Genomic DNA, 56,558 nt, shown 5'->3' on the forward strand with positions numbered 1-56,558 from the left:
TTGGGTGGAAGTCATGCGCTACCTTTTCATTACCTGTATTGCCATCGTCGTACCCTTGGCTCAACGCGGCGCCCCGGATTTTATGCCCGCAGGCGGGGTGATTGTGAGCGGCATGACAAGGCGGTATGCCCGTCATGCACTAATCGGTCTATCAGAGGGTAACGGGCGCGGCCTGACGGGCGCAAAAGGGAGCGCAGGGGCTTTAAGAGGAGGGCTGAAGGCTCAGGCGCAGCGGATCGCGCAGCACCAGATCCAGGGCCGCCGCCCGCGTGATCGCGTGAATGATCTCCGCGTGGGAGGGGATCATGCGCAACTCCACGCTGCGGTTCAGGCACTCGAAGCGCCCCAGCGCCTCGCGCACCGAAGCCCCAAAGATGCGGGGGGCCTCCGGGTCTGCGGTAAAGGCGCTGCCCGCGATCACCAGGCGGTGCGGCCCGTGGCGGCGCACCAGTTCCACGGCGAGTTGCGCCAGCCCCCGCGCGCGGGCGGTGAGCAGCGGGCGGGCGGCGGGGTGGGCCACGGCGTCGGCAAGCGTGGGGGCCTCCACGCCGAGGTCGCGCACCTCGCGCAGCAGGTCGCTGGTGGTCAGGGGCGCGCCGGGGGCGCTGAGTGGGGTGATTCCCTCCGGGGCTTCCAGGGCGGCGCTGAGGGAATCATCGGCAAAGAGGGCCAGGGCGGGCAGGGGCGTGGGGGCCTCGGGCGCGTTGAAGCGCTCGGCGGCGAGGATGGCGGGCGCGATCCCGGAGACGGTGGCCGGTACCTGGAAGTAATAGCGCAGGTCGGCGGCGATGTCGGTGCCGTTCCACCCGAGGTTGGGAGCCTCCACCACGCCCTCCGGGCTGACCTCCCCGGAGACGGTCACGCCCACGCTGACCAGTCGCCGCGTCATGGGGGTGAGGATGCGGTGCAGGGCCGCGATGATGTGCTCCAGGAAGTCGTATTGGCTTACCGACGCCGCCGAGGCCGCCACCGTGGTGCGCCGCAGCAACTGTCCGCGCAGGTCGTAGAGCCCCAGTGCCGTCTCCGAGGTACCCACGGCGATCCCGGCGAACATGGTGTCCTCCGGGTTGATTTCCAGGGGAATGGTGGGGCGACCGCGTTGCCCGATCTCCGCGAGGTCGGGGCGGCGGGTGATGTAGCCGGCGTCGAGAAGCGCCGACACCGCGCGGGTCACCGTGGATTGGGAAAATCCCGTGGCCTGGATCAGATCCAGGCGGGTGGACACCGCAGTCTGGCGCATGGCCTGCAAGCACTGTGCCGCGGGGGTGAGCGGACGGGCAAAGGCGGAGGAAATGCTGCGGTGTGGCATGGTCACATAGTAGGCATGATGAACCGCATAGTCTAGTCGCCCCGGAGGCTGCCCAGACAAAGCGGTCTGGGCTGCGGTTTTTAGGCCAACAGGCCCGTCAGGAGCGCGATGGTGACCATCGTGATGGACAGGCCCCAGGCGAGCGGGAAGCCCAGCCGGAGGTACCGGCCCATGTCCGCCCGGGCCAGGCCGATGGCCAGCCACAGGGCGGGGGAGAAGGGGGAGACGAAGGTGCCGATGACGTTGCCGATGATCAGCGCCGAGGCCGCGCCCACGGCGGATACGCCGAAGCTGCCCGCCGTTTCCTGCACGATGGGCAGCACGGAGAAGTAATAGGCATCCGTGGAGGTGGCCATGTCCAGCGGCACGCCCAGGTACCCCACGATCACGTGCACCCACGGGCCCACCGCCGCGGGCAGCACGGCGAGCAGGGAGAGCGCGATCTGCTCCAGCATGCCCGCCCCGCCGAGCACGCCCAGGAACATCGCCGCCGCGATGATCACCGAGGCCATCGCCAGGGCGGAGGGGGCGTGGCGCTTCATGGCGTCCGTTTGCTCCGAGGGGGAATCGAAGTTCAGCGGCAGAATAATAGTGGTGGCGATGAGGAACGCCGGGCCCGGCTCCAGCCACCCGGACACCAGCACCACCAGCAGCGCCACGGAGATGATCGCCGTGGCGATCCGCGCCCACCGCGCCTCGCGGACGTGATACCCCTGCTTGGCGCGCTCGGCCTGCTGCCGCTCCACGAACTCCTGCGCAATGGCGTGCACGTCCACCTCGCCGCGCCCCACGAACTCCGAGGACTCGCGCAGCCGCGCTATGCGACGCCGCTCCGACAGCCCCAACAGCAGCGCGATGACGAACACCAGTGCCAGGGCCACGCCCTGCATGGGCAGCAGGTGGTGCCAGATCTCCGTGGGGGCCAGCTCAATCACCGAGGAGGTGCGGCCCACCGGCCCCGCCCAGGGCACCATGTTCATCACGCTGGCCGCCAGGGCCACGATGGTCAGCAGCACGTAGCGGCTCATGTGCATGGCCTGATACAGGGGCAGCAGGGCCGGAATGGTGAGCAGGAAGGTGGTGGCCCCCGCGCCGTCGAGATGCGCCACCGTGCCGATGGCCGCCGTGCCCAGGGTGACCAGCACGACGTTGCCGCGCGTGGCCCTAATCAGGGCGGTGACCACGGGATTAAACAGGCCGATGTCCTGGAGAATGCCAAAGTAAATGATGGCAAAGATGAACATCACCACAACGTTCATCACGGAGTCCAGGCCGGTGCCAAAGAACTCCCCGATCTCCCCAAGGCTGTACCCCATGAGCAGGGCGCCGGCGGCGGGAACCAACGTCATGGCCACCACGGGGCTGGTCTTGCCCCGGATGAGCAGGCCCACGGTGAGGGCGATGATGGCCAAACCGGCGAGGGTGAGGCCCAGGGGTGAGTGCATGAGCGGCCTTTCTATGAGGGCTTTGCAGCGGGACGCGCGCCGCCGCGCGGAGCGGCTGCCTGTGAGGCAGTGCACTTTAGATTAAAGGGAGGCGCGGCCCACGGCGGAATTACTGCCCTTGACCCCGGGTGATGGCTTACCTAGGGTGGGGGCCGGACACTAAGGCGCACTAACTAAAAAAGCGAGGATTATGTTTACTCACCTAAAGCGCACGCTCACCACGGGAGCGCTCGTCGCCTCCCTGGCCACCGGCACCCTCGCCGGGGCGGCCCACGCGGAGCCTGCCGGGCTCGACCGGGGCGTGGATAGCGCCGCAGCGCAGAGCGCCTACGACTACCAGGCCAGCAAGTACAAGTTCAAGTACATCAAGCAGGACCAGGGCCAGGAAACGCAGTGGGTGGATTGCGGCCCCACCAGCATTCTGATGGCCCTGCTGGATAACGGCGGCGAGGTCCCCGCCAGCTACAACGAGAAGGATCAGTCTGCGGCGATCCTGGAACTGCGCGCCGAGGCCCCCAGCGGCGGCGAGGAGGGCACCAACTTCTTCTACGACTCCGACGTGTCCACCATCCTGAAGAACCGTGGCGTGTCCGGCACCGTGCTGGGCACCGGCAAGGCGATCACTGCCCTGGACGGGCTCAAGCAGGGCCAGAAGGCCGTGGTGCTCACCCAGACGGACATGCTGCGCGATGGCAAGACCGATCCCGGCTTTGGGCACTTCGTGTACGTCTCTGGCTACAACCCCAGCACCGGCACGTACACCGTGAACGATCCGCTGAACAACGATGAGCGCTCCTACGAGGCCACCGAGGACGAGATGCGCACCATGCTGACCAGCCCGGCCAAGGGCAACCAGGAATGGGTTTACCTGATCTAAGCGCCTTTTTATGAGGGGCGGGCACCGGCGAGGGTTCGGTGCCCGCTCTTGTGTTTTCTTGCCCTGTTCTGCACTTTCCATCGAAAGATGGAACGCGCTGATGAGCCTGTGGTGTCGCTGGCCCCGCTCGGAGAAATGTGGTTAAGATAGCGGGCTATGAGTTCAGCGGAATCCGTACACCCTGCGGTACCCCAACCTGCGCGTGAGCCCTCGCTTCTCGACGCCTCCTGCGAGGCCTTCGTCAGCGATATGGCCGCGCTGTCTCCCACCGACGCCACACACCTCGGCGTCGAGGGCCATGACGGCGAACTCCAGGACTTCTCACCGGAATACTGGTCCGCCGTTGCCGAGCGCACCCGCGAGATGGTCATGGACGTGGTGGCCTTCGACGAGGGCACCGACGAGTGCGACGACGAGGACGACTTCGACGCCGTTGATTACGTCACCGCCGCCGCCCTGCGCAACCGCCTGGGCGTGGTGCTGGACAAGCACCACCACAACGAGGATCTGCGCCTGCTCAATAACATCGACTCCCCGGTGCAGACGATCCGCGATGTCTTTTTGATCATGCCCACCGAGACCCCGGAGCAGATTGATAACGTGCGTTCGCGCCTGTCCAAGGTGCCCGCCGCGCTCCAGGGCTACCGCGAGTCCCTGGCCATGGCCTCGGCCTCCGGCAAGGCCGCGCCGCTGCGCCAGATCGACGCCGTGATGAGCCAGTGCGAGTCCTTGGCCGATTCCGGCTCTATTCTGGAAAACCTAGGCGTGGACTCCGAATCCACCGAGGTGGAGGAGGCCAAGCGCGCCTTCGCGGAGATGGCGGACTGGCTGGGCGAACAACTGGTGCCCGCCGCCGCCCCCTGCGACGCCGTGGGCCGCGAGCGCTACGAACTCTTCTCCTACGAGTTCCTGGGCGACGAGGTGGACCTGGACGAGGCCTACTGCTGGGGCTGGGAGCGCCTGTGCGAGATCGTCTCCGAGCAAAAGGCCATCGCGGCTAAGCTCTACGGCGAGGACACCAGCGTGCGCCAGGCCGTTCACCAGCTGAACAAGGACGAGCGCTACCTCATCACCGGCACCGAGAACCTGCGCGCCTGGATGCAGGAGACCGCCGACGGCGCGATCCGCGACCTCGCGGGCACCCACTTTGATATTCCCGAGCAACTGCGCCGCGTGGACGCCCGGATCGACCCCGCCGGAACCGGCGGAATCTTCTACACCCCGCCCAGCGATGACTTCTCCCGCCCCGGCCAGATGTGGTGGTCCGTGCCCAGGGGGCAGGAGACCTTCCACACCTGGCAGGAACTCACCACCGTGTTCCACGAGGGTGTGCCCGGCCACCACCTCCAGTGCGGCACCGCGCTGCTCCAGGGAGACGCCCTGAACCTCTGGCGGCGCTCCGCCTGCTGGATCTCCGGACACGGCGAGGGCTGGGCCCTCTACGCCGAACAACTCATGGCCGACCTCGGCTACGCGGACGACCTGGGCTACCGCATGGGGCTTCTCGACGCCCAGCGCCTCCGCGCCGCCCGCGTGGTGCTGGACATCGGCCTGCACCTAGGCAAGAAGGTGCCCGAGGGCAACGGAATCTGGGACGCCTCCTACGCCAAGGCCTTCCTGCGGGATAACACCGCGATGGACGAGGCCAACCTGGCCTTTGAACTGGATCGGTACCTGGGCTGGCCGGGACAGGCCCCCTCCTATGCCCTGGGCCAGCGCATGTGGGAGAACACCCGCGACGAGGCCCTGGCCGCCGGTATGAGCCTGCGGGAGTTCCACTCCAAGGCCCTGGCGCTGGGCTCGATTCCCATGTCCGTGCTGCGGGACGAGGTGCTGGGGTAGGTTCGGTTCCCCGGGCTGACTGTGGACGAGGGGGAGGATGTGACTCGGATCATCTTCCCCTTTGCCTTGGGGGCCGCTATTTTCTGAGGGTATGACTGCCGCTGATACCCCTCGGGTTTCCCTGCCACCCCTGGCGAGGTGGGGGCTGGCGATCTTTGTTCTCGCCGCCGTGTCCTTTGCGCTATCCCTGCTGGCCTCGGGAATGGACTACCGCGCTCAGGAGCAGGCTGGAATCATGCCGGGGCCCACGCCGGAGTGGATTATGTATTGGCATTATGCCTCCTGGGCGGCTGGCCTGGTGGGTGCGGTGCTCCTGGTCATGGGGATTATTCGGAGGGGCAGTCGCTGATTCCCCTTTTGCGCCGTTTTACACCGCGAGGTCGATGATCATGTCTGCGATGTCTCTGAGGCGATCGCCGTGGATGAGCGTTTCCAACATTTCCTTAGCGTCATCGGTTCCTTTCTCTTCCACCGCCGCGATGAGTTCGGGGAGAAAGGCGTGATACACCATGTCTACGTCTCCGGTGCCCAGGGCCAGCGAGGCGATCCTGGACAGCGATGGCTCGGCGGTGACGGCGGCGATATGGGGTGCGCGGCCTTTGCGATTGCGGATGAGGTTGAGGGCCTCCGACCTGGTGTGCTGGGAGCGGTCGGATCGCATGGTCCATTTGCAGGAGAGCACTGCGTGAACATGCTTGGTGTGGGCGCTGCTGCTGGAATTGGCCAGCCGCAGCGGAGACAGGAGCCCTGATTGTGAATCCACCACGTTTTCTGCCTCGTTGATCTTATCGTCGGGCACGGAATCGCGGAGGATCATAATATCGGGGCTGATCACGTAGGAGTTCCCCAGCACGGATTCCAGCTCGCGGTTGATGGCGATGGCTCGGGCCAGATCATCGAGGTGCCGGTAGGGGTGGTACTGGGCGATGTGATCGGTGGAGCGCTTTGCGCCCACGTTTTCCACTGTCCAGGTGCCGGGTCGAATCGCCGCCATGCGCGGAAAGGTGCTTTGAACAAAGTGCGTGACCGCAGATTCAAATTGCCCTCCGGCAGTTTGCCCTGGGCCTTTGTCCAGTTCGGGGGCGTTGAGTTGCCGCGCGATGTGGAGGGCGAGGGCGCGGGAAGAGGCCTGCGATATATCCGCGTTGGAGGCCACCCATTCCCTGCGCTTTGTTTTCTTATCCACCACGCGATGGGATACGGAGAGTACTCCCAGAACGGTCAGTTCTTTGTGAAACGCCTGCCGGGCGGCGGTGAGGATAGCGGTGTTCATGCTTAGCCCCCTATGAGGGATAGGGGGCGTGCCGGTGTGGCGGGCTCCGTCTCCTCGGGGAGCGGCTTCTTGGCTAGGGCGGAAGCGATGCGCTTGCCCAGGGCCTCCGCGACCGGCGGTGGGAAGGCGTTTCCCACCTGCCGCCATTGAGCCGTTTTTGTTCCTTGCCAATTCCAGTTTGCGGGGAAACCCTGGATAACCCCGCCCATTTGCACGGTGAGGCGGGGCATGTCTATGGCGGGGTCGGTAGGGAAGTCCGGCCCCGGTGCCTCCTCCGCGATGGAGGTGCCCTTCACTCCCATTGCCTTCCACGCGGCCTTCGCCCGCGTGGGGCCCACGTCCGGCCCGCCGTGCTTCTTGGAACCACCGACGAGGGTGGGGGCCACCTTATCCGCTCGGCGCGCCCATTCCTCGGCCCCGGCCCAGCCACGGGAGGCCATGAGATCATGGAGCGCTTTCCCCACCGTGAGGTGCTGGCGCTGCGGCTCGGGAAAGGAAAAGTATGGGGCGTACTCGTGTCGGAGCGCGATGAGGATAAAGCGGGGGCGCAGTTGAGGAACGCGGTAGTCGGCGGCCTGGATATGGTTCCAGAAAACGGTGTAATTCTTGTCCTCCAACTGCTCAATAATGGAGGAGCGGTAGGCGTCGAATCGCTTTTGGCCCAGGCCCTTGACGTTTTCCAGGAGCACGGCGCGGGGTTGAATCTCCTCGATTAACTCTATGGCGCGGGGGAAGAGATCACGCTCATCATCGGCCCCAAGCTGTTTTCCCGCTATGGAAAAGGGCGGGCAGGGTACGCCACCGGCAAAGAGATCCACGCCCTGGTACGGCTGCCCATCAAAATCGTGTACGTCCTGGTGTATGACGTTCCAGTCCGGGCGGTTCTTGCGGAGGGTCTCCACGGCCCAGTCATCAATCTCCACGGCGGCGCGGTGGAGGAAACCGGCACGGTCGAGGCCCAGGGCCTGCCCCCCCGGCCCCGGCGCAGATTTCCACGCTGGTCAGCTGCTTGCTCATGGAGATGTAGGTTACCAGGCGGGCGTGGCACGCCTGCCGGTAGTTAGAATATATGTTCTAACCCCGCCGCCTATCCCAGGCCCGCAGTATCCGTGGCAGATAACCGGCCAGGATAAACACGGCGATCAGCCGGATCATCTGCATGGCCACCACCACGGCCCCCGCCCCGCCCTCGTGGGAGATGGCCAGCACGGTTTCCAGGGCACCGGGCGTGGTGGCCAGATACCCCTCAAACTCGCTCACCCCCAGCCATCGGGCGAGCACCCACCCGGCCCCCGCGCACAGCGCCATGAGGCCCAGAATGAAGCCCACCGTGGTGGGGAGTTGTCGAGCAAAGAGCCTCAGGGCGGGTACGGAAAGCCCGCCGCCGCAGATCCAGCCGATAGAGAGAAAAGCCATGATGGCAAAAACGGGTGGCGGCTCCAGGCTCCAGCCGTCGGGAAGCAAAAGCCCACCCGCCACGGTGAGCAGCAGTGGCCCCAGCACCCCGGAGGCCGGGAGGCGCAGCCACTTTCCCACCTTGTCCCCGCCCAGGGCGATGGCGAGGATCAGCAGCATGGAGCCGAGATGGAACGCGCCCATACCGGCGCTGTCCGCTGCGCCGGAAGTGGCGTCGGCAGCGGGCGGGGTGAGCAGGTGGGCGATGGGAGGCAGCGTCACCGAGACCACCAGCAGGCGCAGGTACTGGGTGAGCGCCACGAAGCGATAATCCGCGCCCACCTCCTGCGCCATGAGCGGCATGGTGGAGGCCCCACCGGGCAGCATGGCCAGCACGGCCGTCTCCCGGCTCACCTCCTTTTGGGCGCGAGCCAGCGCCAGGGCCACGGCCAGGGAACACCCCACGGTGAGCACGGAAAAGAGCAGCCCCGGGAGGAGGAAGGAGGCCAAAATGGTGGGAGCCACACCCACCAGTGGCAGGCCCGCCATGATGCCGATGACGCCGCGCCCAAAGCGGTAGTAGTGCGTGTTCACATGCAGTTCCCTCCCCCGGCACAGCGCCACGGTTCCCGATACCGCGATGGCCGCTACGATCCAGGCCGCCGGGACGCTCCAGCGGCTCAGCAGCGCCCCGAGCGCCACGGAAAGCGGAATCACCAGCGCCCAGGCACCGGCCGTGCTGCGATCGGGGAGGCTCACCATGCCCCCACCCTATAGAGTGATCCGCATGACAGTAGAACTCAGCGTGGGCACCTGGGCGCTCCTGACGGGCGGGGCGGCGCTCGCGGGCTGGATCGACGCCCTGGTGGGCGGGGGCGGGTTGATCCTCATTCCGCTGTTGCTCACGGGCGCGCCGCAAATCCCCTACGCCACCGTGCTGGCCAGCAATAAGCTGGCCTCGGTGAGCGGGACGGCGTCGGCAGCCGTCACCCTGGTGCGCCGGGTGCGCCCGCCGGGCAGGGGGCTGTGGTTCGCGGTGCCGCTGGCGGCGGTGTGCGCGGCGGCGGGCGCGCTGCTGGCCACGGGGATTGATAGCGCGGTGATGCGGCCGGTGACCATCGTGCTGCTGGTGAGCGTGGGGATCTTCGTGGCGCTGCGCCCGAACTTTGGCGCGCAAGCCAGCCCGCGCCCCTGGCGAGGGTGGCGCGCGGTGGCGGTACTGCTCGTGGTGGGAGTGATCGCGGCCTACGACGGCTTCTTTGGCCCCGGCACCGGCATGTTCCTCATCATGGCCTTTACCGCGCTGCTGGGGCAGAACTTTGTCACCTCCGCCGCGATGTCCAAGGTGATTAACACCGCCACGAACTTCGGCGCGCTATGCGTATTCCTAGCGGGAGGGCACGTGTGGTGGACCCTGGGCTTGGTGCTGGCGGCGGCGAATATCTGCGGCGCGCAACTGGGCGCGCGCACCGTGCTCGGCGGCGGCACGCGGCTGGTGCGGTACGCGCTGCTGGCCCTGGTGGTGGTGATGAGCGCATACCTGGGATACCAGCAGTTCCTTGGCAGCCAGGCGGCAGGATAGCGCCCTAGCCTTAGCGGGCATGAAGCACACCATCGGAGCGCTCGTGGCGCAGGTTCCGCAGGGCTGGGGAGAAACACGGGGCGAGGAGATCATTCAGGGGCTATGCCGCGCCTCCCGCCTCCTGGGGCTTATCGACGCCCACCTCGTCGCCACCGCCAGCGACCTCCCCGCCCTGGCCGTCCACGCCGGGCGTCACAGTGCCGACCTGCCCTCTGGTTTTCAGTTGTGCCAGCGCGGTGCTTGTGAGGAGGGTGGGGTGTTGGTGGATGCTTCTTTTCTCGTGCGGTTGGCGCGGGTGGAGGGGGTGGGGAGGGAGGTGGTGGTTTAGGGGTTTGGTTGATGGGCGCGGTGCCTGCTACCGTCTCTCTGCGTCAAAAGAGCGGAACCGAATCCAGGAGGCTTCACGCTGCGTGGCTTGCAAGGCTCGGCGAGCCTCCGATTGAGCCGACCGCGCGCACACGCTGGCATAGCGGGGCGGCGACGATTGTGCTCTACCGGCATCGTCACGAGATCGCTGGCCCCTCGCCGATCGGTAGCCGCAGTGAGGGCCGCGGCTTTGACCAAGCTGCTGCCTACCGAGCGGCAAAGGCTGTGTTCGCCCGCGTGCGAACTCTTAGCACCGCACCAGACGGCGGACCTCAGCAGGAGATGGGCTGGGTCGCCCAGCCCGAACTGCGCCGGTGATGAAGCTGCTATGATCGATGGAGTGGTGAGGTGCCGACGCGCGTCGTCCGCACTGGGCGCCCCGCCCTCAGCTAGGATTGACAACGAGAGACTGCGCACGCGCACCTGAGGGAACGGCTAAAAGCACAGCACGAACTAGTAAGTAAGAGGGAGTGATTCCGATGAAGTACCCATACGAGAATCTATCCCCTGAGCAGTTCGAAACGTTGGTCACCCTGATATGCCAAGAGCTTCTCGGAATCAGCGTGCAAGGATTTGCCACAGGACCAGATGGCGGACGTGATGCAAGGTTCGAAGGAACCGCGCAACTCCACCCGAGCGTCTCGGAGCCTTGGAAAGGCCGCGTGGTGATCCAAGCAAAACACACGAACGGTCTTAACAAGTCTTTCACGGAGTCTGATTTCTACAGTGCAACGAGCAAGACAAGCGTCGTTGCCGATGAGATACCGAGGATCACATCACTGAAAAACTCGGGCGAACTCGATCACTACATGCTCTTCTCGAATCGAAGATTAACCGGGAACGGAGAGTCTGAGATTCGCCGGGCTATATCCGCGGCTTGCGGAGTTCCCACTGGCTCTATATATCTTTGCGGGATTGAGCAGATCGAGCTTTGGCTCAAGCGCTTCAGAAGTATTCCTGAGATCGCGGGTATCGATCCTATTGACTCCCCACTAATCGTAAGCCCGGAGGACATAGCAGAGATCGTTGCCGCGTTCGCCCAGCATCGCGACGGGATGGTATCAATACTCGATGATCCGCCCACCCCACGGGTCGATCTGGCCACAAAGGATCGACTGAACGGGATGAGTGACGATTACTCGAAGGCGCTCCGGCGTAAATACTTGAAGGATACCGAGCAGATCCGGCAGTTTCTTGCTGCTCCTGAGAATGGTGAGCTGCTTAGTGCCTATGAGTCAGCAGTCGACGAATTCGAGTTGCGAATCATCACCCATCGAAAGGATTATCATTCCTTCGATCAGGTTATGGACTACCTCATCGACTTGCTCTTCGAGAGAGACCCCATACTGAGGCAACACAAGCGTCTAACTAGAGCACTGCTCTTCTACATGTACTGGAACTGTGACATCGGAGCGAAGGGAGACGACAGTGCTGAGACCGACGAAACACTCGCATCCTGACAGAACAGTGCTCAACGTTGCTCTTATAGCTCTGGAAGTTCTGAAGCGTAAACGACTCGAGGACTATGACACTCTTCGTGCTACGGCAAAGAAACGAGTGTCCGGAGGTGATGTCTTGTTTCTTCCGGCAGTGAACTTTCTCTACCTGATGGGTCTCGTCGAGTACCGGCCGAAGACTGACTCGTTCGAGTATGTAGGTCCCAATGAAGCTGTCTAGAATCTACTCGAATCGCGATGAAGCATTCACTCCCATCGACTTTAATGATGGTCTGAACGTTGTTATTGCGGAGATCCGTGTACCGGAAAACCGTAATAAGGATACGCATAATCTGGGGAAAACTACCCTTGGTCTACTTCTTGATTTCTGCCTACTTGCGCGGCGTGACGCGAAGATGTTTCTGTTCAAGCACAAGGAGCTGTTCGAGGACTTTGTCTTCTATCTCGAACTTGAACTTGGGTCAGGATCGTACGTAACGATCAGAAGGTCGGTTGAGGAAGCATCCAAGATTAGCTTTAAGCGACATGCGTCACCCGGTCAGGACTTCCAGCACTTGCCCGAGGAGCAATGGGATCATTACAAAGTGGCGTTCGACCGATCCAAAGCAATCCTGGACGGTCTTCTAGATCTAAGCGCTGTTCGTCCTTGGGACTTCCGTAAGGGTCTCGGCTACTTTCTGCGCACTCAGGACGATTATTCTGACGTGTTTCAACTCAAGCGATTCGCGTCCGGGCATGCGAAATGGAAGCCGTACGTCGCTCACATCCTAGGTTTTGACGCTCAGTTGATCTTTGACTTTTACGAGCGAGAGGAGCGGATCGATACCCTTCGCGCGGATGAGAAGACTATTCAGTCCGAACTTGGGGGTTCCATTGAGGATCTTGGTCGAATCGAAGGTCTCCTGCTGCTCAAGCGGCAGCAAGCAGAGAAACAGCAAGTGAAGCTTGATAGTTTCGATTTTCAGGACCAAGACAAGGCAAAGACAAAAGATCTTGTTGACCAGATCGATCAGGAAATCGCCGACCTGAACGCTGAACGATACACGCTTATGTACAACAGGAAGAAGATACTGTCTTCCCTGGACGATGGCGAGATGGCCTTTGATCCGGAGCGCGCCGCGCGTCTCTTTGAGGAAGCTGGCGTGCTATTCGGGGGGCAGATTAAGCGTGACTACGAACAGTTAATCGCGTTCAACGCGGCGATTACTGAAGAGCGTCGTGGCTACCTGCTAGAGGAGAAAGCAGAAGTTGAATCTCGGCTCAAGGAAGTCGGTACAGAACTCAATCGACTCGGCAAACGCAGATCAGAGACTCTATCTTTCTTGAGCGACACCGACGTTGTACGCAAGTACAAGGAAGCCTCAGATGAACTAGTCGAGCTACGTTCCGACGTCATCTCCCTGACCCGGCAACGCGAGCACCTTCAGACCCTCCAAAGGCTACGGTCGGAGATCCGTGATGCTGTTGAAGAGAAGACGCACTTAGAATCTGCCCTGGAAAGAGAGTTCGAGGAGAAGAACAGGCCAGGTACCGACAGCGTTTATAGAACTATCCGGCTGCTCTTTGACGAGATAATTGAGGGAGTGCTTGATCAGAACGCACTGCTCACGGTGTCGCTGAATCAGCAGTATCATCCGGAGTTCGAAGCCGAGATTCTTGATGAATCAGGAAATGCCACGAGCGCGCAACGGGGCCACACATATAAGAAGCTTCTGTGCATTGCGTTCGACCTGGCAGTGCTTAGGGCGCACCTCGGTAAAGGCTTCCCCGCATTTGTGTTCCACGATGGGGTATTCGAATCGCTGGATAAGCGCAAGAAGTCAAACCTTCTTTATGTGATGCGAGAATACTCAAATCTTGGAATACAGCAAATCGTCACGCTTATTGATACGGATATGCCCCCCGATGTCGACGGTACGCCAGTCTTCTCCAAGGACGAGATTGTGCTCAGGCTTCACGACGAAGGACCTGAAGGTCGGCTCTTCAGACTGCGGTCGTGGTAGCGCGAAGCGTGGTTAGCGGCCTATCCGCCGGGCTTGTGGTTCGTACCGTCAGGTCCGGCGGAGAATAGAAGTGTCGACTATGTCTGCTCTGCTTCTGGGGTTCGGCGTGTTGGTTGGGTTTGAGCCACGAGGTCCTTGGTGTGCGTCTACACCGTCATCCGATACACGTTGAACCGCCGACAGATCGAGACCACGCTCTCGCCGTTCGCCCAGGCCGCCTCAAACAGCTTACGATGCTCATCGTTTGTTCCAACTGTGGGAGAACAACCGGTAGGGTCTATGGGCGTCGGAAACTATGGCAACTGAAGTGACATTGAAGCGTCCTGGGTTTTGTTCCTCGGTCCCATCAAGGAGGACGGGAACATCACCCAACGATACCCACAAGAGTTCAAAGCCCCCTCCTCTTCACCCTCCCCGTGGCCTGCGAGCTCCACGGGTCCTCCGGCCAGGGGTGCTTGGGGTAGCGGCCGCGCATTTCCGCGCGCACCTGAGCGTAGGGGCCGGACCAGAAGCTGGCGAGGTCGTCGGTAATGGCGAGGTCGCGGCCCGCCGGGGAGAGCAACCGGAACTGCACCGGCACCCCGGCGCAGGTGGGGGATTGCGCCAGGCCAAAGCACTCCTGGAGTTTTACCCGCACCACCGGGCGGCCCTCGGAGTAGTCCACGCGGGGGCGCGAACCACTGGGCACTTCCAGGCGCTCGGGGGCGAGTTCCTCCATGCGGGCGGCCTCCGGCCAGGGCAGCAGCCGCTGTAAGGCTGGGTAAAGATCCACCGGTTTTCCATCGGCTAGGGCCTCTAACTCCGGCCGCAGCCACGCCTCGGGGTCGGCGGCGGAAACCTCCGGCCAGGGCTCTCCCAGCCGCGAGCGGAGAAAGGCCAGCCGGTCGCGCAGGTGCGCGGCGGCGGGGGAGAGAGTGAACATCGCCAGCCCCTCGGCTCGCACCGTGGCCGCGAGGGCGGAAACGGCCTGCTCGGTGGGCACTGCGATGGGAGTGGAGGAGAGCCGGATCGCGCCCAGGCGGCGCACCAGCCGACCTCGCACCCGCCCCTGGGACACCTCGGCCTGGTACTCCTCCGTCACGCCCACCGCTTCCAGCGCCTCGTCCTCGCTGAGCCGCGCGGCGGCGCGAATCACCGCGCCCTCCCCCGAGCGGGAGACCTCCGCGACGGCGAGCCAGGGGGCGTCGGCAAGCGGGGAGGAACGGGGCAGGCGCGCCCGCGTGCCGGAGGCCAGCAGGTAATCGGAGTCCTGTCGCCGCGCCACTAGGGCGGGATAGGCGTGGGCGGTGACCGCGCCGGGGGTTACCCTGTGCGCGGGGACGGACACCAGGCGGCGCAGCCGCTCCACTTCCCGGCGAGGGGCCTGAGCGGCGGCGATGTCCCCGGAGGGGGAGGAGGCTAGCACCGCCACCGTCTCCGCCGCCGAGGGGCCCAAGTCCCGCAGCGCGCGACCCAGGCGCGGGTCGAGGGGTAGGGCGGCCAGGGCACGACCGGTGTCGGTCGCGGTGCCGTCGGCGGCGAGGGCACCGAGGCTAAAAAGGGTGGCCTCGGCGGCGTCGAGAGCCTGCTGTGGGGGAGCCTGAAGCAGCGGCAGACCCTCCCCGCGTGGGGTGCCCCAGCATGCCAGCCACAGCGCGGCCTGGGTGAGGTCGCTCACCGCGATCTCCGGGGTGACCTCGGCGGGCAGGTGCTGAAACTCCTGCTCGGAGAACGCCCGAATCACCCGGCCCGGCCCCTCGCGCCCGGCACGCCCCGCGCGTTGCTCGGCGGTGGGTCGCGCCTCCGAGACCGTGACCAGCCCATTCATCTGGCGGGCGGCGTCGCGGCGCGGCTCGCGGGAGAGCCCGGAATCCACCACCGCGCGCACGCCCGGCACGGTGAGCGAGGACTCGGCTATCGACGTCGCCACCACCACCCGGGGCCGCTCGCCGGGCTGTAATGCTGCGTGAGTCTGCGCCGCGCTCAGTCGCCCGTGCAGCGGCACGCCCAGGTCACCCAGGTGCCCGAGAACCCGCTCCACCTCGCGCACCCCGGGCGCGAACACCAGCACGGACTGTCCGTGCCTCTGCACATCGCGGCGCGCCAGGTGAGCCAAGTGCTCATAAAACGTCGGCTCCCCGCGCAGACGGCCGGGGTGCGGGGCGTACTCCACGCTCAGCGGGTGGATCACCGCCGGGCTATCCACGATGGGCGCGCCGCCCATGAGCGCGGCGTAGCGCGCGGCCTGCACGGTGGCGGACATCGCCACCAGCACCAGATCCTCGCGCAACTGGGCAACCTCGATGAGCATGCCCAGCAGCACGTCCGTGTCCAGGTGACGCTCGTGTACCTCATCGACCACCACGGCGGCCACGCCCTCCAGGGAGGGATCGCGCAGCACCATGCGCAGCAGCACGCCGGGGGTCACGAACTCCACCAGCGCCCCGGCCAGGCTGTGCCCCCGCATGCGGTGGCCCACGCGCTCGCCCAGGGCGCTGCCGTCGAGGTGGGCCAGGCGCTGCGCGGCGGAGCGCACCGCCACGCGGCGCGGGGCGCAGACGAGCACCTTGCTGATCGCGCCGGGATCAGCTGATTTTTCGGAGGCCGCGAGCGCAAGGTTCGTCAGCGCCGGGGGTACCAGCGTGGTCTTACCCGTGCCGGGCGGGGCCTGCACCACGGCGCGGCGTTGGGTGGCGCAGGCGCGGGTGAGGTCGTTGAGGGCGGCGGCGAAGGGCAGGCCGGTGCCGATGCGGGAGAGGTCGAAGGGGCGCATGGGGTTATTGTTGCTGGACTTGCTGGGGTTGTTGCCGCTGGGGTTGTTTTGCTTGCCCTTGCGGGAGCGCCGCCCGCTCGGCGTCGGCACGCTGCCGGTCGCGCATGCGCACCACGCGCGCCGGGTGGCCCAGGGCCACGGCGTCGTCTGGAATATTGCGGGTGACCAGGGAACCCGCGCCGATGGTCACGCGGTCACCGATGCTCACCCCCGGCAGCACGATTGTGCCCGCACCAATCCAGGTATCGGCGCCCACCGTGATGGGCAGCGCCTGCTCCCAGCCCTCGGCGCGCATCTCCACATCGTCCACCGGGTGCCCCACGGTGAGGAACTGGCAGTTCGGGCCGATCAGCGTGCGCTCCCCGATGGTCACGGGCGCGCTGCTGAGCACCGTCACACCCATGTTGATGAACACGTCGCGGCCCAGGCGCAGGTGACAGCCGTACTCGACGCTGGCCGGGGCGATCACCGTGGCGGTGGCGTGATCGGCGCGAGTGAGTTCCCTAATGATCTCGCGGGCGGCGCGCGGGTCGGTATTGTCCAGGGCGTTGAGTTCGTGCAGCAGGCCGAAGCTGCGCTGCTGTTCTGCGGTGAGCTCCGGGCTTCCGGGAAGGTGCCAGGCCCCGGAGGCCATCTGTTCCAGGGAGGTTGTGGGGGTCGCGGGATGCGTCATGTCCACCATTGTGACATTAAGGCCGGGGTGTGATGCGCGCCTCGCTATAGTGAGGAGGCATGAGCGAACGCGAGCAGAAAATAGCGGTGGTCACCGGGGCGTCCTCCGGGATCGGGGCCGCCACCGCACGCGCTTTGGCTACCGACGGCTGGTACGTCATCGCTGCCGCGCGCCGCTATGAGCGGGTGGCCGCCCTAGCGGAAGAAATCGGGGGGCAGGCCTGCCGCCTCGACGTCACCGATGAGGAATCCGTGCTGGGACTGGCCCGCTGCGTGGCGGAACGCGGCGGCTGCGACCTGCTGGTGAACAACGCCGGCGGGGCGCGCGGACTCGACCCCGTGATAGAGGCGGACATAGAAAAATGGCGCTGGATGTACGAGGTCAATGTGCTGGGCACCCTCCGCGTGAGCAACGCCCTGCATGAGGCCCTGGCGGCCTCCCCGCACGGGGGCCTCGTGGTGAACATCGGCTCCGTGGCCGGACTCAACCCCTACCCCGGCGGCGCCGGATACAACGCCGCCAAGTTCGGGCTGCGTGCGCTGACCCGCGTGCAGCGCATAGAGGAGGCCTCCGCCACACCCGAGGGGCTGCGCGTCACCCAGATCGACCCCGGCCGCGTGCACACCGAGGAGTTCTCCCTCAACCGCTTTGACGGCGACGCCGCCCGCGCCGCCGCTGTGTACGAGGGCGTGCTCAGCCTCAGCGCCGAGGACATTGCCGAGGCCGTCCGCTGGGTGGCCTCCCTGCCCGCACACGTCAATGTGGATCACCTCCACCTCATGCCCAAGGACCAGGCATGACGCTCGCCTCCTTCCTCGCGCTGCTGGTCACCTGGTGCACCGCGATCCTCAGCCCCGGGCCGGACATCGTGCAGATCACCCGCCTGGGATCGCGCAGCCGCCGCGCCGGGGTGTGGTGCGCCGTGGGGATCATGACGGGCAACGCCATCTGGATCATCGCCTCCCTGGCCGGATTGGCCGCCCTCATGCAGGCCTACCCGGCGATTCTGGGGTGGCTGCAACTCCTCGGCGGCTCCTACCTGGGGTGGTTGGGATTCAAGGCGCTGCGCGCGGGGATAAAGGGGTGGGGTGGTTCTTCCTCTTCTCTGTCGCCTGCCGGGCCTACTGGGCCTGCCGAACCCGAGATCAGCGCCGCCCAGGCCTGGCGCTCCGGCCTGGCCACCAACATGGCCAACCCCAAGGCCATCGTGTTCTTTGGCGCGGTATTCTCCCAGTTCATTCGCCCGGATATGGGCGCGCACTGGACGCTGATCGTGGCCGTGGCCCTCATCGTGGTGGGGCTGGCGTGGTTTGTGGGATTCGCCCTGGCGGTGCGGGCACTTTCCGCCAAGATCGCCCGCAACGGGGCGCTTATTGATGTGATCACCGGCGCGATCTTCCTCCTGCTCGCGGTGTACATGATGGTGGAGGGGGTGCGGGCGGTGGTGTGGGGTTAAAGCCGGGTGAAAACCAAACGCCCACAAGCAGGCAGAAAATCTGCGTCCTTGTGAGCTGACGTTTCTTATCGTACACCCCACTACACTCAACCCCATGCAGGTAGTTGAGGTATCCATCAGGGAAGAAACCATCAAGCTCGGGCAGTTCATCAAGCTGGCCAGCCTCGTGGCCACCGGGGGTGAGGCCAAGGAGGCCATCGCCGCCGGGATCGTCACGGTCAATGAGGAGCCGGAGGTGCGCCGGGGGCGTACCCTGATCTCCGGCGACGTGGTGTGCGTGCAGGGTAACTGCGCCCGGGTGATCGCGGCCAGCGAGGCCCCCGAGGACGATTATTTTGACGAGGCCACCGCCGATGATGACTTTGATCCTGAGAAGTGGAGGAACCTCTAATGCCCGCTTTCCATGCCGAGCCGGGAATGCCCTATTGGATTGACCTTAATACCTCCGATCCCCGCCGCAGCGAGTATTTTTATTCCGAACTCCTGGGGTGGGAGTTTGAATCCGTGGGCGAGCAGGGCCAGCGTTTAGCGCGCGTGCAGGGGCTGCCGGTGGCCGGTTTGTTGCCGCAGCCGGAGGAATCCGCCCTCCCGGACACCTGGGTCACCTCCTTCCTCGCGCGCGACCTGGATGTGCAGGTGGGGGGCGTCGATAAGCTCGGCGGCAGGGTGCTCAGCGCGCCGCAGCCCGCGCAGGTGGGTCGCCTCGCGGTGCTTGCCGACGCCACCGGGGCCCTCTTTGGCCTGGTAGAACCCAATGCGGGCGAGGCCTTTGTGGCGGCCGGGGAGCCGGGCACGCCGGTGTGGCACGAACTGACCGCCACCACGCGGTACGCGCAGGCGGGGGAGTTTTACCGGGAGTTGCTGGGCTGGACGCTCGCGGAGGAGGAAGGGTACACCGCCGCGCTTGCCGACGGCGCGGCCTTCGCCGGGCTGGCCGATGCCGAGGGGCAGTTCCCGCCGCAGGTGCCGAGTTTTTGGCAGAGTTACCTGGGAATTGAGGATATTGACGTGCGCGTGGCGCGGGTGGCGGAATTGGGCGGCGAGGTGATTAGGCGACCCTGGGATAGTCCCTTTGGGCGGTTGGCGATTATCGCGGATTCCACCGGAGCGACCGTCACGTTGTGCGAGGTGGAGCCCTATACCGAGCCCGATATTCAAGAAGGTGACGATATTTTTTCAGCGTTGTAATATACGCCACGTGCACAAAATATTCTCCCGTTCCCTGGCTCTCTCCGGCGCGGCCCTCGTTCTGGCGGTTCCCGCCGCGCAGGGCCTCACCATTGATCCCGCCTTTGTGCCCGAGCGCACCCAAATGACGATGAACATTGCCGGTGGCCCCACCATTGCCACCGCGAACGCCTCGGAATCCCGCCCGGCGCTCTCCCTCTCCAAGCTCTACCTGGGGTATTGGGTGCTCGCTCACGGGGCACCCGAGGACGCCGCCAAGGTGGAAAACATGATCCGCTACTCCGAGGACGGCACCGCCTCCGCCCTCGACGCGCGTTATCCGCAGGCGATCCCCGAGGTCATCGCACAGTTCGGCCTGAGCAACACCCATCACAACGGCTTCTGGGGTAACACCACCACCAGCACCAACGACGTGACCACCTTCCTCGAAGCCACCCGCCACGACCCCGCGGCCCGACCCCTCTTCGAGGGAATGCGCACCGCCGCCCCCGTGGCCGCCGACGGCTACGCCCAGGATTACGGCACCGCCCAATTGCCGGGCGTGCTGGGCACCAAGTTCGGCTGGGCCGACGATCGAAGCGTCCACGCCACCGCCTCCTTTGGCCCCGGTTTCAGCATCGCGGCCAACACCTACGGCACCCGCGATGACCACACCCAGGACGTGAAGGGCGCCGTGATCCCCGAGGCCCCGGCTCTGCCGGGGGTACCGGCTTTGCCGGAGGCGGTCGTTCCCCCGGTGAACGAGTCCAGCACCACCGTGGAAACCAGCGAGATGGCCACCGGCACGGAGATCAAGGATCACGTGGCTTGCGTGGATCCGCTCGACGTGCGCGACGCCCTGATCAGCGACGACGCCGCCATCCCCGGCGGCCTCCTCCGAGCCCTGCCGGGCTGTGCTTGATTCTGCGGCGCGGTGTAGCGCTCGGTTGTAGCTCTAAGGGGTGCCATTAGGTGGGGTCGGGGGCGCGGTCCAGCCGCAATGGCACCCCTTGGTGTTGAGGAGCGCTGAGATTTAGTGACGGGCGGGGTCTGCAACCTTGAGGGGTGCCACTGGGAGGGGATTGTGGCCGGAAGCCCCGGTAATGGCACCCGTTAGTGTTGTGGAGCGCAGTGGTACGCCGGGCCACCAACGCGCAACAACGCCGAACAACACAGAACAACGCTAAGGGGTGCCGCTGGGTCGGTTACCCCGCCCGAACCCCGGCCAATGGCACCCCTTAGCGCTGTTTGCCGCCGCTACTACCCCTTCAGGAACTCGGCCACGCCCCGGATCTTGGCGCGGGCCACCTCGGGGGTGGAGATGCGGTGTCGGGCGGTGAACTCCTGGATCTCCACGTGGGCGGCCTGGTCGAGGCCGGAGGGTCGGGAGGCGATCTCGTCGTGGAGCGCGATCTGCACCAGGGTGCGCGGCCACTCGGTGACCGGCGGCAGATTCAACCCACCGCGCACCTCCTCCGGGAGGTTCGCCACCGAGGCGAGGTCGGGGAAGGTGAGCACCAGGGCGTCGAAAAGCGGCGCGGTGAGGGTCGCGAGCGCCCCACCGGAGGAATAACCCCAGCCCGTGACGTGCTGCGCCCCCTGGGAGCGGGCGTAATCCACGGCGGCGCGCACCGCCGTGTGCATGTCCCCGAGGGTGTGGGCGGGGGCGAGGGGATAATCCAGATCCAGGATCGTGGTGCCAGACAGCGCGGCGGCCGCCGCCACCTCGGGCCGCCACTGGTGTTCCAGCGCCTCCCCGGAGCCGCGCCACCACCCGCCGGAGTGGAGGGAGATGGCCCAGCGGCCGGAGGGGCGAGGGGGAACAAAAACGCGCCCCGCCACGGCGGGCACCTCGTGGGCGGTGACCTCGGTGCCAAAGGCCACCCCGGGCATGGAGTGATCGCGGCCGGCGCCGAGCATGAGCATGGCGGCGTGGGTGAGGCGATCGGGGAGGAGCGCGGTCCAGCGGTCGGCGGGGAGGGGATCGCCCGCGCCCCCGGCCCAGGGCGGGCTAAAAGAGGGCAGCGGATAATGGGCATCAATATAGGTGCCCAGTTGCTCTAACTGCTGCTCCTCGGTGAACTCGCGGTCGATGCCGCCCACCTGGAAGTCCTGGCGCTCGCGGGCCTCGGCGTGATCGGGGGTGGGCGCGGTGTTTTCCCTAGTCATGCGCCCCAGGGTAATCAGGGCGCGAGGTTCGCGCCGCGCACCTTAAACACCGCGCTGCACAAACCCAACCCCTACCAAATGCGCACGCGATCCTCCGGGGCCACCCACATCGGGGAATCCGGGCCGATCTCCGGGAAGGCCTCGTAGAACTCCGCCACGTTGGCGGCGATCACGTTGCACCGGAACTCCGCCGGGGAATGGGGATCAATGGCCAGGTACTGGGTGGCCATCTCCGGGCGGATCGCGGTGCGCCATACCCGGGCCCAGGAGAGGAAGAGGCGCTGGAACCCGGTGAACTCGGTTTCGGCCACGGCGGGGTCGGCCCCTTCCACCTCGAAGCGGGCGGTCTCGGAGCCGTCCTGGCCGTGATCGGCCAGCCAGTTCTTGTAGGCCACCACGGCGATGCCCAGGCCACCCAGGTCACCGATGTTCTCGCCCAGGGTGAAGCGGCCGTTCACGCCGGGAGCGGCGGCAGCGGGAGTGCCGGAGGTGCCGGGAGCGTCGGAGGTGCCGGGAGTGCCGGAGGTGCCGGGAGCGTCCGGTTCGCCTGCACCAGCCCCAGCCTCAACACCAGAGGCACCAGCGGCCTCGCGCAGCACGGAGGGCACCAGGCCGTCGAACTGCTCCACAAGCTTCTCGGTGAGGTCGCCAAAGGCGGCGCGGTCCTCTCCGCTCCACCAACTGTGCAGGTTGCCGTGGCCGTCATACTGCGAGCCCTGGTCATCGAAGCCGTGGCCGATCTCGTGGCCGATCACCGCGCCGATGGCGCCGAAGTTCTCGGCGGCATCCGCCTCCGGGTCAAAGAAGGGCGGTTGGAGGATCGCGGCGGGGAAGGTGATGTCATTGACCGTGGGGTTATAGAAGGCATTGACGGTCTGCGGAGTACTCACCCATTCGGCGCGGTCGGTGGGCTTGCCCACCTTGTTTACCTCGTAGTCGTGGAGGAAGGCGGAGCCTGCGCGCACGTTGGCCACCAGGTCCTCGCCCCGGGCGGAGAAGGTGAGGCCCTCGTAGGAGCGCCAGGTGGCGGGGTAGCCGATCTTGGCCTGGAAGAGGCCGAGCTTTTCCAGGGCGCGCTGCTTGGTGGCCTCGGTCATCCAGTCCAGGGCGGTGATCCGCTCCCGGTAGGCGGCCGTGAGGTAATCCACCAGCGTGAGCATTTGTTTCTTGGAACTGGCGGGGAAGTGCTCCTCCACGTAAGCGCGGCCGATCTCGTAGCCCACCAGGGATTCCGCCAGGCCCACGGCGCGCTTCCAGCGCTCGCGCTGCTCGGTGGCTCCGGAGAGGCGGCGGCCAAAGAAGTCAAAGTTGGCCGCGGAGATCTCCGGGCTGAGCACGCCGGCGCGGGAACTGAGCAGGTGCCAGGTGGCCCATAGTTTCCACTCGGGCAGGCGCTCCTGGGTGAGCAGGCCGGCGAGGTGTTCCACGTAGGAGGGCTCGCGCACGATGAGGCGGCGCTCCGGGAGGCGGGCGGCGCGCAGCAGGGTCTGGATAATCTCGGGGAGGTCGGTGAACTCGGTGGGGTTATTGGTCTTGATGGCGTCGCGGCTATCCACCACGTCCCAGTGGCCCTGGGCCAGGCTGGTTTCCAGGTTCACGATGGTGGTGGCGGCCTCCGCCGCGGAGGCCGAGTCAGTGGCCACGGAGGGCAGGAAGCTGAGCATCTTCTCCACGTGCTCGCGGTAGGCGGCCAGCGTCTCGGCGTGATCGGCGGAGCGGTAATAGGCTTCGTCGGGAAGCCCCAGGCCGGACTGCACCAGGTAGGCCACGTCCGTGTCCCCCTCGGAGTCCTTGGCCACCCAGAATCCCACCGGGGCTCCCACGCCCTCGCGGTCTAATTCACCCAGCACGCGGGCCAGGTCCTCGGGCGTCTGCGCGGCGTCGATCCGCTCCAGATCGGGGTTCAGGGGCTCCACCCCGGCCCGGCTGAGGGCCTCGGTGTCCATGAATGCGGTGTAGAGGGCACCGGCGCGGCCGTCGTTAGCCTGGAGGATACGGTGGACGTCGGCCTCGGCGGCGTCGCGAAGCGCGTGGAAGATGCCGTCCACCCCGCGATCAGCGGGAATGGTGTGGGAGGCGAGCCAGGGGCCGTTAATATATTCGTACAGATTCTGCATGGGCCCCACTGTACTGTGGTGTCCATGCCGCGCTACCGACTCCAACCGGACAGGCCCCTCCTGCTGTGGTGGGGCCTGCTCGCTGCGCTCGCCGTGTACTTTGGCGTACCCGCCGCGCTCAACGCCGTCGTTCCGCCGCGCTCCGCCACCGCCGACGCCGTGGAACTCGGCACGCACGGCGGGGACTGGAAGGTGCCGGTGGCGGGCCTGGAATGCCGCAGCGGCGGCTTCTCCCTCACCGAGACATGGACATGCGGCGACACGCTGCTCAGCTCCACCGTGATGGAGGGCGTGAAGGACGAGGACCGCACCCTGCGCCGCCTCATGCGCGGCGCCAGCGAGGACCTGGCGTACCCCAGCGCGGACGCCTCCCGCACCGAGCACGAGGGCATACCCATGCTTATCGACGGCCCCCGCGTCGCCCTCCTGCACGAGGGCCCCGACGGACAGCACCTGGGCGTGGTCCTCGACGGCCCGCAGCAGGGAATACTCGATAAGATCCTGGACGCCCTGACCGAGGAGGCCCGGCAGCGATGAACCGTCTCTTTGCCATCACCCTGGGCATTTGCACCGGGTTGGGCGTGCTGGCCGTGCTTTTCAACCTCGCGGGAATGCTGATAGTCAGCCCCGCCGGGCTCGGAATCGGACTGGGACTGGGGCTATGTTACGTGCTGCTCATCCTGGGGCTACTGATGTGGAGCCCCATGTGGCCCAAGGGCTCTTATCTCTGGGCGCTCCTGGCCCTGCTCTGGGGCGGGGGAGTGTCCTTTGGAATCGTCATGGCCCTGGGTCTGCCGAGTTCCGAGATCCCCGTCAAACTTGGCTGGGAACTCGTGGAGGCCTCCTTTGGCGGGGCCTACCCGGAGGAGGCCGCCAAGGCCCTGGGCGTGGTAGTGATCCTGCTCAGCTTCCGGCGACTCAACCGCCCCTGGCACGGCCTCATCGTGGGCGCGGTGGTGGGCCTGGGCTTCGGGACCATCGAAAACATCCTCTACGGGGTTAATGGTGCGGTTCTTGACCCCAACTCCGACGCCTCCGGCGCCCTCAGCCTATGGATACTCCGCCTGGTGGCCGGGCCCTTCCTCCACATCGTGTTCACCGGAATCGCGGGCTGGGGAATCGGCGTGGCCCTTTATACCGCCGAGGCTTCGTGGGCGTGGCGGGTTGGTCGGGCGCTCGGCTGGTTCCTGGTGGGCTTTGGCCTGCACTTTGCCTGGAACCTGTTGTGGAATAGCGAGGTGGCGCAGATCATCAACATGATCGTGGTGGCCCTGGTGATGTACCCGCTGGTGGTGTGGCTCTTTATCCGCGGAAACCGGCAGGCGCGCCGGGACGACACCTACGCCTATAGCAAGGAGCCGGTGGTGGTTGTGTAGTTCAGGCGCTTTAGGTTCGGCGCAGGTGCCTTAGGCGCGGTTCGCTACGTTAAGCGCGGCGCGCGATGGGGGCGAACACCGCCCCGGTGGCCTGGGCGAGGACTTCGGGGCTGAGCACCAGGTCAAAGCCCCTTTTACCACCGGAAACCAGCACTTCATTTTGGCTGCTTAGGGAGGACTCCACCACCGTGGGCAGCCGCTTCTTCTGCCCGATCGGGCTAATTCCACCCACCACATACCCCGTGACCCGTTCCGCTACGGAGGGATCGCACATCGTGGCCTTTTTGACGCGAAGCGCGGCGGCCATCGCCTTGAGATTGAGTTGGTGAGTGACCGGCAGCACCGCCACCGCCAGACCCTTATCCGACTCCACCAGCAACGTCTTGGCGATCTGTGCTGCGTCTATCCCCTCGTGGTGTAGGGCCTCGGCGGCCTCTTCGCCAAAGTGGTGATTGGCGGGATCGTGATCGAAGGTCAGGGTGCTAAAGGGCAGGCCTGCCTTTTCCAGGGCCAGGGTGGCGGGTGTGGCGTGTGATTTCTTTGCAGGCATGGGGATGAGTGTAGGGCGTGTGGTGTGTTGGCTGGTGGGGCCGCGCGCTAAGGGGTGCCATTGGGGGTTGGGAGCGGGGTGACTGGGCGGTGGTGGCACCCCTTAGTGGTGTGTTTAATCGCGGTGCTTGGGTACGGAACCTTTAAGGGGGTCATTGGGGTTGGGGATTGGCTGGTGGGCTTCGAGGTGGCACCCCTTGGGAGCCTCATGGAGGGTCAATCCGGTGCCCGGTGGGATACGTCGCTCTGGAACAACGCTAAGGGGTGCCACTACCGGCCTTGGAGTGATCCTCAACCTCTCAATGGCACCCCTTAATGCGCACGGGGTATGGAGGTGAGAAAGTGAGAGTGTCTGATGGTTTGTGTGTGGGATTCCATCCCGCATAAGGAGACAAGCCAGAATGACTACTGTGACACGACGAGATCCGGCTGATAAGGCCAAGATTGACGCGATTGAGAAAAAGCTGCTTGCAAACCCTGAGATCGCGAAGCTCATTGATGATTTAGGCACCTCAACCACCGACGCCAACGATTTGGTGCGTGGGATGTTGCAAGCCTCGATTACCAGGGGTTTAAACGCCGAGATGGATGCCCACCTGGGCTACCGGCCAGGGGATAGAGACGCTAAAGCAGCACTAGGCACAGACAACCACCGCAACGGGGCGTATCCAAAGACCGTGGATTCTCACTACGGTCCGGTAACTGTCGAGGTTCCCAGGGACCGGGCCGGGACGTTTGTTCCGACCATGGTCCCGAAAGGCTCGCGGCGTTTGACCGATGTTGACGACATGATTGTGAGCTTGTATGCCGGGGGCATGACAGTGCGCGATATCCAACACCATATGGCTACTGCCATGCGTGTTGATATCTCCCACGAGACGATTTCTGCGGTGACTGACGCTGTCCTTGATGAGGTCATGGTGTGGCAGAACCGCCAGTTAGATGAGTTCTACCCCGTCATTTTCCTTGATGCGCTGCGCATTAAAGTCCGTGAGGGCGGGCGCGTGGTCAACAAGTCCGCGTATATGGCCATTGGGGTGGATCTCGACGGCATCAAACACATCTTGGGGCTATGGATCGCGAGGGAAGAAGGCGCGTCGTTTTGGGCCCATGTGTGCTCGAATCTGGCTAATCGCGGGGTCAAAGATGTCTTCATTGTCTGCTGTGACGGGCTCAAAGGCCTGCCTGAGGCTGTGGAGGCATCCTGGCCGGGATCGATGGTACAAACCTGTGTTGTGCACTTGATTCGTGCTGCTAACAGGTGGGTTGCCTACGGGGACCGTAAGGCGGTTTCAGCGGCCTTGAAGAAGGTCTATACCGCCCCTGATGGCTCCAGTGCTGCCATTGCACTCGAGGAGTTTGCTTCTTCGGGTCTTGGCCAGAAATATCCCAGGTCAGTCAAGGTGTGGCAGGACGCATGGGAGAGGTTCGTGCCGTTTTTGCAGTTCCCTCCGGCAGCGCGCAAAGTCATCTACACCACCAATTCCATCGAGTCGTTTAACAACGAGTTGCGCAAAGCCACCCGCAACCGCGTGCAGTTTACGAACGACGAATCCGCGTTGAAGACCTTGTGGTTGATGATCTGCAATATTGAAGACAAACGCGCTGCTCGCAGGGCCAAGGAAGGTAAAAAGGCCGCGGCTACCGCCGGGAGGCTTGTGGAAGGAGCGAAAGTCTCAGGCTGGAAGCAAGCCATCAACCAGATGGCCGTGGCCTACCCCGACCGCTTCGACCAATACCTCTAAGAAAACCGCCCCACACACAAACAACTTGACACGCTCTCACCCCGAGGCGGCACCCCTTAGCGCTGCCGCCGCCGCAGCGGCAACCACGCGGCCCCCGCATGGCAAGCAGCACAACCCCCGGCGTCGCCAAGCCCCACGTCCTGGCCCCAATAACCCCCCACCCCCACGCACCAAAAAGAGGCCAGCGCGCCCGTCCACGGACGGCGCACCAGCCCCTTGACCCCAGAATTACGCAGCGGCCCCCGGCAGCGGGTCCACGCCGGAGTCGTTGAGCATGGGCACGTCTACCAGGACGTCGGGGATGCCAAAGGCATCCACGAGCACCCCGGACCACGGCCCGATGGAGTCCACCAGGTCGTTCACGGCGGCGCGGGCGGCCTTGGTGCGGTTACCGGAGAGGATGTTCTGCTCCTGGTACCAGCCCGCGTGCTTGAGGATGGTGGAGAACGCAAAGAGGTGGCGGATCTGCTCCAGCACGGGGAAGGCCGGGGAGTCCTTGGGGAGTTCGGCCTCGGCCTCAATGAGGGCCTCGATGAGCATGGTGTTGATCCGAGCCCAGGCCAGGTCGATGAGGTGGTCCTGGGCGCGATCCACGAGCTTCACGGCGTCGGCGGGCTCCATCTTCTTGGCGTCCTTGAGGCGGCGGGCCAAGGACTTCACGAGGTTCTGCTCGCGCTCCTGGATGATCTTGGCCTGGTAGCCGGCGTCGAAGAGGGAGTTCTCCTCGCGGTCGCTCACGCGCTCGATGAGGCTCTGCACGGTCAGCGGAATGGAGGTGCGCTGGCGCAGCACGTCGCTGATGCTCTCCACGCTGAACTTCACCATGTCGAGGGGGGAGAGGTCGGAGAGGTCGCGGGCGTAGGCGGTGATGAGTTCCTTGCCCACCAGCTGGAGGAGCACGGTGTTATCGCCCTCGAAGGTGGTGAACACATCGGAATCGCCCTTGAAGATGGTCAGGCGGTTTTCCGCCATGTACCCGGCTCCGCCGCAGGCCTCGCGGCACTCCTGGATCGTGTCGGTGGCGTGGGCGGTGGCGGCCACCTTGACGGCGGCGGCGCGGGATTCCGTCTCGCGCTGCTTGTGCAGTTGCTCCTCGTTGGGGTTGGCCACGTCCCACTCGCCGCGGTTGATGGCGGAGGTCTGATCGTGCAGGCGCTCGATCATCTGGTTCTGGAGCAGCGCCAGAGCGTAGGAGCGGGCCAGGCGGGGCAGCAGGCGCAGGCGGTGAGCGCGGTGGTCGATCAGGCGCTTCTCCTTGCCGGGCAGGCCCTCGAACTGACGACGCCGCATGGCGTAGCGCACCGCGATCGTCAGGGAGGCGCGGGTGGCGGCACCTGCGGCGGCGCCCACGGCCACGCGGCCGCGAATCAGGGTGCCGAGCATGGTGAAGAAGCGGCGGTTGCGGGACTCGATGGGGGAGGAGTACACGCCGTCCTCGGAGACGTCGCCAAAGCGGTTGAGCAGGGCCTCGCGCGGCACGCGGACCTTGTCAAAGCTCAGGGTGCCGTTGTCCACGCCCATCAGGCCGCCCTTGTGGCCGTGATCCCCGATGGTCACGCCGGGCAGGGTGTTGCCGTCCTCGTCGCGGATCGGCACCAGCAGGCAGTGCACGCCGTGGGATTCCTCCACGCCGGGGGTGTAGAGCTGGGCGAATACCGCGGCCATGCGGCCGTGCTTGGCGGCGTTGCCGATGTACACCTTCTCCGCCGAGGGGGTGGGGGAGTCCACGATGAACTCCTTGGTCTCGGGGTCGTAGGTGGCGGTGGTCTCGATGTTCTGAACGTCGGAACCGTGGCCGCGCTCGGTCATGCCGAAGCAACCCAGGAGCTTGAGGTCGATGATGTCACGCACGTAGTGGGAGTGGCGCTCGGTACCCAGGGCGTCCACGGCCCCGCCCCACAGGCCCCACTGCACGCCGCCCTTGACCATGGTGGAGAGGTCGGCGTAGCCCACCATTTCCAGGCCGGTGAGGGTGGCCCCGGTGTCCCCGCCGCCGCCGTTCTCCGGGGCGAAAACGCCCTTCTGCATCTTCGTTTCGGCCAGGATGGCGAGCTTATCCAGCATGGCCTCGCGGGCCTCGTCCATGCTCAGGGTGGGGTCGTGCAGTAGTTCCTTTCCGCGCTCGCTGACGGCCTGGCGGAAGACGTCGCGGGAGCTGGCCCAGCGGCCGTCGAGAAGCTTCCGCAGGTCCTTGGTGGCGGCGGGATCGGGCGTGGTGGGCAGGGTGCGCGGGCTGCCCTTTTCCGGGGTGGCGCGGTTCTTATCGGTCATGATGAACTCCTAGGGGAAAGTGATTAACGCTCAAGGATGGCTACAACGCCCTGGCCGCCAGCGGCACAGATGCTCACGAGAGTGCGGCCGCCGCCGTTTTCCTCCAGGGTCTTGGCGGCGGTGGCGAGGATGCGGCCGCCGGTGGCGGCGAAGGGGTGACCGGCCGCCAGCGAGGAGCCCTTGACGTTGAGCTTGCTGCGGTCGATGGCACCCAGCGGGGCGTCGAGGCCGAGGCGGTCGCGGCAGTAATCGGTGGATTCCCAGGCCGCCAGGGTGGCCAGCACCTGGGAGGCGAAGGCCTCGTGGATCTCGTAGAAGTCGAAGTCTTGCAGGCTCAGGCCGTTGCGGGCGAGCAGGCGCGGCACCGCGTAGGTGGGGGCCATGAGCAGGCCGTCCGGTCCGTGCACGAAGTCCACGGAGGCGGTCTCGGAGTCCACCAGGTAGGCGCGCACGGGAATGTTGTGCTCGCGGGCCCAGTCCTCGGAGGAGAGTAGGGCCACGGAGGCGCCGTCGGTAAGCGGGGTGGAGTTACCGGCGGTCATGGTGGCCTGCGCGCCGTGCTGCTCGGCGTCCTTGCGGCCGAACACGGGCTTGAGCTTGGCCAGCTTGTCCACGCTGGTGTCCGGGCGCAGGTTGGTATCGCGCTGCACGCCGAGGAAGGGGGTGAGGAGGTCGGAGAAGAACCCGGCCTCGTAGGCGGCGGCGAGGTTGCGGTGGGACTGCACGGCCAGTTCGTCCTGGTCGGCGCGGCTGACGCCGAACTCGCGGGCGGTGATCGCGGCGTGCTCGCCCATGGAGAGGCCGGTGCGCGGCTCGCCGTTGCGGGGCTGCTCGGGGGCCAGCTGGGAGGGGCGGATGGAGCCGAGCAACTTGAGGCGGTCACCGGCGGTCTTGGCGGTGCTGAGCTTGATGAGCGTGCGGCGCAGGTCATCGCCCACGGCCAGGGGCGCGTCCGAGGTGGTGTCCACGCCGCCGGCCAGGCCGGACTCGATGCGGCCGAGGGAGATGGCGTCGGCTACCTGAATGGCGCTGGTCAGGCCGGTGCCGCAGGCGTGCTGCACGTCAAAGGCGGGGGTGCGGGAGCTCAGCGCGGAGCCGAGCACGCACTCGCGGGTGAGGTTGAAGTCGCGGGAATGCTTGAGCACCGCGCCGGCTACCACGAGGCCCAGGTCCTCGTCCTGGAGGCCGTAGCGGGCCACGGCGCCGTCGATAGCCGCGGTGAGCATGTCCTGGTTGGAGGCGTTGGCGTACTCCTTGTTGGAGCGCGCGAAAGGAATGCGGTTTCCGCCGAGGATCGCAACCTTGCGAGGGGTAGTCATATGTGCTCCGTCCTAGTAGGGATCTCTGCGTGACAGTTTAACGTGATTCAAAGCATAGGGTTTGAAAATCTATAATGTGAATCACTGGCTCGGCTGCTACGGTAGACAAAGATGTGGCGTAAGCAAAGCGCCAACCCCCACGACGTTAGGAGATCAACCTATGCCCTCCGCACAAAAAGGCCTGCTAGAGCAACTAATCAACTCCCCCCTCGCGGGTAAAGCGGGGGTACCGCAGGGTGAGCCGCTGCGGCGTTACAAGCCCGGCGAGCCGCTTCTCGACGCCCCCGTGGTCACCGGAGGCGCCCCCGGCAGCCGCTTCGAGGCGGGATTGAAGGACCTCCTTGGCGGCGACTACCAATACGTAGGCCCCGAGGCAGATACCAAGCGCGGCGCCATCGTCTTTGACGCCACCGGAATCGCCCGCCCCGAGGATCTCCACGAACTCTTCGACTTCCTCCAGCCCCAGATGCGCAAGCTCGCCCCCTGCGCCCGCGTGGTGGTGTTGGGCACCACGCCCGAGCTGGTGGAGGACCGCGACGAGCACATCTGCCAGCGCGCCCTGGAAGGCTTCACCCGCTCCCTGGCCAAGGAACTGCGCCGCGGGGCCACCGCGCAACTGGTGTACGTCGCCCCCGAGGCCGACCTCAAGGCCGCCGAGTCCACGCTGCGCTTCCTGCTCTCCGGTAAGTCCGCCTACGTGGACGGCCAGGTGATCCGCGTGACCGCCGCCGCCGTCGGCACCGCCGACTGGAACAAGCCCCTGGCCGGGAAGATCGCCGCCGTCACCGGCGCGGCCCGTGGCATCGGCGCCACCATCGCGGAGGTCTTGGCCCGCGACGGCGCGAAGGTCATCTGCGTGGACATCCCCCAGGCGGGCGAGGGCCTGACCGAGACCGCCAACCGCGTCAAGGGCACCGCCCTGCCGCTGGACGTGACCGCCCCCGACGCCGCCGACCAGCTCCAGAAGCACGCGGAGGAGCGCCACGGCGGCGCAATCGACATCATCGTGCACAACGCCGGCGTGACCCGGGACAAGCTGCTGGCCAACATGAACGAGGGCCAGTGGAAGATGGTGCAGAACATTAACCTGGTGGCCCCCGTGCGGATCACCGAGGGCCTGCTGGCCAACGGTGGCCTGGCCGACGGCGGCCGCGTGGTGGGTGTGTCCTCCATGGCCGGCATCGCGGGCAACCGCGGCCAGACCAACTACGCCACCACCAAGGCCGGCGTGGTGGGCCTGGTGGACACCTTCTCCGAGGAGCTGGCCGCCCGTGACATCACCGTCAATGCCGTGGCCCCCGGCTTCATCGAGACGGCCATGACCGCCGCCATGCCCTTCGGCCCGCGTGAGGTGGGCCGCCGCCTGAACTCGCTCTCCCAGGCGGGCCAGACCATCGACGTCGCGGAGACCATCTCCTACCTCGCCGGTAACGCCTCCGGCGCGGTCACGGGGAACACCGTGCGCGTGTGCGGCCAGAACCTCCTGGGGGCCTAAATGACGCACCACGAACTCCCCGCCATTCCCAACCTCATGAGCGAGTACGGGAACGCCGCCCGCGATCTCCTCCCCGTGGTGGGCACCAAGCGACGCGCCACCGGCGATCCCACCACCTCCTTTGGGGTGAGTGGCGTGACCATCGACCCCGCCCACGTGGCGGCCTACGCCCAGGCCACCGGGCTGCGGTTGGGCAACACCCTGCCCCTGACCTACCCCTACGTGCTTTCCTTCCCCCTGGCCATCAAGGTCATGGGCGCCCCGGACTTCCCGTTCAACGCGGTGGGTGCGGTGCACCTCACCAACGTGATCGAGCAGTACCGGTCCCTGAGCGTGACGGACACCCTGAACATGAAGGTGCACGCGGAAAATCTCCGCCCGCACCGCAAGGGCCTGCTCATCGACATGGTGACCGAGGTGGAGGTGGCGGGCGAACTCGCCTGGAAGCAGACCTCCGGGTTCCTGGCCAAGGGGGCCAAGATGTCCGGTTCCGTCTCCGGTGCGGTGGCGGAGGACAGCGGCTCCCTCTTTGGCGAGCATCCCGCGGTTCCCGAGCACGCCCCCACCGGGCAGTGGCGCGTGACTCCGGCGCAGATCAAGAAGTACGCCCAGGCCTCCGGGGATAAAAACCCCATTCACGTTTCCACCCTGGGTGCCAAGGCATTCGGCTTCCCCACCACCATCGCCCACGGCATGTGGTCCGCGGCCGCGATCCTGGCCGGGGTGGAGGGCCAGATTCCCGACGCCGCCCGGTACGGCGTGGAGTTTGTGAAGCCGGTGGTTCTTCCCGCTCGGGTGGGGTATTACGCGGAGCGTTCTGTCCTTTCTGAGCGGGGTTGGGACTTCCAACTCCGCAAGGCCTCCAAGCCGACCACCCTGCACGCGGTGGCGCGGTTGGAGGAGCTCTAGGTTTCTAGGTTTCGGCCTTTTTCGGCGCTAAGGGGTGCCATTAGGGGCGGTTGCGGCGAGGCGACCGCCCCTAATGGCACCCTTTCGTGTTGTTTGCACCTGAGGCGCCCGGGAGGGGGTAAACGGGGACGCAGGGGCGGCGTCGGTAGTGGCGATGGTGACCCGGCAGCACCAAGGGGTGCCACCTCGCCCCGGGAACCTCCGAACCCCGGTCTAGTGGCACCCCTTAGCGTTGTTGCGGCCCCGCCGAGCCCCCGCCAGCCCCTTACCCCTTGGTGTCGATGTTCATCTCGCCCGGGTTCCACAGCCCGGAGCGGGTAATCTCCTCCGTGGTGATCTCGGCGGTGCGGGGGGTCTGGCCGGCGGAGTTGGTGCGCGGCTCATAGATTTCGATGGAACCCCAGTCGCGGCCCCAATCGTCGCGGAGGTAGCTGGGCAGCTCGTAGGACTCGTTCACGGCCTCCACGGTGCCCATCGGGCCGCCGCCGGTGTAGTTCTGCACCGGGGTGAGGGTGGATTTGCCGGGGTAATCGGGGGAGACGCGGTAGGTGGGGATCTCGGTCACGCCCGCGTAGTGGTTGAAGGTGCGCTGGCAGGGGAATTGCAGCGGCACCGGCCAGTCGAGCAGGCCGGGCTGCTCGGAGCCGATCACGTTGTTCAGGGTGTCCAAGGTGGGCACGCGGGGCGGGGTGATGCCCAGCCACTCGCCCTCGTTGAGGTTGATGTCCTCGGCCTTGATGCGCACCACGTTGGCGGCCTCGGGGAGGTCGGCCAGGGGGTAGCGCAGGTTGCGCCAGTTGGGGGTGGGGCCGGCGTCGCGCATTTCCACGGAGCCCTCGTCGGTGACGGAGCCGTCGGCCTGGCGGGTGCCGTATTCGAGCACCAGGTTCTGGCCGTCCTGCTCGATGCCGTTGATGTCGTGGTGCTTGATTTTGCCAAAGGCGGAGACCACCACCAGGGGGGCGTCCTCGCGGGCGTCGGGGAGTTCGTACCAGGCCGTGGTGACCTTGGCGGGGCGCTGATCCTCCTCCTGGTAGGAGCCGAGTACGGGTACTACCTCGTAGTCGAGATTGAAGGGCAGCTCGTGGGTGGAGCCGTTCACGCCGCGCTGGTTGGCGGAGCGGGAACCGCCGGAGTTGCCGTTGTCCTGGCCGGAATCGGAGGTTCTGGCGGCGTCGTCGGAGTCCACCTGATCCGCGATGGCCGCCCCGGGGCCACTGGTATCCGATTCCGCGTCCTCCACGCTGCCGGGCAGGTTATTGGGGCCGAATCCGCGATTTTCCCCGGCCTCCAGGGACTCGCCCAGGGAGATGTCGCCCACGGGGGTGAGGAAGGCCTGGTTGGTGTTCGTCTCCACCAGCGCGTCCGAGGCCAGGCCGCAGGCGTTGCCGCCGAGGTTGCGCAGGTTGCCCAGGCCCACGGTGTAGGCCGGGTACTGGCTGGCAAAGGCCTTGCCGAAGCTGAGCAGGGAGAAGGCCAGCACCACGGCGCTGAGCACCGCGATCGGGGCGGAGGCCAGCCCCACCCAGCGGGAGGAGGCGTTGAGGCGGCGTCGCTTAGCCAGCATCTCGTCCAGGTTGCCCAGGGCCTCCGCGCGGGTGCGGCGCATGTCCCCGATGAAGGAGAACACCACGCCGATCGCCAGGATCGCAATGGCCAGGTACAGCACCACCGAGGAGGCCTCGATGCCCTTGAGCTGCACGGACTTATCCCACCACGGGATGTGGAAGCTGGACACATACCACCAGCCGTTCATGCCGGCCAGGGAGAGCGCGAAGATCAGCAGGAACCCGCCGATGGTCATGGCGCGGGCGCGCGCGGAGCGCACCACCATCGCGCTGAGTGCCACGGAGGCCACGGCGGCGAGCGCGGCGGCGGTTCCGGCGTTCGCGCCGAAGTGGTGCGTCCACTTGGTGGGGGTGAACATGAGGAAGAAGAACGTGCCCACCACGATGATGAGCAGGCGCACCGTGGGCCCGGAGGCCGCGCCCGCGATCTTCTTGTGGCGCAGCAGCGTGATGCCCACGATCACCAGCGAGACAAAGAACATGAACATGGGGAAGCGGCGGGTAAAGGAGCCGTCCACCGAGGCGGTGGACAGCAGCGACTGATAGCGCGCGAACTCCTCGCTCCACGGCAGCGCCGGGCCGATCTCCGAGCGCACCCGCGTGGCTTCCAACACGCTTGCGAGGGTCTGATCCCCAAACATGCCCACCAGCACCGCCGTGCCCGTGGCCAGCACCGGGGCCAGCATCGCCAGGGCGGCCACCACGTTGGCACCTATCGACGCCCTTTCGCCCCCACCGAGCAGCGGCAGCCGCTCGTAGAGGATCCGCAGCAGCGGGGAGAGGGCCGCAAAGAGAGCGGCCACCGCCATCAGGCCCGTGGGCCCGGTGGCCAGGGAGAGCGCGGCCAGGAGCACGCCGATCGCGCCGGGGAGCAGCCGCCTGGTCTCGATCGCGCGCTCGAAGGAGGCCCAGGCCAGGATCGCGCCCATCGCGATGATCGGCTCCGGGCGGGTGCCGTTGTTATAGGGCAGCCAGAACGTGAGCAGCACCAGGGCGGCCGTCCACTGGGCCAGGCGGCGGCTGCCCACCGTGCCGCCCAGGCGCGGCAGCAGATACCGGGAGAGCACGAACCAGATGACCAGGCCGGAGATCAGGGCGGGCAGCCGCACCCAGGCCGAGGCCGTGGACACCTGCGTCATGAGCCCCAGGAGATCGTAATAAGGCCAACCAAAGGGGGCCTCGGGCACGCCAAACCAGCGGTAATAGTTGGCCATGTAGCCGGAGTGCTCCGCCAGGCGGGACATGGAGAGGATATAGCCGTCATCGGCGGTATTGGCGCCCAGGAAGTGCCAGCCCACCAGGATGGAACCCACCAGGGCGTCCAGGCCGCGCGGGCGCCACCACCCGGCGGGCAGCACGGGGAGGCGCCCCCGGCCGTCCAGACGATCCAGGCGGAACAGGCACCACAGGGATACCGCCATCATCGCCAGGCCCAGCCAGGTGGCGATCTGCTTGAGCAGGGTGGGCGAGGAGGTAAACCGGGAGTTGATCTCCACGTGGACGCTTAAGCCGGCGTCGATAAGCTCCTGGGCGGCGTCGTTGTTGAGTTCCGTGTACAGGCCGCTGACCTGCGGGCGGACGTCATCCTTGGAGGTGGAGTCCGGGGAGGAGGCGTAATCGGTGCCCTCGATCCACGCCTTGGTTTCTTCCTCCGTGGAGCGCAGGGAGAGCACCGCCCCATTAGGGAGGTCGCGCACCTGATCCGCGGTGAGGTCAAAGAACGCCTCGCCGCGCACGGAGACGTCCAGCGAGCCGTCAAAGGAGCGGACGAAGAGCCCGCGATGGGCGGCGTCGGTGGAATCGGCGGGCAGGGTACCCAGAAGCAGCGCCTCCCCCTCGCGCAGTTCCTCCAGGGCGGAGACGGGGATCTGGGCCTCCATCTCCTGCGGGGCGTAGGAGATCAGCGGCGCGTTCACCGAGTCCACGCTGCCGCCCTGCGGCCAGTTCAGGCTGGACTGCACCTGGTGAACGGGCAGAAAGGGCGTGGCCACAAAGAGGAAGAACCCGAGCAGGCCGGTGATGATGGCCAGGCGTTTGAGCCAGCCGGGGGCCTGCTGCGTGGGAGCGTGTGGTGGTGCGGGGGACGCTTCTGAGGTAACAGACACAGCCCGTTAGTCTACGGCACCGGCGGGTCAGGCTCCCTCCGTGACTCGGGTGACCACCACGAAGGGGCCGATCTGCGTCATGTCCCAGCGGCGGGAATCCGCAAAGGAGGCGGGGTTGAAGAACACTCCCTTATACCTGATGTTGGGGTGATTGGGGTAGATGTCCTCCGCGAGGTGGATCTTGAAGCCGGAGGTGGTTTCTTCGGAGTCGGCCCCCGCCGAGTCCGTTTCCCCCAGGGCCGAGCCCGAGGCGGCGGCCTCCGCCTCCAGGTCGCCCCGGAAGAGGAACACGTCCGGTGCCCGCCAGGAGCGTTCCTGGGCCTCGGCGGCCACGGTGGCGTCGAAATCCGCGGGGTCGGCCAGTTCTTCCCAGGAGCGTAGGGCCCAGTCCTCGATGGCGGCGTTGCGCCGGTCAAACTGCCCCAGGGGATTGGCGTAGTGGCTGGTAAAGGCCTGGAACCCGTGATAGGGGTGGAAGCTCATAAAGCGGTTCTCATCTGCCAGCACCACGGTATCGGCGGGGTCGTGGCCGTGGCGGCGAATCTCCTCGTCGATCTGGGCGTAGTACTGGGCGGCGTTGGGGGCAAAGCGATCGGCGCGCTCCCCGTAGCCATCGGTGTCCGAGTAGGCGTAGTCCAGGTTTTCCTGGTGGTGGGTGGGAATGTCTTGGGCGTATTTCACCCCGGCCAGGCTCAGCACCGCCACCAGGGCCAGCGTGATGGGTTGCTGCCAGCGGGGGGAGAAGCGATCCGGGTACAGGGAGCGCAGCCCCTGGCGGCGCAGCCAGCCGAAGCCCATCACGCCGGCGGTGGCCAGTTGCAGGGCCACCAGCATTTCCACGCGGAATCCCAGCAAGGTCACCCCGCCGATGGTCAGCACCATCGAGGCCAGGCACCAGGCGTACTGGCACAGCAACACCAGCAGGAGGGCGCCCTCGGCGGGGCGTCGCCAATGCAACACCAGGTACACCAGCCCCACCATGCACAGCACTCCCACGATGGAGGCCGCGAGGAAGGGCAGCGGGAACTCCGCGCCCTCGCCGGGCAGGTAGTGCATGGCCGTGGCTCCCGAGCGCTCCCGGCTGTGCAGCGTGGCCCACAGGTAGGGGCCCCAGGTGCTCAGCGCGAGGAGGATGGAGCCGGTGCCCGCCACCACCAGGTGCAGCAGAGGCCGCCAACTCCGGCGCGCGGCGGCCAGCACCAGCGCCATGACCACCACGGAACCGGCGGCCAGGGCGGTAAAGAGCGTGTACATGGTGGCCGAGGCTCCCAGGAACACCGCCACGCCCGCCGTGGCGAACCAGGAGCCGGACAGCGCCCTGCGCGCGATCAGGGACAGCGCGGGCACGCCCAGCGCCACGATGATGGCATAGGGCTCTTGGGGCCCGAGTTGCAGCATGAGGCAGGTGCTCACCAGGGCGATCGCGGCGGCGGCGGGCAGGGAACCCAGCAGCCGCTGCCACACCGGCACCAGCAGGCAGGCGGCCGCCGCGATCGAGACGAGCGCCCACGGCTGGTACACCTCCCAGCCCGGCATGCCCAGGAGGTTGGCCATGCGGCCGCCCAGCCAGAACCAGGTGGGCGGGTAATAGGTGGGCATGTCGATGTAGTTCATGTCCGCCAGCGAGGTGGTCTGCGCCATGCGGCTGAGGAACTGCGTGCGGAACGCCTGATCCACCTGGAGGCCGTCAATGTACAGGCGGGTGGCCGAAAGTGGCATGCCCGTGGTGCTAAACACCAGCGCTGCCGGGGCCAGGTACGCCGCCGTGTACGTAAGTGCGCGCCGCCACCGGGGAATCGCGCCGCCGCGCAGCCACCAGGCCATCAACACACCCACCACCACGATCACCGCCGCGCTGCCCGCCGTGGCGAGCGCGCGCGTGACCATCGAGGTGCTAAACGCCGGGAGCGTCACCTGCTTGGCCAGGAACCAGAGCACCAGGGTCAGCGCGGCCCCGGCGAGGGGGGCCAGGGCCATTGCCAGCAGGGTGCCGCGCCGCCCCAAACGGTCTGTAGAACTCATGGGCAACAGTCTAAGGGGTGCCACTGGGGCGGGGTTGGGCGACAGGCGCGGGTTAGTGGCACCCCTTGCGCCGCTTTTCGACGCCCTCCCTCCCGCATGCGGCCCCGCACCTCTCACTTTGGTGGTGGGGGTCACCTCCCCGACCGCTGGCCCTATTCCTGGGTCTGGCTGATTCTGTTTCACTCCCGCCCCGCTCCACCCCCCACCACCACCCCAAAGGGTGCCATTGGGGGCGGGGCGGGCGCCGATCCCCCGCTAATGGCACCCCTTAGTGTTGGTGGAGTGGTGAGGAAGCCGTTCAGAAGGGCAGGTGCCGGAAGATCTGGCGCGGAATGAAGTTGAAGGCCGTGGTCACCAACTGGAAGGCCGGGTGGACAAAGAGGATGTCCTTGCCACTCGCCACGGCCTCCACGGTGTCCTTGCCCACGCGCTCGGCGGAGACCGTGAACGGGGCCTCCTTGACCCCGGCGGTCATCTTGGTGCGCACCTGGCCGGGTCGAACGGTGAGGACATTCACACCGGAACCGCGCAGGGCCTCCCCCAATTGGGTGTAGAAGCCGTCGAGGCCGGACTTGGAGGCGCCGTAGACAAAGTTGGAGCGGCGTACCCGCACCCCGGCCACGGAGGAGAGCGCCACGATGGTGCCGTGGCCCTGCTTCTTCATGGCCTGAGCCAGGAGCACGCCCACGGAGAGGGGCCCGGTGTAATTCACCTGGGCGCTGGCCACGGCCTTGGCCTGGTCCTGCCAGAGTTCTTCCTGGTCGCCCAGGCTGCCAAAGGCCACGATGGCCACGTCCACGTCGCCGTGGGCAAAGGCCCGTTCCACCACCTCGGGGTGGGTATCAAAGGCGGTGGCGTCGAAGTCGAGCACCTCCACCTCCGTGGCACCGGCCTGGGTGAGTTGGGCTACGGCGGCGTCGATACGCGGGCTGGCGGCGCGGGCCGCCAGGGTGACGCGGGCGGGGCTGCGGTGCAGGAACTCGGAGACGATGGCTAGGCCGATCTCCGAGGTTCCGCCGAGCAAGAGGATGTTTTGGGCTTGGCCCACTGCGTTCAACATTGGGGGTACTCCTTAGCACAATTCGAGGCGGCGGGACATATCGGAGGCAAAGACGCCGGTGGGGTCGATGGCGTTGCGGGTGCGCAGCCAGCCCTCCATGCCGGGGTACATGGCGTGGAAGTTCTCGGCGGAGGTGCGGGATTCCTTGGCCAGGTAGAGGCGGCCGCCGAACTCCATCACCTGGCGGTCGAGGTCGTCGAGGAGTTCGCCCAGGCCCGGGCGGATGGGGAAGTCCACGCACACGTTCCACCCCGGCATGGGGTAGGAGAGCGGGGCGCGGTTGCCGGGGCCAAAGAGTTTGAACACGTTGAGGGCGGAGTAGTGCCCGGAGGCCTGGATCTGCTTGATGATGTCCTTGAACGGCTCCACGGCCTCCATCGGCACCACAAACTGGTATTGCAGGAAGCCCTTGGCGCCGTAGCCGCGGTTCCACTCCCCGATGAGGTCCAGGGGCTGGTAGAACTGCGTGAGGTTTTTCACCTGGTTCCGCGCGGGCGAGCCCATCAGGTAGTAGGCTTGGCCCACGGCGGAGAGGCTGAGCTTGTTCATCGTCCAGGAGGGGAAGATGTCCGGTACCGTCATCAGTTGCGGGGCGTGGAACTTCAGGGGGTCCTTGGCCAGTTTGGGGGCCAGTTCCTGCAACTGATCCAGGGTGGCCAGGGAGCCCCGGGAGATGGTGGCCCGGCCGAGTTTGGGGGCGGGGGAGATGGCGTCGAACCACGCGGAGGAATAGGTGTAGTTCACCTCGGAGCCATCGGAGTGGAAGGCGATGGTCTCATCGAGGGTATTGGTGCGGTCCGTATCCGCGATGAAGAAGGCCGTTTCCGTCTTGGTCATGCGGATCGTGGCGCGCAGAATGATGCCGGTCAGACCCATGCCGCCCACGGTGGCCCAGAAGAGTTCGCCCTCGGGATCGTCCGGGGAACCCTCCGGCTCCAGGTGCAGCACGCGGCCATCGGCCACCAGGAGTTCCATGGCGGCCACGTGATTACCAAAGGAACCGGCCGAGTGGTGATTCTTGCCGTGAATATCCGGGCCGATCGCCCCGCCGATGGTCACCTGGCGGGTGCCGGGCAGCACCGGAACCCACAGGCCATAGGGCAGGGCGGCCTTCATCAACTGGTCGAGCGTCACGCCCGCGTCCACGTCCACCAGGGCGGAATCCGGGTCGATGGAGTGAATGCGATTGAGCGGCTGCATGTCCACCACCAGGCCGCCGCCGTTTTGGGCCGGGTCGCCGTAGGAGCGGCCCATGCCGCGGGCGATCACGCCGCGCCGGGCGTATTCGGGCTTGGTGGAGTTCTCATCCGCCACCTGGGCCACGGCCTCGATGATCGTCTCCACGTCCGGGGTGGAGAGCACGTGGGCCGTGGAGGGCGCGGTGCGGCCCCATCCGTAGAGGGATTGTTCCTTGGTCTGGAATGCCATATTAAAAGGAATCTTTCCGAAAGAAAGGCGTACTAGATACTGCACCCACCTTAGCGCCCCGGTGCAGGCCGGGTGCCCGGCGACGGCGCGGATTGAGGCGGATCGACGCGGATCACAAATCCATGATCTCCCGCACCCGGGCGGGCAGTTCCTCCTGCGAGGTGATCTCCGGGCCCTGATAATCGCGCAATTCCTGGTACACCAGCACCCGGCTGGTGGAATCGAGCAGGGGGAGTTCCTGGGCCATGAGGCGCGTCATGAAGTCATCCAGGGGGAGGTTGGTGCGCTGCGCCGCCTCGTGGTGCTCCGGCTGACCTTTTCTTCCGAACATGGCTCCCAAGGATAGCTAGGGTGGTGGGCATGACGCAGAAGAATCAATCCACCCTGAACGCCACGCGCACCAGGCGACTGGGGCAGGCGGCCTTTGTGGGAGCGTGGGAGGCGCTGCCGGATTACGTGCCCTCGCGGGTGGCGCGCGGTGTCATCAAGACGGCCCTGGTGGGAGGCGGGGTCGCCACGGCGGTGGCGCTGGGCCGGGGGGAGGATACCCCGGTGGAAAAGCCCAAGGAGATAGACCTTAGCGCCACCCAGACCAGGGTGGCGCTGGCGGTGGGGTTCGCGTTGCTGGTGGCCATGCCGGTGCTGAACCACAAGATCCGCGTCTGGGCGGCCGGGTGGCTGCGCCGCTGCGGCATCAATCGCCCCCACACCGTGCTGGGGGTGGCGGCGGCCGTGGTGGTCTTTGCCGCGCTGGAATCGGAGGCGGACGTGGCATGATCGCGGTCGTCGATAAGCAGGAGGAAGCCACGGTGGTGTGGCACGTGCAGACCACCGTGGGGGACACTGCCGTGATGTCCGGGGCGTGGATCGTGGCGGACCCCACGGATCTGTTGGTGGGCGCGGTGCAGGTGCGGCCCGGGGCCGAGGCGGTGCGCGAACTCGCGGCGGCGATGAACGAGGAGCGCGAGCGGATCCGCGAGGCCTGCGGGGACAAGGTCACCGGCCTGCGGCTCGACGCCCTGGTGGAGCCCGACCTCGACCAGATTTCCGCCGCCTACCAGGGCGAACCCGCCGCGCGCCGGGCCTGGGTCACCGCCACCGCGCTCGCGCAGCTCGTGCAGCAGTGGCACACCCTGGAGACGCAGCGCCGCTCCCGCAAGCACCTCCAGGAGGTCTTTGGCAAGGAGATCAGGCCCCTGCCGCTGAAGCACCATGCGGCCTGAACCCACCACCGTGCTGCTCCGGGCCGCCAGCCTCACCGGAGAAGTCCACCGGCACATCGGCATCGATGCCTCCCGCCACCTGCACGATCTGCACCGCGTGCTGGGCACCTGCTTTGGGCTTATCGACGCCCCCACCTGGGGTTTTCAGCACTCCACCGACGCGGGAGGGCGGGGCGTGGACGGTAGCGAGCGCATTGACACGCACCTGGGTGCGGTGGGCGAGCACCTGACCTACGAGTGGGGACTGTGGCAGATCCGCCTCAGCGTGGTGGGCGTTTTTGTGCGCGACGCCCACACCCCCTGGGCGCTGTGCGTGGGCGGCTCCGGGAGTTTCCGGGACGCGCCCTTCGACCTGGCCACCATCAACGCCGCCCTGATGGGCGGCGCGGCCACGCGCGAGGTGATGGATCGGGTACGACCCGAGGTGCGCTCGGTGCTTTCGCGGGGGAACCTGATGGACTTCGTGCCGCTGCTTCAGGCCCTGGATGTGGGTTGTGGTTTTGTGGGCTCGACGGGCTCGGAAAGTGGGGCCGTGGCGGGGAAGGTGGCGGAGCTGCCGGTGGAAAAAGACCAGGTCGGCGCCGATGCTTTTTGGTGCGCGCTGCTGGGCTTTGCCTGTTTTTCCGGCGAGGCCGTGGCCGATGAGGTGATGGTGGCCGCGATGGAGGCGCTGGGATACGGGGATTGTGTGGATGAGGCTCGGTTAAGCGGCCGCGTGGTGCGGGCCTGGTGCGCGGAGTCCCTGGATCGGCTGGCCGCGATGGGCGGCTGCGGAGAGAACCAGGCGCCCCCGGTGGAGCGCCTGGAGTTGTACCGGGTGCTTTTGAGCGGGGATGTTTTCTGTGGTGGGGGTGCTGGTGGTGTTTCTGGCGACTCTGGAGGTTCTGGCGGTTCTGGCGGTTCTGGTGCGGGGGCGGTGTTGAGCGCCGCGCTGAAGTAGGCTGAGGCCCCGTGCAGGATTTAAAGAGCCAGGGCATCCGTTTTCTTATCAGTGGTGGCATCTCCGCCGTGGTGGATCTGGGACTGACCTGGATATGCAACGTGGTGGTGGGCATGAGCATTCCCGCCTCGCGCACCATCGGCTTTATCTTTGGCACGCTCGTGGCCTACATGATCAACCGCCGCTGGACTTTCCGCGCCGAACCCTCCTGGCGGCGGTTCCTGGCGGTCATGGGCCTTTATGCGATCACCTATGGTGTGAACGTGGGCGGCCAAACCTTGGGGCAGCGGCTTTTCCAAGACTGGGGTTGGGACCACAACATCGCCCTGGTGGTGGCCTTTGTGCTCTCCCAGGGCACGGCCACGGTGATCAACTTTGTGATGCAGCGGACTTTCATTTTCCGGGTTAAGTGAGTTGCTGGGGGTGGTTTGCGGTTGGTTTGTGCGGGGGGGGGCTCGCGTTGGCAGTTGCTGCTGGCTGGGTTGCTGGGTTGCCGTTGGCTGGCGGCCCCATCGGCATCGGCGCTAAGGGGTGCCATTAGGCGGTGGATTGGGCTCCCACACCCGGAGGTGGCACCCCTTCGTGTTGGGTGCGCAGGTGGTGCGGGCTCATTCCGGCTTATTCCGGGCGACGGAATCGTTCGCGGCGGCCGAGCCGGTGGAGGGAGAGCCATTCCTTGAACCCGGCCGGGTCGCGCCTTTGGACTAGGAAGAACCAGGCAAAGCGCGCGTATTCCTGGGGGAGGAGTTTGCGCATACCGGGTTGGCTCATGAGGTATCCGCGGTTGCGGTATGTGAAGAATCTCTTGGACTCGCTGCTGGGGTATTGGGTGTGCATTTTCCCACCCAGAATGGGTTTGAACTCGTCCGAGCCATCGGGGTGGAGATACGCGGTGGTCAGCGCGGTGCCAAAGCGTAGGCCCGAGCGAACAAGACGGCGGTGATATTCCACCTCGTCGCCGCGAATAAACAGGCGATAGTCCGGTACGCCGATGATTTCCATGGCGCGCGCCGAGATGAGCGCACCGTTAAACAGGCTGGCGATCCCCGGAATGAAGTCTCCTTCTAATTCATTCACGGTGCGTTTCCACGTCACCCCCTGGCGCAAAGGGAAGGCGAGTCGTTCTGGGGTGTCGATGTTGCACACCACGGGCGAGACCTCGTGGAGACGGTGCCGGGCGGCGGCGTCGATAAGCGTGGCCAGGACGTGATGATCCTGGGGGCGCCCATCATCGTCGGCGCACCAGATGGCGTCGGCCCCGAGGGCTAGCGCGGTGAGGAATCCGTAGGCGAAACCGCCGGCGCCGCCGAGATTTGTGCGGCTGGGCAGGTAGATTCCGCGATCCCCGGCTACCTCATCGAGGAGGCGGCGCACGGAGTCCTCGGCGGCGTTGTCCACCACGATGACCCATTTCACCGGCCGGGTTTGCTGACATACCTGTTCCAGGGAAGCGCGGAGTTGTTCGACTCGCCTGTGCGTGACAATGACGGCGGCAATGGAATCAGAGCTTCGCAGCGGCGGAATCATGCCTACATTCTGCCACGCTGCGGTGCCACCGCCACACGGGATCGTCGCTGAATGGGGAGCGAAGCCCCCGCGCGATAGCGATGATTTCCTCCACTACCTTTTCGCAGTGATGATCCACGCAGGCCGAGGTATAACGCAACGCGTAATATCCCTGACTAATGGCGTCATTGGTTTTCCAACGGTCCTTGACAAAGGACGCGCTATTGCTATGAAATGCCTCCCCGTCAATGTCGATGAGCATCTTACATTTTCCCTCCACGAGTGCATCCCAGGTGTGATTGCCGATCTTCACGTTTTGCGTGATCTTGAGGCCGTGTATTTTGAGGGGGCGGAAAACCCTGCGCTCCGTCTCGCTATCAGCGCCGATGGAGGATCGGCCGAGTACTGCGGAGAGCCCTTTGCGGGAGGCGGTGCCCAGGCAGGAGAGGTCTTTTTTTAGAGAAGGGGTGCCGTTTCGGCCCGCGTAATGATGCTCCAGAACACGCATGAGAACGTCCTGGGTGCTATCGCGGAGACGACGTTTTACCGACCGGAGCGCCGATACCAATCTCGCTGGTGAAAGCAGTGAAAGATCGCGTACCACTGTGGCGGCGCAGAGGACTTTTATGCCGTGAATCATGGTGGTGGGTAAGCAGCGCCGACGTGTGACCCGCAAAGTGTGGGTATTCTTCTCAGATTTTCCTCTGGGCACAACGGCGTGCAGGGGAAGCGTGACCTCCTGATTAAGGAATAATTGCACGGCGGTGACCCCGGTGAAGGCCAGATGTGGTTTGAGTAGGGAATAGGCGGCGCACAATTGGTGCGGTGTTAATGGTTCTTCTGAATAGAGCCCGCGAATGATTCTGTGGAGGCTACCCTCCCTGAGGCGGCGAGCGATGGAATAGCGTGTTTCTCCCATGCGTTTGAGTTCGGCTGTTGAGGCAACAGTAATGCCATCAATTTCCATGTGTACCATTGGTTCCCCCTAGCGGTGCGGTCTTGCTCTCACCCTAGACCACGCCTGGGACACGTATGTTCGAATGGGGTGCCTGGCTGTGGATAACCGGGCGGGCTGTGATGGGGTTGTGGATAACTGAGGCCGTTGGGGTGCCATTGGTTGGTGGAGGCTTGCCGACGCCCCGCTAATGGCACCCCTTGGAGGGGGTCGGGAGGAAAGAACCAAAAAGAGTGAAACGGATGTGACTGGTGGGTCTGGTGGTGAAACCGCCCATCCAGACATTCCCCATTCCAGCGCCGCTACACCCCGCAACAACGTCAAGGGGTGCCACTGACCCCCGCCGAGTCCCCATCACCCCACTAATGGCACCCCTAAGTGCTGTGGGCGCCGCCGCCCAGCATCACCCCACCCCTAACCACACGCTCCCCCAAAAACCACCCCTACTCCTGGAACTCGGCCAGCATCTCCCTCATGCGCTTGCCTGCCTCGGGCCCCTCGTAGGCCTCCACCACCTCGTCCACGAGTCCGGCCTGGCGGATCGTGCCGTGATCCACCCAGAGCGCGGTATTGCAGAGTTGGGCGAGGAAATCGTTGGAGTGGGAGGCAAAGACCAGGATTCCGGAGCGCTTGACCATTTCCTGGAGCCGCACCCGGGCCTTGGCCATGAAGGCGGCGTCCACGGCGCCGATGCCTTCGTCGAGAAGCAAAATCTCCGGCTCAATGGAGGTGACCACACCCAGGGCCAGCCGCACGCGCATGCCGGTGGAGTAGGTGCGCAGCGGCATATTGAGGTATTCGCCCAGCTCGGAGAACTCCGCGATGTCGTCCATTTTTTTGCGCATGGAGCGGCGGGTCTGGCCCAGGAAGAGGCCGCGAATGATGATGTTTTCGTACCCGGAGATCTCCGGGTCCATGCCCACGCCGAGATCAAAGACGGGGGCCACTCGTCCGCGCACGTGCGCGGAGCCGCGGGTGGGTTCATAGATGCCGGAAAGGAGGCGCAGGAGGGTGGATTTGCCGGCGCCATTGTGGCCCACCAGGCCCACGCGGTCGCCCTCGCGGAGGTGGAGGTTAATGTCGCGCAGGGCCTCCACCACCACGGTGTTTTCCTGATTGCGGCCAATCGCTCCGCCGGCGGCCCCCAGGAAGGCTTTTTTCATGGATCGGGATTTGGCGTCAAAAATGGGGAAGTCCACGCAGGCGTTGTGGGTATCTATGGAAACCACGGTGTTTCTTCCTTTCCTATCTGTTCGGCCCTAGGGCCCTGTACCTAGCGGCCCTATACCCAGTAACTCACGCGGAAGCGCCATTGGCGCATGGCCAGGAGGGTGAGGGTGAGTCCGGCGGCGGTCAATCCCAGCACCACCCACCAGTGATAGGCGGGAAGCGGCGCACCGATCATGGGGGCGCGCACGATTTCCAGGTAGTGATAAAGGGGATTGAGCTGGGCGAGGTGGGCGCGCTGGCCCGCGCCGTTGATGTTGTCGCGCAGGGTGGAGGTCATCCACACGATGGGGGTGATGTAGAAGAGGAGTTGGGTGCCGGCGTCGAGGAGCGGGGATACATCGCGGTATCTGGTGGCGATAATGCCAAAGAACATCGCCACCCACACTCCGTTAATAATAAGGAGCGCAAAGGCCGGGATCATGAGCAGCACGTCCCAGCCCAGGTGTCGGGGAAAGATCACCATGAGCGCCACCCAGATCACCAGGTTGTGCGCCAAAAAGAGCGTTTGCTTCCACACCAGCCGGTACACGTGGACGGAGAGCGCCGAGGGGAGTTGTTTAATCAGCCCCTCGTTGTCGATGAAAATATCTGCGCCCTCTTTAATGCAGCCGGAGATGAATCCCCAGATAATCAGCCCCACCGTCACGTGCGGCAGAAACTCCGCCAGCGGGATATTAAACAGCACGGAATACAAAAGGCCCAGGGCCAGGGCCATCACGCCGGTGGCGATGGTGATCCACAGCGGGCCCAGCACCGAGCGCTTGTAGCGCTGCTTGATGTCCTGCCAACCAAGTTGCAGCCACAGTTCGCGCTGCCCGAATCCCCGCACCAGGTCGGCCCAGGCCGCCCGGAACGTGCGGGACTGGGAGGCGGGGGCGGCGTCGCCAGTAGCCTCCGTCATCCGGGCGATGTCTGCTCTGAGGGGTTGCATGGTTTTCCAGCCTAATGGAGGCGGGGTGGTAGAACGGGGATCAGGGCGCTGACGTGCAGATGTGGCAGTGGGCCACGGGTTGGCAATACACTTTGCTGTGATGGAGTGAGAAAGAGGAGGCTATGGGCTACGACGTTGCGGGGGTTCGGGGGCTTTATAGTGCGCTCGGGGACGGCTGGACATACCTCAACGCGCACGAGCGGCCGCAGATCCCGGAGCGGGTGATGGCGGGGGTGGCGCGCGCCTTCCGCACGGCCCCCACGCCGATCCGCGGTGGCGCGACCTCCAAGCACGGCCACGCCGCCCGCCTGGAGGGTGATCTGCACATTCAGGCCGCGCGCGTGGCGGTGGCGGACCTCGTGGGCGCCACGCCGGATCGGGTGGTGCTGGGCAGCAGCCTCGACGCCCTCTACCGCAACCTGCTGCGCTGCATGAAGCCCATGCTGCGCCACGGTTCCTCCGTGGTGGCCTCCCGCCTGGATAGGCCGGAGCTTTCGCAGGCGCTTATCGACGCCGTCCCCGACGTCCGCTGGGCCGAGCCCGACCTCGCTACCGGGGAACTCCCCGCGTACCAGTACACCGAGCTGGTGGATCGCAGCACCCGGCTGGCCACCATTCCCGCCGCTCATGACCTGATGGGCGTGGTCACCCCGGTCAAGGAGATCGTGGAAACCGCGCACCAACTCTCCCGGCTCTGGGTGTTGGTGGACGCCTCGGCCTACGCCCCGTACCGGCTGATCGAGACGAGCGAGTGGGACGCGGACATCATCGCCCTCGACCTTGCGGCCCTGGGTGGGCCGCAACTGGCCGCGCTGATCTTCCGCGATGAGCGCATGATTCAACGCCTGGATCGTCCCGAGCGCATGGAGGAGCCCATCTCCGCCGGGCTGGCGGGCGGGGTTCCCGCCCTGGTGGATCACTTCTCCTCCCTGGTGGAGGGCGCGCGGGGCACCCGCCGGGAGCGGCTGCGTTATTGCATGGATCACCTGGATTATTACCTCAGCGACCTGGGCCGTGACCTCGTGTTCTTCCTCGGCTCCCTGCCGAGCGTCCACATCATCGGGGTTTCCGGCGAGGCGGCCGCCGAGGCCCACGTGGATCGGGTGCCGCGCATTTCCTTTGCGGTGCGCGACGTCCCCGCGCAGACCGTTTACCAGCGGCTCTTGGACAATGACCTCTACACCACCCTCACCCCCCACACCCCCCTGCTGGAGGCGATGGGAATCGAGGAGATCGGCGGCGCGGTGACCGTCTCCCTGGCCCCCTTCAACCAGGGGCACGATGTGGATCACCTCACCCGCGTGGTGGCTTCGCTGGGCTAGGCGAGGTCTAGACTTCCAGGGCGACCTTGCCCGTGACCTCCCCGTTGTTCAGGGCGGCGTGGGCCTGGGCGGCCTGGGCGAGCGGGTAGGTGGCGTGCACGCGGTGTTGGAGCGCGCCGCTGGCGAGCATGGGCCAGACGTTATCCACGGTGGCGGCCACGATGGCGGCCTTATCCTCCAGATCGCGGGCGCGCAGGGTGGTGGCGTGAATACTCTGGCGGCGCGGCAGCATGGCACCCAGATTCACCTCTGCCTTGATGCCGCCCTGGAGCCCGATGATGACGAGGCGGCCGTCGAGAGCCAAGCAGCGCATATTCCTGTCTAGGTACTTTGCACCGATAATATCCAAAATCACATCGCAGGAGCCGCGCAGTTCCTCCGTAAAATCCTGTTCCCGATAATTAATCAAAATATCCGCGCCGAGCTCCCGGCAAAACTCCAATTTCTCCGCCGAACCGGCCGTCACGGCCACCTCCGCGCCCAGGGCCTTGGCCACCTGAATCGCGCACGCGCCGATCCCGCCGGCCCCGCCGTGAATGAGCAGCCGCTGCCCCTCACGCAACTCGGCCACCATGCTCAGATTCGACCACACCGTGCAGGCCACCTCCATCACCGAGCCAGTCTCCGCCAGCGTGAGGCCGCGCGGCACCGGGGCGAGTTGCCCCTGCGGCACCGCCACGTATTCCGCGTAGCCGCCCCCGGCCAGCAGGCACCCCACCTCCTCCCCAGGGGTGCGGCCGGTATCCCCGGCGTCCACTATCGTGCCGGAGCACTCCAAACCCATGATCTCCGAGGCCCCCGGAGGCGGCGGATAATGCCCCCGCGCCTGCAAAAGGTCGCCGCGATTCACCCCGGCGGTGTGCACTTTCACCAGCACCTCGCCGGACCGTAATTCCGGTGTCGCTGTTTCCACGAGTGCCAGGGAACGCGGATCGGCAGGGTCGGTCAGCGTGATTGCTTTCATGGCCCCCAGGGTAGAGGCTCCGGGCGGGTTGGGTAGGGTGATGAGTGTCGCCGTGGCGGCAAGGAGACGTGGCAGAGCGGCCGAATGCACTGGTCTTGAAAACCAGCGGGTGTCACAGCCCCAGGGGTTCAAATCCCCTCGTCTCCGCTTTTTCTTGTGGTGGTGAGCGGCGCTAAGGGGTGCCATTAGCGGGGTGCTGGTTCTGATTCCCCGGCTAGCGGCACCCCTTGGTGTTGCTGGGGCGTGGCGCTGCTCTCGGGGGCTCGGGGCACAGCTCTAAGGGGTGCCGCCTCGGGGGCGCGGCGGCCAAAAATTGCGCTAATGGCACCCCTTGGGGTTGGGGGCCGCTTATCGACGCCCCCGCCTGAACCACGCCCGCCTTTTCCTCACGTCCCCTCATCCCAAGGGGTGCCATTAGAAGGCGGCTGGCCTCAATCCCAGCCCCACTGACACCCTTAAGCGCGGGCGCGGGAGAGTGAGCGGTGGGGCGTCGATAAGCGGGTGGGTGGAAGCAACGCTAAGGGGTGCCACCAGCCCCCGGAAACCCCGGGAATACCCGCTAGTGGCACCCCTTAGCGCTGTGGCACAGCCCCTAAACCCCGCCCAGGCCCAGTTCCCGCCAGGCGGCGATGACCTGATCCACCTCGGCCTGGGTGGTCACGCTGATGCGCACGCCGTCGGGGAAGGCGCGGACGAGGATCTGGCGGGTGGCCAGGGCGTCGGCGATGCGGGTGGGGTAGTCCGGGTCGCCCTCCGGGGTGGGGAGCCAGACGAAGTTGCCCTCGGAGGGGAGGGAGCCGATCTCCTCGCTCAGGCGCTGGCGCTGCGCCACCACCTCCTCGGTGCGGGCCAGGAGTTCCGGGCCGGCCTCAAGGGAGGCGATGGCGGCGGCCTGGGCCACGGAGGAGATGGAGAAGGGAATGCAGACCTTGTTGAGGGCCTCGATGTATTCGGCGGGGCCAAAGGCGTATCCCACGCGCGCCCCGGCGAGCCCGTAGGCCTTGGAGAAGGTGCGCAGGGCCACCAGGTTGGGCCAGCGGCCGATCTCGATGGTGCCCTCGGGGGTATCTTCGGCGCGGTTGAACTCGTAGTACGCCTCGTCCAGGGCCACGGTGATGTGGCTGGGGACGCGCTCCATGAAGGAGTCGAACTCCGCCTGGGTAAGGGTGGAGCCGGTGGGGTTATTGGGGTTGCAGAGGAAGATGAGCGTGGTGCGCTCGGTGATGGCCGCGATCATGGCGTCGAGGTCGTGCCGCCCGGCGGAATCCACGGGCACCGTCACGGGCTTTGCGCCCACCACCTGCGCAAAGATGGGGTATGCCTCGAAGCTGCGCCAGGGGAAGATCACCTCATTGTCCGGGCCGCTGGTGATCTGCACGAGCTGCTGGCACAGCGCCGAGGAGCCGCAGCCGGTGGCCACCTGCTCCACCGGCACCCCGAGGTGCTCGGCCAGGCGGTGCCGCAGGGTGTTCACGCCCATGTCCGGGTAGCGGTTTGCCCCGGCCACGGCGCGATTCATGGCCTCCACCACGGAGGGCAGCGGCGGGGTGGACATCTCGTTGGAGGAAATCTTGATGGCCTCCTCAAGATTCTCACCGGGAATGTACGCGGGAATGGAAGCGAGATCGGGGCGAATCATAGCGAACAGTCTATCGCGGCCGGGCTTATCGCAGGGGCTTATCGACGCCCCGCCACCCGGTTTGTGGTTCGCGGGAGTCACCGGGTATCCTCTTAGGAGGTTTAGGAGACGTGCCAGAGCGGCCGAATGGGGCTCACTGCTAATGAGTTGTCCTCTTAACGGGGGACCGGAGGTTCAAATCCTCTCGTCTCCGCCACGCGCCCGTGGCTCAACGGATAGAGCATCTGACTACGGATCAGAAGGTTGGGGGTTCGAATCCCTCCGGGCGCACCAAGCATAGGTTCTGTTTCTACTCGATGACGGTGGAGGCGGGGCCTTTTTCATTATCTCCCCGCGATGCAGGAGCACTCATGGCCACTGACAAGATCGCTCGTTTGGACCTCGATCCCGCCCGCGCCCCGCAGTTAGCGCAGGAACTGGAGCAGACCCCCACCCGCGAGGTCATCGAGCTGGTGGAGCGCAGTACCGCCACCCGCGCGGCCCTCATTCTGCGCCTGCTGCCCCGGAGCCGCGCCATCGACGTCTTTGACGCCCTGGACCCCGCGCACCAGGCCGATCTCATCGGGGCCTTGCAGAGCAAGGAGACCTACGAGTTCTTCGAGGATATGGACCCGGATGACCGCGTCTCCCTCCTCGATGAGTTGCCCGCGGAGATCGCGGAGCAGTTGCTGCGCAACCTGGATGCCACCGAGCGCGATGTCACCGGCGTGGTGCTGGGCTACCCCAAGGGCTCGGTGGGGCGTCGCATGTCTCCCGAGGTGCCCACCATCTATGCGGATATGACGGCGGGGGAGGCGCTGGCGGAGGTGCGTCGGCAAGCGCACGAGGTGGAAACGATCTACCTCATTCCCATCACCAACCGGGACCGTCGCCTGGTGGGGGTGTGTACCCTGCGCGAGGTGTTCACGGCGGAACCGGAAACCCCGCTGGCCAGCCTCATGGTGGAGCCGGTGTACGCCAACGCGCACGACGACGCCGAGGAGACCGCCCGTTGGTTCCTGCCGCTGGATTACCTCGCCATTCCCATCGTGGATGATTCCACGCGCCTGGTGGGCATCCTCACCTTCGACGACGCCGCCGACATTGCGGAGGAGGCCGAATCCGAGGACTCCGCTCGCGCCGGTGGTGCCGAGCCGTTGCAACAGCCCTACCTCTCCACCCCGCTGCTGAAGCTGGTGCGCTCCCGCGTGGTGTGGCTGCTGGTGCTGGCGGTTTCCGCGCTGCTGACGGTGAAGGTGCTGGATACCTTCGAGGCCACCCTCTCCCAGGCCGTGGTGCTCTCCTTATTTATCCCGCTGCTCACCGGCACGGGCGGTAACACGGGCAACCAGGCCGCCACCACGGTCACCCGCTCGTTGGCGCTGGGGGACGTGCGCAAGAGGGACGTCGCTCAGGTGATGTGGCGCGAGTTGCGGGTGGGGCTGGTGCTGGGTGCGCTGCTGGGATCGCTCGGCTTCACGCTGGCCACGCTGGTGTATGGGCTGCCCATCGGCATGGTGATCGGGCTGACCATGCTGGCGGTGTGCACCATGTCCGCCACGGTGGGCGGGGCCATGCCGATCATCGCCAAGGCGGTGGGGGCGGACCCGGCGGTGTTCTCCAATCCGTTCATCTCCACGTTCTGCGACGCCACCGGCCTGATCGTGTACTTCTGCATCGCCAAGGCAATCTTGGGGCTGTGACCAGGTAATTTGTTGGTCTTTTGGGGGAGGAGTAACCTCTCTTTTCAGAGCAACCGCGTTATGTACGCTGGTGTTGCCTGCGCCCGTGGCTCAACGGATAGAGCATCTGACTACGGATCAGAAGGTTGGGGGTTCGAATCCCTCCGGGCGCACTTTTTTGTATGTGGGGGTTGTTTGGGTTCGGGGACGTCGCAAGGTTCCTCCGAACCCCACGGTGTTTCTGGCGGTTGGTGCGTTCCCCAAGACGCCTGGGTGTAGGGGCCGTGGAGCCCCCGCCAAGCACTGAAAAAGACCGGGGATTCTGCCACAATGAGCGCGTGAAATATCGTCATTCCCTCAGTATTCTTAGCGCCCTTACCATTGCGGCCGGTTGCGCACCCATTGCCTTTGCTCAGCAGCCAGCTACACTACCCCAGCAGCCGGTTGCGCCGGTGCAACAGCCCGCCCAGCAATCACCCCAGGCACAGCAAACCCAGCAACCCGCCCAGCAGCCGGTGCGGCTGAGCGTGCAAAACATCACGGACTTCCACGGGCACTTCTCCGAGACTAAGGACGATCCCGGTGCCGCCCGCCTCTCTTGCGCCCTCGACCGCGCCGCCGAGGGCGAGCCCCGGGTGCTCACGGCGTCTGGCGATAACATCGGCGGCTCCCCCTTTAACTCCGCCATTCTGGACGATGAGCCCACCGTGGAGGTGCTCAACCAGATGGGCCTGGACGCCACCGCCGTGGGCAACCATGAGTTCGACAAGGGCTATGCGGACCTCACCGAGCGCGTGATCCCCAACGCCAACTTCGCCGTGCTCGGCGCGAACGTCTCCGGTGGCCAGACCCCGCTGGAGCCCTATACGATCCGCGAGATCGACGGCGTGCGCGTGGCGATGGTGGGGGCCGTCACCGCCGACACCCCGCAACTGGTGGCCGGTGACGGCGTGGCCGGGCTCCACTTCTCCGACCCCATCGAGGCCGTGAACGCCACCGCCGATTCCCTGGTGGAATCCGGCCAGGCGGACGTGGTGGTGGCCCTCCTCCACGAGGGCATTCAGGGCGATGAGCAGTGGTCGCCCAACGTGAACATCGTGTTCCCCGGCCACACCCACCGCGTGGTGGAGCCCACCACCCCCGGCCCGCTTATCGTTCAGGCCGGGCAGTACGGGCGCAACCTCGTGGACGTGGACCTCACCGTGAATCCCGCCACCAAGCAGGCGAGTATTGACGCCGTCCATCTCCTCGACGAGGCGGCCATCCGGGACTGCGAGAACCTCAACCCGGAGATTGTTGCCACGGTGGCCGCCGCCGAGGCTCAGGCCGAGGAGGAGGGTAAGGAGGTGGTGAGCACCGTGACCGCCCCCTTCTATCGCGGCACCAACCGAGCGGTGGAATCCCAGCTCAACAACCTCCTGGCCGAGGTGGCCCGCGAGGGAATCACCAAGAACACCGACGTCACCGCCGACATCGGCGTGATGAACGCCGGTGGCGTGCGCGCCGACCTGGCGGCCGGGGAGGTCACCTACGCGGACGTCTTTGCCGTGCAGCCCTTTGGTAATGACAACACCTACACCACGCTCAAGGGTGCGGACTTCAAGGACGCCCTGGAACAGCAGTGGCAGGCCCAGGAAAGCCGCCCCGCCCTCTCCCTGGGCGTGAGCGACAACGTGGAATACACCTACGACCCCACCCGCCCCATCGGTGACCGCGTGACCTCCGTGAGCATCAGCGGCGAGCCCCTGGACCCCGAGCGCGACTACGTGGTGGCGGGATCCACCTTCCTCCTCGGCGGCGGAGACGGCTTCGAGGCCTTCACTAGGGGCACGCCGCTGGCCCCCACCGGCTACATCGACGTGGAATCCTTCATCGAGTACCTCAAGAACCACCCCGACCTCGCGCCCCGCGCCGGTCAATCCAACGTGGCCGTCACCCCGCGCGGGCAGTGGACACCGGGAGGCACCATCACCCTTGACCTCTCCTCCCTCCTCTACTCCCAGGGGGAAACGGCCACCACCGTGACGGCTCAGATCGGAGACTCCCAGGTCAGCGCGCCCATCGACCCGGACTTCGGTCACCCCGACTTCGGTGAGGCCGGCAAGGCAACCGCCGATCTGCCCGTACCGGCGGGCCTGAGCGGGGAGCAGACCCTGACTATTACCACGGACGCGGGAACTTCCATCTCCCAACCCGTCACTATCGAGTAGCTCTAAGGGGTGCCATTGGGGCGTCAATAAGCGCGGTGGTGAGGTAATGGCACCCCAAAGCGTCGTGGTATGCGGCGAGTAGCGCTAAGGGGTGCCGCTAGGGCCCGGAAGTGCGCGCGAGCCTTGTTAGTGGCACCCCTAGTGTTGTGGGGCGATCTTAAGGGGTGCCGGTGATGATGGGCGCGCGTGGACCTGGGTGTTAGTGGCACCCCTTAAGGTGGTGCGAGTGGTGGGCAGCAGATGCTTG

Annotated in this window: 49 protein-coding genes and 4 tRNA genes (1 of these 53 cut by a window edge); 29 read left to right on the forward strand and 24 right to left on the reverse strand. The window is 65.8% G+C overall.

The features are described from left to right. The 3 genes from OLW90_RS00280 to OLW90_RS00290 form a co-directional block, all read right to left on the reverse strand. Positions 1-15, reverse strand: partial view of a dicarboxylate/amino acid:cation symporter gene (locus OLW90_RS00280; RefSeq protein ID WP_319650299.1) — the 5' end (the start) only. Its footprint begins 1,296 nt before the window's first position; the window shows 15 of its 1,311 coding nt (coding positions 1-15); its start codon is at positions 13-15; its stop codon lies beyond the left edge, outside the window. A gap of 187 nt (positions 16-202) precedes the next feature. Next, a complete protein-coding gene (locus tag OLW90_RS00285; RefSeq protein WP_319650300.1) occupies positions 203-1,309 on the reverse strand; it encodes an ROK family transcriptional regulator in 1,107 nt (368 codons plus the stop codon). A gap of 80 nt (positions 1,310-1,389) precedes the next feature. Next, entirely contained in the window at positions 1,390-2,754 is a 1,365-nt protein-coding gene (locus OLW90_RS00290; RefSeq protein ID WP_319650302.1) for a CitMHS family transporter, read from the reverse strand. A gap of 190 nt (positions 2,755-2,944) precedes the next feature. Between OLW90_RS00290 and OLW90_RS00295 the strand changes: the two genes are divergently transcribed. The 3 genes from OLW90_RS00295 to OLW90_RS00305 all read left to right on the forward strand — a co-directional run bounded on the left by OLW90_RS00295 (position 2,945) and on the right by OLW90_RS00305 (position 5,822). Further along, positions 2,945-3,631 (forward strand): C39 family peptidase, encoded by a 687-nt coding sequence (locus OLW90_RS00295; protein WP_319650303.1) that lies wholly within the window; start codon positions 2,945-2,947, stop codon positions 3,629-3,631. A gap of 156 nt (positions 3,632-3,787) precedes the next feature. Then, positions 3,788-5,473 (forward strand): DUF885 domain-containing protein, encoded by a 1,686-nt coding sequence (locus OLW90_RS00300; RefSeq protein WP_319650304.1) that lies wholly within the window; start codon positions 3,788-3,790, stop codon positions 5,471-5,473. A gap of 91 nt (positions 5,474-5,564) precedes the next feature. Then, positions 5,565-5,822 carry a hypothetical protein gene (locus OLW90_RS00305; protein WP_319650305.1) on the forward strand — a complete coding sequence of 86 codons (258 nt, stop codon included), beginning with the start codon at positions 5,565-5,567 and terminating at the stop codon, positions 5,820-5,822. An 18-nt stretch (positions 5,823-5,840) separates the two neighbouring features. On the opposite strand, the gene OLW90_RS00310 is transcribed toward OLW90_RS00305, so the two are convergent. From OLW90_RS00310 to OLW90_RS00320, 3 genes are all read right to left on the reverse strand, one after another. After that, positions 5,841-6,746: an NgoMIV family type II restriction endonuclease gene (locus tag OLW90_RS00310; RefSeq protein ID WP_319650306.1), complete on the reverse strand. Its 906-nt coding sequence runs from the start codon at positions 6,744-6,746 to the stop codon at positions 5,841-5,843. Positions 6,747-6,748: 2 nt separating this feature from the next. Continuing rightward, positions 6,749-7,669 (reverse strand): DNA (cytosine-5-)-methyltransferase, encoded by a 921-nt coding sequence (locus OLW90_RS00315; protein ID WP_319650307.1) that lies wholly within the window; start codon positions 7,667-7,669, stop codon positions 6,749-6,751. A 151-nt stretch (positions 7,670-7,820) separates the two neighbouring features. Beyond that, the gene (locus OLW90_RS00320) at positions 7,821-8,903 is read right to left on the reverse strand and encodes an AbrB family transcriptional regulator (protein ID WP_319650308.1); all 1,083 of its coding nucleotides are present in this window, start codon (positions 8,901-8,903) and stop codon (positions 7,821-7,823) included. Positions 8,904-8,928: 25 nt separating this feature from the next. Between OLW90_RS00320 and OLW90_RS00325 the strand changes: the two genes are divergently transcribed. From OLW90_RS00325 to OLW90_RS00340, 5 genes are all read left to right on the forward strand, one after another. Then, positions 8,929-9,723 carry a TSUP family transporter gene (locus tag OLW90_RS00325; protein ID WP_319650309.1) on the forward strand — a complete coding sequence of 265 codons (795 nt, stop codon included), beginning with the start codon at positions 8,929-8,931 and terminating at the stop codon, positions 9,721-9,723. Positions 9,724-9,742: 19 nt separating this feature from the next. Further along, complete coding sequence (locus tag OLW90_RS00330) at positions 9,743-10,051, forward strand: hypothetical protein (RefSeq protein WP_319650310.1); 309 nt, start codon at positions 9,743-9,745, stop codon at positions 10,049-10,051. Positions 10,052-10,568: 517 nt separating this feature from the next. Then, positions 10,569-11,549 (forward strand): ABC-three component system protein, encoded by a 981-nt coding sequence (locus OLW90_RS00335; protein WP_319650311.1) that lies wholly within the window; start codon positions 10,569-10,571, stop codon positions 11,547-11,549. A 7-nt stretch (positions 11,550-11,556) separates the two neighbouring features. Beyond that, the gene (locus OLW90_RS11620) at positions 11,557-11,766 is read left to right on the forward strand and encodes an ABC-three component system middle component 8 (RefSeq protein WP_242722634.1); all 210 of its coding nucleotides are present in this window, start codon (positions 11,557-11,559) and stop codon (positions 11,764-11,766) included. Continuing rightward, positions 11,753-13,549: a DUF2326 domain-containing protein gene (locus tag OLW90_RS00340; RefSeq protein ID WP_319650312.1), complete on the forward strand. Its 1,797-nt coding sequence runs from the start codon at positions 11,753-11,755 to the stop codon at positions 13,547-13,549. The genes OLW90_RS11620 and OLW90_RS00340 overlap by 14 nt, the downstream gene beginning before the upstream one ends. 388 nt (positions 13,550-13,937) lie before the next feature. Here the strand turns inward: OLW90_RS00340 and OLW90_RS00345 are convergent, their stop codons facing one another. Further along, positions 13,938-16,301 carry an ATP-dependent RNA helicase gene (locus tag OLW90_RS00345; RefSeq protein WP_319651890.1) on the reverse strand — a complete coding sequence of 788 codons (2,364 nt, stop codon included), beginning with the start codon at positions 16,299-16,301 and terminating at the stop codon, positions 13,938-13,940. 4 nt (positions 16,302-16,305) lie between these two features. Beyond that, entirely contained in the window at positions 16,306-16,974 is a 669-nt protein-coding gene (locus OLW90_RS00350; protein WP_319650314.1) for a sugar O-acetyltransferase, read from the reverse strand. 59 nt (positions 16,975-17,033) lie between these two features. Here OLW90_RS00350 and OLW90_RS00355 point away from each other — a divergent pair, with 59 nt between their 5' ends. The 5 genes from OLW90_RS00355 to OLW90_RS00375 all read left to right on the forward strand — a co-directional run bounded on the left by OLW90_RS00355 (position 17,034) and on the right by OLW90_RS00375 (position 20,519). Next, entirely contained in the window at positions 17,034-17,774 is a 741-nt protein-coding gene (locus OLW90_RS00355; RefSeq protein ID WP_319650315.1) for an SDR family oxidoreductase, read from the forward strand. Continuing rightward, positions 17,771-18,430 carry a LysE family translocator gene (locus OLW90_RS00360; RefSeq protein WP_319650316.1) on the forward strand — a complete coding sequence of 220 codons (660 nt, stop codon included), beginning with the start codon at positions 17,771-17,773 and terminating at the stop codon, positions 18,428-18,430. Before OLW90_RS00355 ends, OLW90_RS00360 begins: the two co-directional genes overlap by 4 nt. 94 nt (positions 18,431-18,524) lie before the next feature. Next, positions 18,525-18,821: an RNA-binding S4 domain-containing protein gene (locus OLW90_RS00365; protein WP_319650317.1), complete on the forward strand. Its 297-nt coding sequence runs from the start codon at positions 18,525-18,527 to the stop codon at positions 18,819-18,821. After that, on the forward strand, positions 18,821-19,618 hold the full coding sequence (locus OLW90_RS00370; protein ID WP_319650318.1) for a VOC family protein: 798 nt from the start codon (positions 18,821-18,823) through the stop codon (positions 19,616-19,618). The genes OLW90_RS00365 and OLW90_RS00370 overlap by 1 nt, the downstream gene beginning before the upstream one ends. Before the next feature lie 10 nt (positions 19,619-19,628). Then, positions 19,629-20,519: a hypothetical protein gene (locus OLW90_RS00375; RefSeq protein ID WP_319650319.1), complete on the forward strand. Its 891-nt coding sequence runs from the start codon at positions 19,629-19,631 to the stop codon at positions 20,517-20,519. 338 nt (positions 20,520-20,857) lie between these two features. Here the strand turns inward: OLW90_RS00375 and OLW90_RS00380 are convergent, their stop codons facing one another. Together OLW90_RS00380 and OLW90_RS00385 are read right to left on the reverse strand one after the other, a co-directional pair. Next, complete coding sequence (locus OLW90_RS00380) at positions 20,858-21,766, reverse strand: alpha/beta hydrolase (RefSeq protein ID WP_319650320.1); 909 nt, start codon at positions 21,764-21,766, stop codon at positions 20,858-20,860. Between the two features lie 71 nt (positions 21,767-21,837). Next, positions 21,838-23,883, reverse strand: coding sequence for a M13 family metallopeptidase (locus OLW90_RS00385; RefSeq protein WP_319650321.1), 2,046 nt, complete (start codon positions 23,881-23,883; stop codon positions 21,838-21,840). Between the two features lie 24 nt (positions 23,884-23,907). On the opposite strand from OLW90_RS00385, the gene OLW90_RS00390 reads away from it, so the two are divergent. Next, positions 23,908-24,420: a hypothetical protein gene (locus OLW90_RS00390; RefSeq protein WP_319650322.1), complete on the forward strand. Its 513-nt coding sequence runs from the start codon at positions 23,908-23,910 to the stop codon at positions 24,418-24,420. Then, positions 24,417-25,259: a PrsW family intramembrane metalloprotease gene (locus tag OLW90_RS00395; protein WP_319650323.1), complete on the forward strand. Its 843-nt coding sequence runs from the start codon at positions 24,417-24,419 to the stop codon at positions 25,257-25,259. The genes OLW90_RS00390 and OLW90_RS00395 overlap by 4 nt, the downstream gene beginning before the upstream one ends. Positions 25,260-25,308: 49 nt before the next feature. On the opposite strand, the gene ybaK is transcribed toward OLW90_RS00395, so the two are convergent. Further along, on the reverse strand, positions 25,309-25,809 hold the full coding sequence (gene ybaK / locus OLW90_RS00400) for a Cys-tRNA(Pro) deacylase (RefSeq protein WP_319650324.1): 501 nt from the start codon (positions 25,807-25,809) through the stop codon (positions 25,309-25,311). Between the two features lie 400 nt (positions 25,810-26,209). Between ybaK and OLW90_RS00405 the strand changes: the two genes are divergently transcribed. Further along, entirely contained in the window at positions 26,210-27,553 is a 1,344-nt protein-coding gene (locus OLW90_RS00405) for an IS256 family transposase (RefSeq protein ID WP_319649700.1), read from the forward strand. Between the two features lie 228 nt (positions 27,554-27,781). Here OLW90_RS00405 and OLW90_RS00410 read toward each other — a convergent pair whose 3' ends face one another. Together OLW90_RS00410 and OLW90_RS00415 are read right to left on the reverse strand one after the other, a co-directional pair. Next, a complete protein-coding gene (locus tag OLW90_RS00410; protein ID WP_319650325.1) occupies positions 27,782-29,824 on the reverse strand; it encodes an acyl-CoA dehydrogenase family protein in 2,043 nt (680 codons plus the stop codon). Between the two features lie 23 nt (positions 29,825-29,847). After that, the gene (locus tag OLW90_RS00415; RefSeq protein ID WP_319650326.1) at positions 29,848-31,143 is read right to left on the reverse strand and encodes an acetyl-CoA C-acetyltransferase; all 1,296 of its coding nucleotides are present in this window, start codon (positions 31,141-31,143) and stop codon (positions 29,848-29,850) included. Positions 31,144-31,303: 160 nt separating this feature from the next. Between OLW90_RS00415 and OLW90_RS00420 the strand changes: the two genes are divergently transcribed. Next, on the forward strand, positions 31,304-32,638 hold the full coding sequence (locus OLW90_RS00420; protein ID WP_319650328.1) for a 3-oxoacyl-ACP reductase: 1,335 nt from the start codon (positions 31,304-31,306) through the stop codon (positions 32,636-32,638). Continuing rightward, positions 32,639-33,547 carry a MaoC family dehydratase gene (locus tag OLW90_RS00425; RefSeq protein ID WP_319650329.1) on the forward strand — a complete coding sequence of 303 codons (909 nt, stop codon included), beginning with the start codon at positions 32,639-32,641 and terminating at the stop codon, positions 33,545-33,547. It abuts the gene before it with no gap. Between the two features lie 265 nt (positions 33,548-33,812). Here the strand turns inward: OLW90_RS00425 and OLW90_RS00430 are convergent, their stop codons facing one another. From OLW90_RS00430 to OLW90_RS00450, 5 genes are all read right to left on the reverse strand, one after another. After that, the gene (locus tag OLW90_RS00430) at positions 33,813-37,220 is read right to left on the reverse strand and encodes an arabinosyltransferase domain-containing protein (protein ID WP_319650330.1); all 3,408 of its coding nucleotides are present in this window, start codon (positions 37,218-37,220) and stop codon (positions 33,813-33,815) included. 27 nt (positions 37,221-37,247) lie between these two features. Then, complete coding sequence (locus OLW90_RS00435; RefSeq protein ID WP_319650331.1) at positions 37,248-39,242, reverse strand: galactan 5-O-arabinofuranosyltransferase; 1,995 nt, start codon at positions 39,240-39,242, stop codon at positions 37,248-37,250. Between the two features lie 298 nt (positions 39,243-39,540). Beyond that, entirely contained in the window at positions 39,541-40,302 is a 762-nt protein-coding gene (locus OLW90_RS00440; protein ID WP_319650332.1) for a decaprenylphospho-beta-D-erythro-pentofuranosid-2-ulose 2-reductase, read from the reverse strand. A 12-nt stretch (positions 40,303-40,314) separates the two neighbouring features. Next, the gene (locus OLW90_RS00445; RefSeq protein WP_319650333.1) at positions 40,315-41,730 is read right to left on the reverse strand and encodes an FAD-binding oxidoreductase; all 1,416 of its coding nucleotides are present in this window, start codon (positions 41,728-41,730) and stop codon (positions 40,315-40,317) included. A 112-nt stretch (positions 41,731-41,842) separates the two neighbouring features. Further along, positions 41,843-42,061, reverse strand: a complete 219-nt coding sequence (locus tag OLW90_RS00450; RefSeq protein ID WP_319650334.1) for a hypothetical protein — start codon at positions 42,059-42,061, stop codon at positions 41,843-41,845. Positions 42,062-42,090: 29 nt separating this feature from the next. On the opposite strand from OLW90_RS00450, the gene OLW90_RS00455 reads away from it, so the two are divergent. From OLW90_RS00455 to OLW90_RS00470, 4 genes are read left to right on the forward strand one after another with little or no spacing between them, the layout of a single operon-like run. After that, positions 42,091-42,507 carry a hypothetical protein gene (locus OLW90_RS00455; protein ID WP_319650335.1) on the forward strand — a complete coding sequence of 139 codons (417 nt, stop codon included), beginning with the start codon at positions 42,091-42,093 and terminating at the stop codon, positions 42,505-42,507. Beyond that, on the forward strand, positions 42,504-42,953 hold the full coding sequence (locus OLW90_RS00460) for a hypothetical protein (protein ID WP_319650336.1): 450 nt from the start codon (positions 42,504-42,506) through the stop codon (positions 42,951-42,953). Before OLW90_RS00455 ends, OLW90_RS00460 begins: the two co-directional genes overlap by 4 nt. Continuing rightward, positions 42,943-43,893, forward strand: coding sequence for a hypothetical protein (locus OLW90_RS00465; protein ID WP_319650337.1), 951 nt, complete (start codon positions 42,943-42,945; stop codon positions 43,891-43,893). Before OLW90_RS00460 ends, OLW90_RS00465 begins: the two co-directional genes overlap by 11 nt. Positions 43,894-43,904: 11 nt before the next feature. After that, a complete protein-coding gene (locus tag OLW90_RS00470) occupies positions 43,905-44,306 on the forward strand; it encodes a GtrA family protein (RefSeq protein ID WP_319650338.1) in 402 nt (133 codons plus the stop codon). A 205-nt stretch (positions 44,307-44,511) separates the two neighbouring features. Here the strand turns inward: OLW90_RS00470 and OLW90_RS00475 are convergent, their stop codons facing one another. The 4 genes from OLW90_RS00475 to OLW90_RS00490 form a co-directional block, all read right to left on the reverse strand. Further along, positions 44,512-45,420: a glycosyltransferase family 2 protein gene (locus tag OLW90_RS00475; protein ID WP_319650339.1), complete on the reverse strand. Its 909-nt coding sequence runs from the start codon at positions 45,418-45,420 to the stop codon at positions 44,512-44,514. Then, positions 45,395-46,366 carry a type IV toxin-antitoxin system AbiEi family antitoxin domain-containing protein gene (locus tag OLW90_RS00480; RefSeq protein WP_319650340.1) on the reverse strand — a complete coding sequence of 324 codons (972 nt, stop codon included), beginning with the start codon at positions 46,364-46,366 and terminating at the stop codon, positions 45,395-45,397. The genes OLW90_RS00475 and OLW90_RS00480 overlap by 26 nt, the downstream gene beginning before the upstream one ends. Before the next feature lie 431 nt (positions 46,367-46,797). Further along, positions 46,798-47,583 carry an ABC transporter ATP-binding protein gene (locus OLW90_RS00485; RefSeq protein ID WP_319650341.1) on the reverse strand — a complete coding sequence of 262 codons (786 nt, stop codon included), beginning with the start codon at positions 47,581-47,583 and terminating at the stop codon, positions 46,798-46,800. Between the two features lie 53 nt (positions 47,584-47,636). Next, the gene (locus OLW90_RS00490; RefSeq protein ID WP_413464479.1) at positions 47,637-48,515 is read right to left on the reverse strand and encodes an ABC transporter permease; all 879 of its coding nucleotides are present in this window, start codon (positions 48,513-48,515) and stop codon (positions 47,637-47,639) included. A gap of 122 nt (positions 48,516-48,637) precedes the next feature. Here OLW90_RS00490 and OLW90_RS00495 point away from each other — a divergent pair, with 122 nt between their 5' ends. Beyond that, positions 48,638-49,837: an aminotransferase class V-fold PLP-dependent enzyme gene (locus OLW90_RS00495; protein WP_319650342.1), complete on the forward strand. Its 1,200-nt coding sequence runs from the start codon at positions 48,638-48,640 to the stop codon at positions 49,835-49,837. A 7-nt stretch (positions 49,838-49,844) separates the two neighbouring features. On the opposite strand, the gene OLW90_RS00500 is transcribed toward OLW90_RS00495, so the two are convergent. Beyond that, positions 49,845-50,801, reverse strand: a complete 957-nt coding sequence (locus tag OLW90_RS00500; protein ID WP_319650343.1) for an NAD(P)H-quinone oxidoreductase — start codon at positions 50,799-50,801, stop codon at positions 49,845-49,847. A gap of 62 nt (positions 50,802-50,863) precedes the next feature. Here OLW90_RS00500 and OLW90_RS00505 point away from each other — a divergent pair. Beyond that, a tRNA-Ser gene (locus OLW90_RS00505) sits at positions 50,864-50,948 on the forward strand. 445 nt (positions 50,949-51,393) lie between these two features. Here the strand turns inward: OLW90_RS00505 and OLW90_RS00510 are convergent. Further along, positions 51,394-52,440 carry a pyridoxal phosphate-dependent aminotransferase gene (locus OLW90_RS00510; protein WP_319651892.1) on the reverse strand — a complete coding sequence of 349 codons (1,047 nt, stop codon included), beginning with the start codon at positions 52,438-52,440 and terminating at the stop codon, positions 51,394-51,396. Positions 52,441-52,544: 104 nt separating this feature from the next. On the opposite strand from OLW90_RS00510, the gene OLW90_RS00515 reads away from it, so the two are divergent. From OLW90_RS00515 to OLW90_RS00535, 5 genes are all read left to right on the forward strand, one after another. Then, positions 52,545-52,636: transfer RNA gene (locus tag OLW90_RS00515), tRNA-Ser, on the forward strand. 1 nt (position 52,637) lies between these two features. Next, positions 52,638-52,713 (forward strand) — tRNA-Arg (locus OLW90_RS00520). 77 nt (positions 52,714-52,790) lie between these two features. After that, on the forward strand, positions 52,791-54,122 hold the full coding sequence (gene mgtE / locus OLW90_RS00525) for a magnesium transporter (protein ID WP_319650344.1): 1,332 nt from the start codon (positions 52,791-52,793) through the stop codon (positions 54,120-54,122). Between the two features lie 79 nt (positions 54,123-54,201). After that, positions 54,202-54,274, forward strand: a tRNA-Arg gene (locus tag OLW90_RS00530). Positions 54,275-54,439: 165 nt separating this feature from the next. Further along, on the forward strand, positions 54,440-56,311 hold the full coding sequence (locus OLW90_RS00535) for a bifunctional UDP-sugar hydrolase/5'-nucleotidase (RefSeq protein ID WP_319650345.1): 1,872 nt from the start codon (positions 54,440-54,442) through the stop codon (positions 56,309-56,311). Positions 56,312-56,558 lie beyond the last annotated feature (247 nt).

Source organism: Corynebacterium sp. 21KM1197, from assembly GCF_033783015.1.
GTDB lineage: Bacteria > Actinomycetota > Actinomycetes > Mycobacteriales > Mycobacteriaceae > Corynebacterium.

Excerpts from the sequence above, each read along its gene's own strand:
- OLW90_RS00475 (WP_319650339.1), bottom strand. The coding sequence starts at position 45,420 with ATGATTCCGCCGCTGCGAAGCTCTGATTCCATTGCCGCCGTCATTGTC.
- OLW90_RS00390 (WP_319650322.1), top strand. The coding sequence starts at position 23,908 with ATGCCGCGCTACCGACTCCAACCGGACAGGCCCCTCCTGCTGTGGTGG.
- OLW90_RS00450 (WP_319650334.1), bottom strand. The coding sequence starts at position 42,061 with ATGTTCGGAAGAAAAGGTCAGCCGGAGCACCACGAGGCGGCGCAGCGC.
- OLW90_RS00465 (WP_319650337.1), top strand. The coding sequence starts at position 42,943 with ATGCGGCCTGAACCCACCACCGTGCTGCTCCGGGCCGCCAGCCTCACC.
- OLW90_RS00445 (WP_319650333.1), bottom strand. The coding sequence starts at position 41,730 with ATGGCATTCCAGACCAAGGAACAATCCCTCTACGGATGGGGCCGCACC.
- OLW90_RS00415 (WP_319650326.1), bottom strand. The coding sequence starts at position 31,143 with ATGACTACCCCTCGCAAGGTTGCGATCCTCGGCGGAAACCGCATTCCT.
- OLW90_RS00455 (WP_319650335.1), top strand. The coding sequence starts at position 42,091 with ATGACGCAGAAGAATCAATCCACCCTGAACGCCACGCGCACCAGGCGA.
- OLW90_RS00295 (WP_319650303.1), top strand. The coding sequence starts at position 2,945 with ATGTTTACTCACCTAAAGCGCACGCTCACCACGGGAGCGCTCGTCGCC.
- OLW90_RS00285 (WP_319650300.1), bottom strand. The coding sequence starts at position 1,309 with ATGCCACACCGCAGCATTTCCTCCGCCTTTGCCCGTCCGCTCACCCCC.
- OLW90_RS00325 (WP_319650309.1), top strand. The coding sequence starts at position 8,929 with ATGACAGTAGAACTCAGCGTGGGCACCTGGGCGCTCCTGACGGGCGGG.
- OLW90_RS00435 (WP_319650331.1), bottom strand. The coding sequence starts at position 39,242 with ATGAGTTCTACAGACCGTTTGGGGCGGCGCGGCACCCTGCTGGCAATG.
- OLW90_RS00350 (WP_319650314.1), bottom strand. The coding sequence starts at position 16,974 with ATGACGCATCCCGCGACCCCCACAACCTCCCTGGAACAGATGGCCTCC.
- OLW90_RS00480 (WP_319650340.1), bottom strand. The coding sequence starts at position 46,366 with ATGGAAATTGATGGCATTACTGTTGCCTCAACAGCCGAACTCAAACGC.
- OLW90_RS00300 (WP_319650304.1), top strand. The coding sequence starts at position 3,788 with ATGAGTTCAGCGGAATCCGTACACCCTGCGGTACCCCAACCTGCGCGT.
- OLW90_RS00305 (WP_319650305.1), top strand. The coding sequence starts at position 5,565 with ATGACTGCCGCTGATACCCCTCGGGTTTCCCTGCCACCCCTGGCGAGG.
- OLW90_RS00440 (WP_319650332.1), bottom strand. The coding sequence starts at position 40,302 with ATGTTGAACGCAGTGGGCCAAGCCCAAAACATCCTCTTGCTCGGCGGA.
- OLW90_RS00340 (WP_319650312.1), top strand. The coding sequence starts at position 11,753 with ATGAAGCTGTCTAGAATCTACTCGAATCGCGATGAAGCATTCACTCCC.
- OLW90_RS00420 (WP_319650328.1), top strand. The coding sequence starts at position 31,304 with ATGCCCTCCGCACAAAAAGGCCTGCTAGAGCAACTAATCAACTCCCCC.
- OLW90_RS00370 (WP_319650318.1), top strand. The coding sequence starts at position 18,821 with ATGCCCGCTTTCCATGCCGAGCCGGGAATGCCCTATTGGATTGACCTT.
- OLW90_RS00405 (WP_319649700.1), top strand. The coding sequence starts at position 26,210 with ATGACTACTGTGACACGACGAGATCCGGCTGATAAGGCCAAGATTGAC.
- mgtE (WP_319650344.1), top strand. The coding sequence starts at position 52,791 with ATGGCCACTGACAAGATCGCTCGTTTGGACCTCGATCCCGCCCGCGCC.
- OLW90_RS00495 (WP_319650342.1), top strand. The coding sequence starts at position 48,638 with ATGGGCTACGACGTTGCGGGGGTTCGGGGGCTTTATAGTGCGCTCGGG.
- OLW90_RS00365 (WP_319650317.1), top strand. The coding sequence starts at position 18,525 with ATGCAGGTAGTTGAGGTATCCATCAGGGAAGAAACCATCAAGCTCGGG.
- OLW90_RS00410 (WP_319650325.1), bottom strand. The coding sequence starts at position 29,824 with ATGACCGATAAGAACCGCGCCACCCCGGAAAAGGGCAGCCCGCGCACC.
- OLW90_RS00460 (WP_319650336.1), top strand. The coding sequence starts at position 42,504 with ATGATCGCGGTCGTCGATAAGCAGGAGGAAGCCACGGTGGTGTGGCAC.
- OLW90_RS00425 (WP_319650329.1), top strand. The coding sequence starts at position 32,639 with ATGACGCACCACGAACTCCCCGCCATTCCCAACCTCATGAGCGAGTAC.
- OLW90_RS00380 (WP_319650320.1), bottom strand. The coding sequence starts at position 21,766 with ATGACTAGGGAAAACACCGCGCCCACCCCCGATCACGCCGAGGCCCGC.
- OLW90_RS00330 (WP_319650310.1), top strand. The coding sequence starts at position 9,743 with ATGAAGCACACCATCGGAGCGCTCGTGGCGCAGGTTCCGCAGGGCTGG.
- OLW90_RS00290 (WP_319650302.1), bottom strand. The coding sequence starts at position 2,754 with ATGCACTCACCCCTGGGCCTCACCCTCGCCGGTTTGGCCATCATCGCC.
- OLW90_RS00335 (WP_319650311.1), top strand. The coding sequence starts at position 10,569 with ATGAAGTACCCATACGAGAATCTATCCCCTGAGCAGTTCGAAACGTTG.
- OLW90_RS00355 (WP_319650315.1), top strand. The coding sequence starts at position 17,034 with ATGAGCGAACGCGAGCAGAAAATAGCGGTGGTCACCGGGGCGTCCTCC.
- OLW90_RS00385 (WP_319650321.1), bottom strand. The coding sequence starts at position 23,883 with ATGCAGAATCTGTACGAATATATTAACGGCCCCTGGCTCGCCTCCCAC.
- OLW90_RS00345 (WP_319651890.1), bottom strand. The coding sequence starts at position 16,301 with ATGCGCCCCTTCGACCTCTCCCGCATCGGCACCGGCCTGCCCTTCGCC.
- OLW90_RS00360 (WP_319650316.1), top strand. The coding sequence starts at position 17,771 with ATGACGCTCGCCTCCTTCCTCGCGCTGCTGGTCACCTGGTGCACCGCG.
- OLW90_RS00490 (WP_413464479.1), bottom strand. The coding sequence starts at position 48,515 with ATGCAACCCCTCAGAGCAGACATCGCCCGGATGACGGAGGCTACTGGC.
- OLW90_RS00500 (WP_319650343.1), bottom strand. The coding sequence starts at position 50,801 with ATGAAAGCAATCACGCTGACCGACCCTGCCGATCCGCGTTCCCTGGCA.
- OLW90_RS00310 (WP_319650306.1), bottom strand. The coding sequence starts at position 6,746 with ATGAACACCGCTATCCTCACCGCCGCCCGGCAGGCGTTTCACAAAGAA.
- ybaK (WP_319650324.1), bottom strand. The coding sequence starts at position 25,809 with ATGCCTGCAAAGAAATCACACGCCACACCCGCCACCCTGGCCCTGGAA.
- OLW90_RS00395 (WP_319650323.1), top strand. The coding sequence starts at position 24,417 with ATGAACCGTCTCTTTGCCATCACCCTGGGCATTTGCACCGGGTTGGGC.
- OLW90_RS00320 (WP_319650308.1), bottom strand. The coding sequence starts at position 8,903 with ATGGTGAGCCTCCCCGATCGCAGCACGGCCGGTGCCTGGGCGCTGGTG.
- OLW90_RS00510 (WP_319651892.1), bottom strand. The coding sequence starts at position 52,440 with ATGATTCGCCCCGATCTCGCTTCCATTCCCGCGTACATTCCCGGTGAG.